General features: G+C 68.4%; 40 protein-coding genes and 2 pseudogenes (2 of these 42 cut by a window edge). 17 read left to right on the forward strand and 25 right to left on the reverse strand.

The window, feature by feature from the left end; translation table 11 throughout:
• Both OV208_RS07945 and OV208_RS07950 read left to right on the forward strand, forming a co-directional pair.
• A protein-coding gene (locus OV208_RS07945; RefSeq protein WP_267573227.1) for an efflux RND transporter periplasmic adaptor subunit crosses the window boundary here: on the forward strand, nt 1-1,197 show its 3' portion. It extends 21 nt beyond the left edge of the window; only the last 1,197 of its 1,218 coding nucleotides appear in the window; its start codon lies off the left edge, out of view; it ends in the stop codon at nt 1,195-1,197.
• Between the two features lie 25 nt (nt 1,198-1,222).
• Entirely contained in the window at nt 1,223-4,363 is a 3,141-nt protein-coding gene (locus OV208_RS07950) for an efflux RND transporter permease subunit (RefSeq protein ID WP_267573228.1), read from the forward strand.
• A gap of 86 nt (nt 4,364-4,449) precedes the next feature.
• Here OV208_RS07950 and OV208_RS07955 read toward each other — a convergent pair whose 3' ends face one another.
• Complete coding sequence (locus OV208_RS07955; protein ID WP_267573229.1) at nt 4,450-5,448, reverse strand: hypothetical protein; 999 nt, start codon at nt 5,446-5,448, stop codon at nt 4,450-4,452.
• 148 nt (nt 5,449-5,596) lie between these two features.
• On the reverse strand, nt 5,597-7,168 hold the full coding sequence (locus OV208_RS07960; protein WP_267573230.1) for a carbohydrate-binding module family 20 domain-containing protein: 1,572 nt from the start codon (nt 7,166-7,168) through the stop codon (nt 5,597-5,599).
• Between the two features lie 189 nt (nt 7,169-7,357).
• Between OV208_RS07960 and OV208_RS07965 the strand changes: the two genes are divergently transcribed.
• Complete coding sequence (locus tag OV208_RS07965) at nt 7,358-8,644, forward strand: MFS transporter (protein WP_267573231.1); 1,287 nt, start codon at nt 7,358-7,360, stop codon at nt 8,642-8,644.
• Between the two features lie 5 nt (nt 8,645-8,649).
• Entirely contained in the window at nt 8,650-9,138 is a 489-nt protein-coding gene (locus OV208_RS07970; RefSeq protein ID WP_267573232.1) for a GNAT family N-acetyltransferase, read from the forward strand.
• A gap of 360 nt (nt 9,139-9,498) precedes the next feature.
• Here the strand turns inward: OV208_RS07970 and OV208_RS07975 are convergent, their stop codons facing one another.
• Nucleotides 9,499-10,431 carry a LysR family transcriptional regulator gene (locus OV208_RS07975; protein WP_267573233.1) on the reverse strand — a complete coding sequence of 311 codons (933 nt, stop codon included), beginning with the start codon at nt 10,429-10,431 and terminating at the stop codon, nt 9,499-9,501.
• A 76-nt stretch (nt 10,432-10,507) separates the two neighbouring features.
• Between OV208_RS07975 and pcaD the strand changes: the two genes are divergently transcribed.
• Nucleotides 10,508-11,314: a 3-oxoadipate enol-lactonase gene (pcaD, locus tag OV208_RS07980; RefSeq protein WP_267573234.1), complete on the forward strand. Its 807-nt coding sequence runs from the start codon at nt 10,508-10,510 to the stop codon at nt 11,312-11,314.
• Nucleotides 11,315-11,480: 166 nt separating this feature from the next.
• Here pcaD and OV208_RS07985 read toward each other — a convergent pair whose 3' ends face one another.
• The 3 genes from OV208_RS07985 to OV208_RS07995 form a co-directional block, all read right to left on the reverse strand.
• Entirely contained in the window at nt 11,481-12,305 is an 825-nt protein-coding gene (locus OV208_RS07985; protein WP_267573235.1) for an alpha/beta fold hydrolase, read from the reverse strand.
• A 75-nt stretch (nt 12,306-12,380) separates the two neighbouring features.
• Nucleotides 12,381-13,019 carry a glutathione S-transferase family protein gene (locus tag OV208_RS07990; RefSeq protein ID WP_267573236.1) on the reverse strand — a complete coding sequence of 213 codons (639 nt, stop codon included), beginning with the start codon at nt 13,017-13,019 and terminating at the stop codon, nt 12,381-12,383.
• A 152-nt stretch (nt 13,020-13,171) separates the two neighbouring features.
• Nucleotides 13,172-14,083, reverse strand: a complete 912-nt coding sequence (locus tag OV208_RS07995) for a LysR substrate-binding domain-containing protein (RefSeq protein WP_267573237.1) — start codon at nt 14,081-14,083, stop codon at nt 13,172-13,174.
• A gap of 114 nt (nt 14,084-14,197) precedes the next feature.
• On the opposite strand from OV208_RS07995, the gene OV208_RS08000 reads away from it, so the two are divergent.
• Nucleotides 14,198-16,138: a M61 family metallopeptidase gene (locus OV208_RS08000; protein WP_267573238.1), complete on the forward strand. Its 1,941-nt coding sequence runs from the start codon at nt 14,198-14,200 to the stop codon at nt 16,136-16,138.
• 102 nt (nt 16,139-16,240) lie between these two features.
• On the opposite strand, the gene OV208_RS08005 is transcribed toward OV208_RS08000, so the two are convergent.
• The 6 genes and pseudogenes from OV208_RS08005 to OV208_RS08030 all read right to left on the reverse strand — a co-directional run bounded on the left by OV208_RS08005 (nt 16,241) and on the right by OV208_RS08030 (nt 25,203).
• Nucleotides 16,241-16,684 (reverse strand): imm11 family protein, encoded by a 444-nt coding sequence (locus OV208_RS08005; RefSeq protein ID WP_267573239.1) that lies wholly within the window; start codon nt 16,682-16,684, stop codon nt 16,241-16,243.
• 139 nt (nt 16,685-16,823) lie between these two features.
• Nucleotides 16,824-18,123, reverse strand: a pseudogene (locus OV208_RS08010) (AHH domain-containing protein).
• Nucleotides 18,124-18,263: 140 nt separating this feature from the next.
• The gene (locus tag OV208_RS08015) at nt 18,264-19,496 is read right to left on the reverse strand and encodes an HlyD family secretion protein (protein ID WP_267573240.1); all 1,233 of its coding nucleotides are present in this window, start codon (nt 19,494-19,496) and stop codon (nt 18,264-18,266) included.
• A gap of 3 nt (nt 19,497-19,499) precedes the next feature.
• Nucleotides 19,500-21,098, reverse strand: a complete 1,599-nt coding sequence (locus OV208_RS08020; protein ID WP_267573241.1) for a DHA2 family efflux MFS transporter permease subunit — start codon at nt 21,096-21,098, stop codon at nt 19,500-19,502.
• A gap of 4 nt (nt 21,099-21,102) precedes the next feature.
• On the reverse strand, nt 21,103-21,729 hold the full coding sequence (locus OV208_RS08025; protein ID WP_267573242.1) for a TetR/AcrR family transcriptional regulator: 627 nt from the start codon (nt 21,727-21,729) through the stop codon (nt 21,103-21,105).
• Between the two features lie 198 nt (nt 21,730-21,927).
• Nucleotides 21,928-25,203 carry a C45 family autoproteolytic acyltransferase/hydolase gene (locus tag OV208_RS08030; RefSeq protein ID WP_267573243.1) on the reverse strand — a complete coding sequence of 1,092 codons (3,276 nt, stop codon included), beginning with the start codon at nt 25,201-25,203 and terminating at the stop codon, nt 21,928-21,930.
• A gap of 240 nt (nt 25,204-25,443) precedes the next feature.
• On the opposite strand from OV208_RS08030, the gene OV208_RS08035 reads away from it, so the two are divergent.
• The 4 genes from OV208_RS08035 to OV208_RS08050 all read left to right on the forward strand — a co-directional run bounded on the left by OV208_RS08035 (nt 25,444) and on the right by OV208_RS08050 (nt 29,482).
• Entirely contained in the window at nt 25,444-26,475 is a 1,032-nt protein-coding gene (locus tag OV208_RS08035; RefSeq protein WP_267573244.1) for a 1,9-bis(guanidino)-5-aza-nonane synthase, read from the forward strand.
• 140 nt (nt 26,476-26,615) lie between these two features.
• Entirely contained in the window at nt 26,616-27,689 is a 1,074-nt protein-coding gene (gene ada / locus OV208_RS08040; protein WP_267573245.1) for a bifunctional DNA-binding transcriptional regulator/O6-methylguanine-DNA methyltransferase Ada, read from the forward strand.
• Entirely contained in the window at nt 27,686-28,426 is a 741-nt protein-coding gene (locus OV208_RS08045) for a 2OG-Fe(II) oxygenase (protein ID WP_267573246.1), read from the forward strand. The genes ada and OV208_RS08045 overlap by 4 nt, the downstream gene beginning before the upstream one ends.
• 246 nt (nt 28,427-28,672) lie before the next feature.
• Entirely contained in the window at nt 28,673-29,482 is an 810-nt protein-coding gene (locus OV208_RS08050) for a hypothetical protein (protein ID WP_267573247.1), read from the forward strand.
• An 18-nt stretch (nt 29,483-29,500) separates the two neighbouring features.
• On the opposite strand, the pseudogene OV208_RS08055 reads toward OV208_RS08050, so the two are convergent.
• Both OV208_RS08055 and hrpA read right to left on the reverse strand, forming a co-directional pair.
• Nucleotides 29,501-29,728, reverse strand: a pseudogene (locus OV208_RS08055) (DUF488 family protein); the annotation flags it as partial.
• A gap of 104 nt (nt 29,729-29,832) precedes the next feature.
• Nucleotides 29,833-33,543 carry an ATP-dependent RNA helicase HrpA gene (gene hrpA / locus OV208_RS08060; protein WP_267573248.1) on the reverse strand — a complete coding sequence of 1,237 codons (3,711 nt, stop codon included), beginning with the start codon at nt 33,541-33,543 and terminating at the stop codon, nt 29,833-29,835.
• A gap of 47 nt (nt 33,544-33,590) precedes the next feature.
• On the opposite strand from hrpA, the gene OV208_RS08065 reads away from it, so the two are divergent.
• Both OV208_RS08065 and OV208_RS08070 read left to right on the forward strand, forming a co-directional pair.
• Entirely contained in the window at nt 33,591-34,004 is a 414-nt protein-coding gene (locus OV208_RS08065) for a transposase (protein WP_267573249.1), read from the forward strand.
• Between the two features lie 454 nt (nt 34,005-34,458).
• Nucleotides 34,459-35,247: a hypothetical protein gene (locus OV208_RS08070; protein WP_267573250.1), complete on the forward strand. Its 789-nt coding sequence runs from the start codon at nt 34,459-34,461 to the stop codon at nt 35,245-35,247.
• A gap of 442 nt (nt 35,248-35,689) precedes the next feature.
• Here OV208_RS08070 and OV208_RS08075 read toward each other — a convergent pair whose 3' ends face one another.
• The 5 genes from OV208_RS08075 to OV208_RS08095 form a co-directional block, all read right to left on the reverse strand.
• Nucleotides 35,690-36,100 carry a hypothetical protein gene (locus OV208_RS08075; protein WP_267573251.1) on the reverse strand — a complete coding sequence of 137 codons (411 nt, stop codon included), beginning with the start codon at nt 36,098-36,100 and terminating at the stop codon, nt 35,690-35,692.
• Nucleotides 36,101-36,138: 38 nt separating this feature from the next.
• Nucleotides 36,139-37,422 (reverse strand): hypothetical protein, encoded by a 1,284-nt coding sequence (locus tag OV208_RS08080; RefSeq protein WP_267573252.1) that lies wholly within the window; start codon nt 37,420-37,422, stop codon nt 36,139-36,141.
• A 254-nt stretch (nt 37,423-37,676) separates the two neighbouring features.
• Nucleotides 37,677-39,149 carry a sensor histidine kinase gene (locus OV208_RS08085; RefSeq protein WP_267573253.1) on the reverse strand — a complete coding sequence of 491 codons (1,473 nt, stop codon included), beginning with the start codon at nt 39,147-39,149 and terminating at the stop codon, nt 37,677-37,679.
• Nucleotides 39,146-41,341 carry an ATPase domain-containing protein gene (locus OV208_RS08090; protein ID WP_267573254.1) on the reverse strand — a complete coding sequence of 732 codons (2,196 nt, stop codon included), beginning with the start codon at nt 41,339-41,341 and terminating at the stop codon, nt 39,146-39,148. Before OV208_RS08090 ends, OV208_RS08085 begins: the two co-directional genes overlap by 4 nt.
• Nucleotides 41,338-41,787, reverse strand: a complete 450-nt coding sequence (locus tag OV208_RS08095; RefSeq protein ID WP_267573255.1) for a hypothetical protein — start codon at nt 41,785-41,787, stop codon at nt 41,338-41,340. Before OV208_RS08095 ends, OV208_RS08090 begins: the two co-directional genes overlap by 4 nt.
• A gap of 1,010 nt (nt 41,788-42,797) precedes the next feature.
• Between OV208_RS08095 and OV208_RS08100 the strand changes: the two genes are divergently transcribed.
• Nucleotides 42,798-44,315, forward strand: a complete 1,518-nt coding sequence (locus OV208_RS08100) for a hypothetical protein (RefSeq protein WP_267573256.1) — start codon at nt 42,798-42,800, stop codon at nt 44,313-44,315.
• A gap of 72 nt (nt 44,316-44,387) precedes the next feature.
• Here OV208_RS08100 and OV208_RS08105 read toward each other — a convergent pair whose 3' ends face one another.
• Nucleotides 44,388-44,564, reverse strand: coding sequence for a hypothetical protein (locus OV208_RS08105; protein WP_267573257.1), 177 nt, complete (start codon nt 44,562-44,564; stop codon nt 44,388-44,390).
• A gap of 349 nt (nt 44,565-44,913) precedes the next feature.
• Complete coding sequence (locus OV208_RS08110; RefSeq protein ID WP_267573258.1) at nt 44,914-45,306, reverse strand: hypothetical protein; 393 nt, start codon at nt 45,304-45,306, stop codon at nt 44,914-44,916.
• A gap of 44 nt (nt 45,307-45,350) precedes the next feature.
• On the opposite strand from OV208_RS08110, the gene OV208_RS08115 reads away from it, so the two are divergent.
• The gene (locus tag OV208_RS08115; protein WP_267573259.1) at nt 45,351-47,384 is read left to right on the forward strand and encodes a hypothetical protein; all 2,034 of its coding nucleotides are present in this window, start codon (nt 45,351-45,353) and stop codon (nt 47,382-47,384) included.
• A gap of 78 nt (nt 47,385-47,462) precedes the next feature.
• Here OV208_RS08115 and OV208_RS08120 read toward each other — a convergent pair whose 3' ends face one another.
• Nucleotides 47,463-48,464 (reverse strand): hypothetical protein, encoded by a 1,002-nt coding sequence (locus OV208_RS08120; RefSeq protein WP_267573260.1) that lies wholly within the window; start codon nt 48,462-48,464, stop codon nt 47,463-47,465.
• Between the two features lie 301 nt (nt 48,465-48,765).
• Between OV208_RS08120 and OV208_RS08125 the strand changes: the two genes are divergently transcribed.
• The 3 genes from OV208_RS08125 (at nt 48,766) to OV208_RS08135 (ending at nt 52,112) form a co-directional block, all read left to right on the forward strand.
• The gene (locus OV208_RS08125; protein WP_267573261.1) at nt 48,766-49,608 is read left to right on the forward strand and encodes an alpha/beta fold hydrolase; all 843 of its coding nucleotides are present in this window, start codon (nt 48,766-48,768) and stop codon (nt 49,606-49,608) included.
• Between the two features lie 303 nt (nt 49,609-49,911).
• The gene (locus OV208_RS08130; RefSeq protein WP_267573262.1) at nt 49,912-50,640 is read left to right on the forward strand and encodes an NAD(P)-binding domain-containing protein; all 729 of its coding nucleotides are present in this window, start codon (nt 49,912-49,914) and stop codon (nt 50,638-50,640) included.
• Between the two features lie 185 nt (nt 50,641-50,825).
• The gene (locus OV208_RS08135; RefSeq protein ID WP_267573263.1) at nt 50,826-52,112 is read left to right on the forward strand and encodes a hypothetical protein; all 1,287 of its coding nucleotides are present in this window, start codon (nt 50,826-50,828) and stop codon (nt 52,110-52,112) included.
• Nucleotides 52,113-52,188: 76 nt separating this feature from the next.
• Here the strand turns inward: OV208_RS08135 and OV208_RS08140 are convergent, their stop codons facing one another.
• The 3 genes from OV208_RS08140 to OV208_RS08150 form a co-directional block, all read right to left on the reverse strand.
• Nucleotides 52,189-55,785 carry a VWD domain-containing protein gene (locus tag OV208_RS08140; RefSeq protein ID WP_267573264.1) on the reverse strand — a complete coding sequence of 1,199 codons (3,597 nt, stop codon included), beginning with the start codon at nt 55,783-55,785 and terminating at the stop codon, nt 52,189-52,191.
• Between the two features lie 280 nt (nt 55,786-56,065).
• Nucleotides 56,066-56,512, reverse strand: a complete 447-nt coding sequence (locus tag OV208_RS08145; protein ID WP_267573265.1) for a hypothetical protein — start codon at nt 56,510-56,512, stop codon at nt 56,066-56,068.
• 205 nt (nt 56,513-56,717) lie between these two features.
• Nucleotides 56,718-57,671, reverse strand: the 3' portion of a protein-coding gene (locus tag OV208_RS08150; RefSeq protein WP_267573266.1) for a malectin domain-containing carbohydrate-binding protein. The gene runs 813 nt beyond the window's last position; 954 of the gene's 1,767 nt are visible here — the last part of the coding sequence; its start codon lies off the right edge, out of view — the gene reads right to left on this strand; it ends in the stop codon at nt 56,718-56,720.

The raw sequence follows: 57,671 nt of genomic DNA on the forward strand, positions 1-57,671 counted from the left end.
CGCCCCCTGAAGGCGCTGTTGACGAAGACGCTGTTTGGCGCGGCCCTGGTGGCCGGCGCGGCCGGGTGCTCGGGCAAGACGGAAGTGAAGACCGCCCCGCCGCCGCGCGAGGTGAAGGTCGTGGCGCTGGCGCCGCACGAGGTGCGCGACACCGGGGAATACCTGGGCTCGCTCCTGTCGCGGCAGAGCGTCACCGTGCTGCCCCAGGTGGCCGGCTACGTGAGGAAGATTCTCGTGAAGCCCGGCCAGAAGGTGGAGGCGGGCACGCCGCTGGTGGAGGTGGACGCGCGCCAGGAGACCGCGGCGCTGGACAGCGCCCAGGCGCAGCAGAGCTCCTCCACGGTGGACCTGGAGCTGGCGCGCCGCACCCTGGCGCGCACCGAGTCCCTCAACAAGGAAGGCCTCGCGAGCGTGCAGGAGCTGGAGCGCGCCCAGGCGGCCGTGAAGGCCGCGGAGGCCGCCACGCGCGCGGCCGGCGCGACGGTGGCCCAGCGCCAGGTGCAGTTGCAGTTCCACGTCGTGCGCGCGCCGTTCGCGGGCACCATGGGCGACGTGCTGGTGCGCGTGGGTGACTTCGTGGGCGCGACCACGACGCTCACCACCGTGGCCCAGGCGGACGCGCTGGAGGTCAGCGTGTCGGTGCCGTCCTTCCGCGCCCGGTCGCTCAAGCCGGACACCGTGCTGGAGCTGTTGGATCAGCAGGGCAAGCTCATCCTCTCCAGCACCGTCTTCTACGTGGCGCCGCAGACGGACCCCCGCACGCAGTTGGTGGAGGTAAAGGCCGCCTTCCGCAACACCGTGGGCCTGCGTCCCAGCGAGTTGCTGCGGGCGCGGCTGGTGTACGCCACGCGGGACGCGCTCCAGATTCCGGCGCTCGCGGTGGTGCGCCAGAGCGGGCAGCCCTTCGCGATGGTGGTGGAGACGAAGGAAGGCAAGACGCTGGTGGAGCGCCGTCCGGTGACGCTGGGCACGCTGGGCGACATGTCCTACGTGGTGGAGGGCGGCCTGAAGCAGGGCGACCTCGTCGCGGTGTCCTCGCTGCACATGCTCAAGGACGGCATGCCCGTCATCCCCAAGCAGGTCACCCTGCCCGACGAACCCGCGCAGGCGCCGGGCACCACGGCGCGCGCGGACGAAGTCCCCACCCGTGCCATGGCCCCCCGGCCCGCGGGCGGCACCACCGGCGGCAGCCGCTAGGCGATTCGAGAGAGGGCGTCACCCCGTGTTCGTCGACTTCTTCATCCGCAGGCCCGTCTTCGCCATCGTCTGCTCCATCATCCTGACGCTGGTGGGGCTCATCGCCATCCCCACGCTGCCCATCGCGCAGTACCCGGACCTGGCGCCGCCGCAGGTCACCGTCACCAGCACCTACGTCGGCGCGAGCGCCGAGGTGGTGGAGGCCGCCGTCACCATCCCGTTGGAGCAGGAGCTCAACGGCGTGGAGGACATGCGCTACATCACCTCCACCAGCAGCAATGACGGCACCAGCGTCATCACCGTCACCTTCGCCCCCTCGCGCAACATCGAGGTCGCGGCCGTGGACGTGCAGAACCGCGTCAGCCGCGCCGCCGCGCGTCTGCCCGCGCAGGTGAACCAGACGGGCATCGTGGTGAACAAGGCCTCCAGCCAGATGTTGCTGACGGTGGGCCTGTCCAGCCCGGACAACCGCTACGACGCGAAGTTCCTGTCCAACTACGCGGACGTGAACCTGAAGGACGCCATCAAGCGCGTGCGCGGCGTGGGCGAGGTGCGCATCTTCGGCGAGCGCAAGTTCTCCATGCGCCTGTGGTTGGACCCCACGGAGCTGGCCCGCCGCCAGCTCACGCCCCAGGACGTGGTGCGCGCCCTCCAGGAGCAGAACCTCCAGGTGGCCGCGGGCCAGGTGGGCCAGCCGCCCTCCAGCAACGAGCAGCCGTATCAGATCGCCGTGCGCGCCCGGGGCCGCCTGATTGAGCCGGAGGAGTTCGGCGACATCGTCCTCATGCGCAACACGGACGGCCGCGCCGTCACCGTGAAGGACGTGGGCCGCGTGGAGTTGGGCGCGGAGAACTACGCCACCCTGCTGCGCTTCAACGGCCGCACCGGCGTGGGCATGGCCATCTTCCAACTGCCCACCGCCAACGCGCTGGACGTGCGCGACGGCGTCATCAAGGAGCTGGACCGCCTGTCGCAGGCGTTCCCGCCGGGCCTGGAGTACCGCACCGGCACGGACACCACGCTGGCCGTGCGCGCCTCCGTCAATGAGGTGGTGCACACGCTCATCGAAGCCATCGCGCTCGTCATCCTGGTCATCTTCCTGTTCCTGCATGGGTGGCGAAGCGTGCTGATTACGGCGCTCACCCTGCCCGTCTCGCTCGTCGGAACATTCGCGTTCGTCTACCTGATGGGCTTCTCCATCAACACGCTGACGCTGTTCGGCCTGACATTGGCCACGGGCCTCGTCGTGGACGACGCCATCGTCGTCATCGAGAACATCGAACGGCTGATGGCGGAGAAGGGCCTCTCCCCGATGCAGGCGGCGAGAGAAGGCATGAAGGAGGTGGCCGGCGCGGTGGTGGCCATCTCCGTGGTGCTGGTGGCGGTGTTCATCCCGGTGGCCCTCTTCCCGGGCACCACGGGCTCCATCTACCGCCAGTTCGCGCTCACCATCGCCGCGTCGGTGGCCCTGTCCACCTTCTGCGCGCTGACGCTGACGCCCGCGCTCTCCGCGCGGCTGCTCAAGCACCACCACGGGGAGAAATGGATCTTCTTCCGCAAGGTGGACCAGGTGCTGGACTGGACGCGCGACACCTACGGCAGGGGCCTGCGCAAGCTGCTGGGGTACCCGATGCTGGTGCTGGTGGCGTTCCTCGTCTGCATCGGCGCCACGGTGATGCTCTTCCGCGCGGCGCCCACGGGCTTCATCCCGGACGAGGACCAGGGCTACATCATCGTCTCCGTGCAGGGACCGGAGGGCATGTCGCTGGTCCAGACGGAGAAGGTGCTCCAGGAGACGGAGGCCGTGCTCAAGGCCCAGCCAGAGGTGAACGTGATGTTCGCCATCGGTGGCTTCTCCCCCAACGGCAACGGGTCCAACTACGCCACGGTGTTCACGGCGCTCAAGCCGTGGGAAGAGCGCAAGGGCAAGGAGCAGTCGGTGGCCGCGCTGGTGGAGCGGCTGCGCGGGCCGCTGGGCAAGATTGGCAGCGCGCGCGTCATCCCCTTCCAGCCCCCGGCCATCCGAGGCGTGGGCAGCGTGGGCGGCTTCCAGTTCATCGTGGAGGACGTCGCCGGTACGCACTCGCTGGAGGAGTTGGCCAACGCCACCCAGGAGATGGTGCAGAAGGGCAACGAGGAGGGCCGCCTGCGAGGCGTCTTCACCCCGTTCAACGCCAACACGCCCATCCTCGACGTGGAGGTGGACCGCCAGAAGGCCAAGGCGCTGGGCGTACCGATTGAGCAGATCTTCGGCGTGATGCAGCTCTACATGGGCAGCCAGTACGTCAACGACTTCAACTACGCGAGCCGCACGTACCGCGTCTATGTCCAGGCCGAGCAGCAGTTCCGCGACAGCCCGTCGGACATCGGCTCGTTCTACGCGCGCACCGACACCGGGGACATGATTCCGCTGGAGTCGCTGGTGAAGGTGACGCCCATCGTCTCCGCGCAGGTCATCAAGCACTACAACCTGTTCCGCTCCGTGGAGATCAACGGCCAGGGCGCGCCGGGCGTGTCGTCCGGCCAGGCGCTGGAGGCCATGGAGAGCGTGGCCAACCAGGTGCTGCCGCAGGGCATGGCCTCCGAATGGACGGGCATCAGCCTGGAGCAGAAGGAGTCCGGCGGGCAGACGATGATCATCTTCGGCCTGGGCATCCTCTTCGTGTTCCTGGTGCTGGCGGCGCAGTACGAGAGCTTCAGCCTCCCGTTCGTCATCATCCTGTCGGTGCCCCTGGCCATCATGGGCGCGCTGGGGTTGCAGGTGGCGCGCGGCTTCGCCAACGACGTGTTCTGTCAGGTGGGGCTGGTGATGCTGGTGGGCCTGTCGTCCAAGAACGCCATCCTCATCGTGGAGTTCGCGGAGCAACTGCGCGAGCAGGGCAGGAGCTCCCTTGAGGCGGTGGTGACGGCGGCGGAGGTGCGGCTGCGGCCCATCCTGATGACGTCCATCGCGTTCCTCCTGGGCGTCGTGCCGCTGATGACGGCGTCGGGCGCGGGCGCGGCGGCGCGCAACTCGCTAGGCACCGCGGTGTTCGGCGGCATGCTGGTGTCCACCATCGTCAACCTCATCTTCATCCCCGGCCTCTACGTGCTGATGCAGAAGCTGCGAGGCGAAGCGAAGCGCTCCAGCGAAGTGGAAGCCCTGCCGGCGGCCCACGCGCCCTGAGCTGACAGCGCCTGAAACAGCAAACCGCCCTCCTTTCCCGACGTGGAGAGGAGGGCGGTTTCGTTTTCAGCGGGCGGGTGCGTGCGTCAGATTTCGTGCGCGGTCTGCTCGTACACGATGACGTGGCGGGAGACGGGGAACAGGATGACGTTGAGCGTGCGCCAGTTGTCCCCGTTGGGGCCGGTGCTGAACTGGCGGGAGTAGCTCTTCACCTGCACGCCCTCACCGCTGTCGCCGTAGGCGGCGAGGATGGCCGGGTGCAGCGGCTGGAACTGCCCGTACATCCGGGACTGGAAGGCGGCGTACGTGGAGGTGACCGGAGCCGTGTCGGAGCGGTAGCCCTTGTACTCGCTGCGGGCCAGCACCGCCGCCGCGGCCGCGTCCACCGTGGCGGGCGTCGAGTACGGCCACGCGAAGTCATGCCGGTCCAGGAAGGAGTACATGTCCTCGCGGTAGGCATTGCCCGTGCCGAGCAGCGCCTGGAGGCTCGGCTCGATGGGGAACTGCGCCAGCGTCACCGGGGCATTGACCGGCGCCGGGGTGGGGTTCGGCACGCACGCGCCGCCCACGCAGGAGGCCTGGAGGCGGTACTGCTTGCCCAGGCCGTTGCTCCAGCCCACCACCACCAGGTACTCGCCCGCGTCGTCGAAGGTCGCGAGCGGAATCTTGCTCAGCTCGCCGTAGCCGGAGTCGTCGTCCTGGAAGAGCACGCGGGAGCCGTAGCTGCCTGACGCGTCCTTGGGGCCATACACGAACAGGCCGGTGTCCACGCCCACGCCCGTGCCCAGGTGCGTCACCTCCAGCGCCACCTGCGTGTGCGCCGCGACGGTGAGCTTGAAGCCCTCATAGGCCGCCGACGTGCCGGTGTTCGACGCCACAGCGCCGCCCACGGGCAGCGAGCCCAGGTAGCTCATCCAGGTGCCGAACGGCGTGGGCGGAGCGGACACCAGCGACTGCGTCGCCGTCGTCACCGTGTCGCCTTCCGTGGGAGCCGGGGTCTGCTCCGGCGGGCCGCCACAGGCCCCCAGGAGGCCCACCGCGGACATCCACAGCACCGAGCTTCGCACTGCCGTTGCACGCTTCATCGCTTCCACCTTCGTTCAAGGAGGGCGGGAAAAACCCACCCCGGGAGGGAAGCGCCCCCTGTGACAGCTTGAAGACTGGAACTCAAGCAACAGATGAAACACAGGCGCCCCCGGCAAGACACGCAACAGGGGCGCCTGTCTCGGTGTCTTAGAAGCTGGCGGTGGCGGTGATGCTGCCGCCGGCGGCGGGCGTGTTGACGGTGTTGTTGCTGCCGCCCTGCCAGACGATGTTGCCGCTGCCGTCACGCTTCAGGCACTTCCACTGGATGGAGGTGTTGGCGGGCATGGCGTAGGTGGCGCGCCAGGTGGGGTACGCGGTGGGGCTGAGGATCTTGGTGGTGGCCGTGCTCCAGTTGGACAACTCCGCGACGCTGCCCGTCACGTAGACGTTCTGGCCCATCACCGTCGTGCCGTTGTTGCACACGAACTCCACGTTGGTGGTAGTGGGAGGAGGCGTGGTGCCGCCCGTGGTCCACACGGCGTAGTCGGTGCCGGAGGCGGCCAGCGTCCAGCCGGTGCCCGACGGACTCCAGGCCGTGCCGCCAATCTTCACCGCCACCTTGTTGTCGATGACGGCCGCGTACAGGCCCGCTTCCGCGCGCTGGATGTTGACGGTGGACTCGGAGGTGAGGCCCGCGTTCTTGCGGATGGTCATCAGCGCCTTGATGTCGTTGCCCAGGCCCCAGTTGAAGTAGTGCGCCCAGTAGACGCTGGGGATGCCCGGGTGGGTCAGGATGTAGGCGTAGCCCTGCATCACCTTGCCGCACGGCACCGGCCAGTGGTTCTGCGCGTTGCCGCACGACTCGCTGGGGCCGGTGTCGTGGTTGTCCACGAACGTCACGGAGCCCTTCGGGTAGTGGCCGATGAAGCCCGCGGGCTTGCCGGCGGCCGTCTTCAGGCGCGAGTAGTTGTTGTTGGTGAGCGCGTCGTTGAGCAGGCCCTTGGTGGAGAAGTCGAAGGCGGCGCAGGTGCCACCGTTCGCCGTCACCCAGTTGCCGATCTGCTGGCTCCAGTTGTCGGGGTTGTTCGCGTCGAAGTAGTTCGTGGGCCAGTGCTCACCGACGCAGAACCACGGCGCGGTGGCGTCCACGTACTCCTTCACGTAGGAGCCCGCGAAGCCCTTCACGAAGTCGAAGCGCCAGCCGGCGAAGCCCACGCCCTTCAGGCGGCTGTTCATCCACGTCTTCAGGTCCGCGCGCACGATGGCCTGCGAGTGGTCCAGGTCGCGAGCCGCCGCGTAGCCCTCGCCGCTGTCGGCGTTGCCGCAGGCCGTGGCCCACTCGTCGCCCGCCACCACCGTGTTGCAGCCACCCCAGGTGGGGTTGGTGAAGTCCGCCCAGTTGGCGGTGCCCACGCGGTGGTTCACCACGATGTCCGCGATGGGCTTCACGCCCTGCGCGTTGAGCGCGGCCAGCGCGGCGGTGAGCTCCGCCTCCGTGCCGTAGCTGGAGTTGAGCACGTTCAACTGCCGGGGCAGGTAGCCCTGGATGGAGGCCGCGTCGGACGGCGGCGGCAGCCACACCATGGTGAAGCCCGCGGACTTCAGCGTGGCCGCGTTGTTCTTCACCGTGTTCCACCAACCGCCGGTGCTGGCCGAGTTCCAGTGGAAGCCCTGGATCATCACGTCGGTGCTGGCGCCATCCAGCGGCTTGGCCGTGGCGGGCGCGGCGGCGAACAGGCTGGCCACGGAAGCGGCCAGCAGGCGGGTCTTCAGCGTCATCGGGACCTCGGGGTTGGGGGAGGAAGCGGCGGCAAGCTAGTCCTGCCATCCCCTGCAAACCAGGACCGCCCGTCAGGGCCGCCCTCCCACACGGTGCGCCCAAGCGCCGCCGCAGTGCGTCGCACTTTGCTGGACGCCGGAGCTGTCTAGAATCCCACCCTCCGCCGTTCCCACCCCCGAGCGTTGCCCTTGATTGAACCCGAGACGGCCCTTCCGGCCACGGCGCCGGCCGCCGAAGAGCGTTGGTCGTGGCCTCCCCTGTTCGGCCTGCTGGAGGTGCAGTTCGGCGCCGCCGTGGGCTTCCTGCAGACGGCGGTGCCGTACTGGCTGGCGAAGGATGGGATGCCGCTGGCGCAGATTGGCGTGCTGTCGGGCACGGCGTTCTCGCCGCACGCGTGGAAGCTGTTGTGGGTGCCGCTCATCGACCTGGGGCCGTGGCGCCGGGTCTGGTACGGCGTGAGCACGCTGCTCACCGCGATGCTCATCCTGGCCTGCGCGCTCTTGCCGGAGCCCGCGCGACACCTGGGCGTCTTCACGTTGCTGCTGACCGCGTTGCAGGCGGCGGCGACGACGGCGCACGCGGCGCTCAACGGGCTGATGGCCACGACGTCGAAGCTGGAGGACAAGGGGCGCACGGCCGGCTGGCAGATGGCGGGCAACGTGGGTTCCACGGCGCTGCTGGGCGCGCTGGCCATCTTCCTCGCGAGCCAGTTCTCCCGGCAGGTGGCAGGCATCGTGCTGGCCACGCTGGTGCTGGCGAGCGGCGTGGGCATCTTCTGGATCACCGAACGGCATGACCCGTCCACGGTGCCCACAGGGCCGCTGTTCAAGGCCGCGTGGGAGCGGGTGAAGGGCATCGTGGTGGACCTGGCGAAGACGGCCTTCAGCCGCGAGGGCATCATCCTGCTGGTGCTGTGTCTGGCGCCGGTGGCCTGCGGCGCGCTCTCCAACCTGTTCAGCGCGATGGCCCACGACTACCAGGTGCCGGAGCACACGGTGGAGTTGGTGAACGGCCTGGGCATGGGCGTCATGGGCGCCGCGGGGTCGCTCCTGGGTGGCTGGCTGTCGGACCGGATGAACCGCAAGCTCGCGTACGCGCTGGCGGGGGCGGCCACGGGCCTGTGCGCGTTCGCGATGGCGGCGGCGCCGATGACGACGACCACGTACATCTGGGGCACGCTCGCGTACAGCTTCGCCAACGGCGCGGGCTTCGCGGCCTTCGCGGGCATGGTGCTGGAGATGGTGAGCGACGGCGCGGCGGTGACGACGAAGTACTCGCTGTTCGTCGCGGCCTCCAACTTCGCCATCAGCTACACCACCGCGCTGGACGGACACGCGTCCGCGTTCCGGGGCATCGGCACGCGCGCGAGCATCGCGGCGGACGGCCTCATCACCTTCGGCGGCATCAGCATCGTCGTGATCATCTTCGCGCTCTTCCTGCGCAAGAAGCCCTCGGCCCCCGCCGCCACCGCGTGAGTCCCATGTCCCCTGCTCCCTCCACCGTCGAGATCGTCACCTGGCGGGAAGCCTTCCGCGCGGACTTCGAGCGCCTCAACCGGCAGTGGATTGAGAAGGACTTCCACATCGAGGGCTCGGACCTGGCCTCGCTCACGGACCCCCACGGCACCTTCGTGGCCCCGGGCGGCGAGGTGCTCTTCGCGCTCGTGGACGGGCGGGTGCTGGGCACGTGCGCGCTGCGCAAGGCGGACGGCGACACGTATGAGCTGTGCAAGATGGCGGTGGCCCCGGAAGCCAGGGGCCGGGACCTGGGCGACGCGTTGATGCGCGCCGCGCTGACCACGGCCCGCGAGCGGGGCGCCCGGCGGATGTACCTGGTGACGAACAGCGCGCTCGCGCCCGCGCTGGGCCTGTACCGCAAGCATGGCTTCGTCACCACGCGCAGCGGCCCGGAGCTGACGGCCGCGACGGGCTATTCGCGCGCGGACGTGGAGATGGTCGTCGACCTGTGAGGGCATGAAGAAGGCGCCGCGCCCCTGGATGGAGCGCGGCGCCTCCCATCCCGCTTCGACCCTGACGACTTCGTGTGCACCGTGACGCCAGTGGACAGGCTGTGAGGTGCACGAGATTCGCGTGCCCATGGGCGCCACATCCGCCGAGGCGTTCCGCGGGACGGGCGAGGAGTTCGAGTCCGCGTGGAGCGCGGTGCATGACGCCGTCCTGCGCGCTCTGGATGACGGGCGCATCCGCGTCCGATAGCGGGCCGGTCTCGGTGCGTGGCGGGAGGTGATGGCGGGCCGGCGCCGCGCTCCCGTGGGTAGAGCTTTCGTGCACCGGTAGCGTCGGCGCACCCGGCCTCGACGGCGCGCCCGTCAGCCTCCCTTCGCCCGGGGCATGCGTCCCAGCACGGGCCGCAGCACCGGTGCATGGCGAGCCAGAAAGCCCCACAGCCGGCTGGCGACCGGCCCGTGCGGCCGGTCACGCCGGCGCGCTGCCACGAGCTCCTCGATGACGCCGGGAAAGTGCCGTCCGGCAATGGACCGCAGGCGTCCGTCCCGCAGCTCGGCCTCGATCATGAACCGCGGCAGATGCCCCCACGCCATGCCGTGCAGGATCAATTCCTTCTTCATGAGGTGGTCCGGCGCGGAACACTGAGGCGCGCCTTCGACCAGGAAGTGGCCCTGTTCGGGAGGATGCCGCGCCGAGTCCCGGAGCACGCACTGGGTGAAGGCTTGCATCTGCTGCGGCGTGATGGCGGTCTTCGGCTGGAAGGGAAGGAAACCCGGCGCCACCACCGGCACGAGCGCGACTCGGCCCAAATCCATCCACTCCATCCGTACGTCGCTCTTGGGAACACGGTGCACGATGAGGTCGGCCTCGTCCTCCATCAGCCGCTCCCATGGGCCGCTCACCGCCTCGAACCGCAGATGCAGCCGCGTCTGCGGACATTGCGCGAAGAAGCGGCTGAGCAGCGCCAGCACCGGCGGCAGCGGGCACAGGTCCCCGAGCACCACGCGCAGCTCGGCCTCCTCGCCCATCGCGAGCTGCTGGGCATGCGTGCTCAGCGCTTCGGCCTCGCGCAGCAAGGTGAGGGCCTTGCGATGGAAGGCCCGCCCGGCCTCGGTGAGGCGCACGCGATAGCCCGAACGGTCCAACAGGCTCAGGCCCAGCTGCTGTTCCAGCTTGGCCACCGCCGCGAACACCGACGGATGCGAGCGGTGCATCCGCTCGGCCGCGGCCTGGAAGCTTCCGCCGCCCACGACGGCGTCGAAGCACTGCAACTCATGAAGTGTGAAGCCGGTCATTGTCGGAGAAAACTACAGGCTCATCTCAAACTTTGTAATGTCTCTCCGGCCGCCCGGCTCCTATGGATGAGCCCATATGGAATCCCAGCCCCCCTCCTTCATCACCACCGGCGATGGCGTGCGCATCGCCTACCGCTTCGACGGCGCGCTACAGAAGCCGGTGTTGTTGCTCTCGAACTCCATCGGAACCAACCTCCACATGTGGGACGCCCAGGTGCCGGCGCTCACCGAGCACTTCCGGCTGCTGCGCTACGACGCGCGCGGCCACGGCGCCTCCGGCGTCCCTACCGGTCCGTACTCGCTGGACCGGCTGGGGCGCGACGGGGTGGAGCTGCTGGACGCGTTGGGCCTGCAGCGGGTGCACGTGCTGGGCCTGTCCCTCGGCGGATTCGTCGCGCAGTGGCTGGGGATTCATGCGCCGGAGCGCGTCGACCGCCTGGTGCTGGCCAACACCGCCGCGTACCTCGGCCCGGCGCAGCAATGGGACCGCGCGATTGCGGAGCTTCTGGCGGCCCCCGACATGCGGGCCACCACGGAGATGTTCCTGCGCAACTGGTTCCCGGCCGCCATGCTTGAGGCGAACGACGAGGTCGTCGAGCCGTTCCGCCGCACGCTGCTCGCCACGCGGCGCGAGGGCGTGGCCGGAAGCTGGGCCGCGGTGCGCGACGCGGACCTGCGCCGCACCCTCACGCGGATTCGCAGCCCGACGCTGGTCATCGCAGGCGAGCACGACACCGTCACCTCCGCCCGCCATGGCGAAGAGATTGCCTCCGCCATTCCCGGCGCGCGGCTTGAGGTCCTGCCCGCTGTACACCTGTCGAACATCGAACGGCCGGCGGAGTTCCTGAAGGCCGTGGTGGGCTTCCTCGGCCCACACGTCTGACAACACGGGGCACAGCTTCAGCGGCCCTCGGGACATCTCGACGAGTTCGGGCGCCGTGCTGGGCGCGCCACTCATGTCGAGTTCGAGGCGCGCGTCGAGCACGGCGGCACGAGCGTCCGGACGAGGCCTGAGGCCCGACGAGACGAGCGCGCCGAGACGCCTGGCTTTAGCCGACGAGCCGGCGGCTGAAGTCGGCGAAGGCCGCGCGCACCGCGCCCGGGTTCTCGATCCAGGGGAAGTGGCCAGCGCCCGGGATGGAGCGCTCGATGACGTTCGGCGTGCAATACCGCGGCGCGTCCCAGCCGCCCTGCCAGACGATGCGGTCTTGCGCCCCCGCAAGACGCAGGATCGGGATGTCCGTCGGCCACCAGCGGGCAGCATAGACGTGGTCGAAGTGGGCGTCCGACCAATCGACGGCGGCGCTGTTGTAGGGCATGCGCGCGAGGAGCTCGCGGCCGGCCTGCAGGCCGGCAGGCGTGAAGTTCCAGGGCGCGGACGCCACGGTGAGGGCCGTGATGTTGGCGTCGCGCCGGTCGGCCTCGTACACGGCCGTGGCAGCCTCGACCTCCGGTAGCGGCGAGGCGCGGGCCATCTCGACGTAGCGCGCATGCCAGCTGGCGTCCGGCGCCGTGTCGAGCAGCGCCAGCCCTTTCAGGTGCGGCGCGAGCTCCGGCGTGGCGAGAAGGTACATTCCGCCGGTCGAATGGCCGACGAAGACGGGATCGGGGACCGCCTGCGCCGCCTCGACGACCACCGTGGGCCAGACCTCGAAGACGTCGGCCGGCGCGCCGGGCGGCGAGCGGTTGGAGCCGTCCCCCGGCAGGTCGACCAGCCAGATCGCGCCCGGAACCTCGAGCGCGGCGGCGAGTTCCTCCAGGCTTTCCGACCCGATCCCCGGACCGCCGGGGAGCAGCAGCCAGTTCAGGCCGCCCGGCCGTTCGGAATGCCGGCGAAGACGGACGCCGGAGCGCGTGAACCTTGTCTCGGTCATGAGCCAGCCAGCTACCAGATTGCGCGCAGCAAGGGCGAGCGGATCTGCACGCGACCGGCGCGGGGCGCCCTGCTCTCAGGCCGCTTCGACGCGGTCGCAGTAGGCGTCGAACGTCTTCTTCCAAGCCGGTCGCGCGATGCAGCGCTTCTGGAATGCGAGCACGTTTGGATGGTCCTTGACGACACTCTCGTCGGTGCCGGCGCCCAGCACATGCGTCATCAAGAGGTCCGCGATGGTGAACTCGTCGGTCGCGACGAACTCTCTGCCCGCGAGCCAGCCGTCGAGCTGCTTCAGGCGCATGTCCCCCCACTGGTGAAGCGCATCGCTCGCCTTGGTGCCCTTGCCGCCGTTCAGGTCGACGAACCACGCGGTCAGGATCGGGACTTCGATCGTGTTCAGCGCCGCGACGCACCAGCGCAGCACCTGCGCTTCGCTGGCGAGGTCGCGCGGCATCAGCTTGCCGCTCTTGCGGGCAAGGTAGAGCAGGATCGCGCCCGACTCGGTGACGACCACGCCGTCGTCGTCGATCACCGGAATCTGTCCGAACGGGTTGAGCGCGCGATACGCGGGCGTATCGAGGTCGTGCTGCGGATGATCCATCCCCACGACCTCGTACGGCAGACCCATCTCCTCCAGCGCCCACAGCACGCGCAGGTCGCGGGTCTTGCCGCGGGCCATCTTGTTCACTCGGGAGAAGCCGTAGACCTTGAGCATGCGCGCATCCTACTTCGCGCGCAGGGTATTGGCGTACGTGACAGGACCCAGCCGGGTGCGCTCCCTTCTGGAGCACCTGGGACTGCCCAGCGTGTGCCCAGAGGGGGCTGCACGGCCTCCCCACCGGCCTGGCGCACAGCCTGGGGGCCCCGTCAGCCCCCGCCGCGCGGCCGCGCCCGCCGGGGTGTCGTCAGTTCCTGCGCGAGCGCTTCACGCAGGATGCCCGCCAGTTGGGCCACGGTCTTGCTCGGCTCCCGTTCGGCCCTGAGCAGGTGCACCGGAATGCTTCCGAGCGCGGGCAGGCCTGAGGCGCCGGGCTCCAGCACGGCCAGCGTCTTCGGCAGGCCGAAGGCCGTTCGCAGCGTCACGCCAAGCCCCGCCTCGGCCGCCGCCCACAGGCCCGCGAGGCTCGGGCTCGCGAACGCGATCCGCCAGGCGAGCCCCTTCCGGTCCAAGGCGGTCGTGCAGGCCTCCCGGAACACGCAGGGCGCTTCGAAGGCGATGAGCGGCAGCGGCTGGCCGCGGCTTCCAGTCACCTGCCAGCCAGGCTGACCAATCCACACGAGCGGCAGCTCAGCGATGCGCTCACTGCAGCCGCGAGCCCCACCGCTCCAAGCAAGCGCGAGGTCCAGCTTGCCGCTCATGACGTGGTTGACGAGGTGGGCGTTGCGCTCGGTGCGCACCTCGATGCGCACCGCCGGATGCGCGCGCGCGAAGGTGCTTAGCACCCGGGGCAGCCACGTTTCGGCGAAGTCCTGCGGCAACCCCAGGCGGACCTCGCCCTCCAATTCGCTGCCTCGCAAGCTGTCCACGGTCTGATCATTCAGTTCGAGGATCCGCCGCGCGCAGCCCAGCAGCACCTCTCCCGCCTCGGTCAGGACCAGCCCACGCCCGGAGCGTTCGACCAGCGCGCGGCCCACCTGCTCCTCCAGCTTGCGCAGCTGGGAACTCACCGCTGACGGAGAACGGCCCACCCGTGCGGCGGCCCGGGCGAAGCTGCCCAGCTCGAAGGCCGTCACGAACGTCCGCAAGACATCCATGTCCAGATTGATCCGGGGGAGCATCGTTCGATTTCCTCGAACCCAGGCTTCCAGACTTCGGAATTTTCGGCAAGACGGGTCCGGGATACGACGCGGATCATGCCGGCCTCTCCCGCCCATCCTCGAAGCGTCAGGGTCATGCCATGCGTTGTCGCCGCGGTGGCCGTCTGGATGGTTTCGACGGCGGCGCACGCTCAGGCACCCTCCGCATCCCAGTCCTGGCCGCTGCCCCAACCCGCGCCCATGCCGCCGCCCATCGAGGCGCCGCGTGACACGCCCTTCCCCGGCACCATCCGCTTGCACGTCGACGCCACCGACACGGCGCGCGGTCTCTTCCGCGTCAAGCAAACCCTCCCGGTCGCTCCCGGAAAGCGGCTGACGCTGTTGTTCCCGCAGTGGCTTCCTGGGGACCATGGGCCCACCGGTCAGTTGGAAGGACTCGCGGGGCTGAAGGTCCAGGCCGGAAAGAGAGTCATTGCCTGGACCCGCGACGCCGTCCAGGTCGCGGCCTTCCACATCGACATCCCCGCTGGCGTGACGTCCATCGACGTGCACTCCCAGTTCCTTGGCGCCACGGAGCCGCGCGTGGGCCCGGTGGTGGCCACGTCCACGATGCTCGACCTGCAATGGCACAGTCTGGTGCTGTATCCCGCGGGCCATTACGCCCGGCGCATCACCTATGTGGCCAGCGTGAAGCTGCCGCCCACCTGGGAGTTCGCCTCGCCGCTGACCGTCGCCCAACGGGATGGCGGTGAGGTCCGGTTCCAGCCGGTGACGCTGGACACGCTGGTCGACTCACCTGTGATTGCCGGCCGTGCCTTCAAGCGCATCCTGTTGAGCGACGCTCCCGTCCCGGTCCACGTGAACATCGTCGCCGACGACGCCACGGGGCTTGAACCGCCTCCCGAATTCGTCCAGGGCTACCAAGCGCTCGTGCAACAGGCCTACCGGCTCTTCGGCTCGCAACACTACGACCATTACGACCTGATGGTCTGGCTGGCGGACGGCTTCGGCCCCAGCTACTTCGAACACCTCCGCTCGGGTGAGAACGCCCTGCCCGCCGACTTCTTCACGACCTGGAAGGACAGGCCCGAGCGCCGTGGACATCTGGCGCATGGGTTCGTCCATTCGTGGAACGGCCTGTTCCGCCGCCCCGCGGAGATGTGGACGCCGGACTTCAACACGCCGGAGCGCGACTCATTGCTCTGGGTCTTCGAGGGATTGACGTCCTACTGGCAGGACGTGCTCACCACCCGGGCGGGGTTGTGGACGCGGCAGGACGCGCTCGACGACTGGGCCGCGACCGCGGCGGCCATGGCCAGCCGCCCCGGCCGGAGCTGGCGCCCGCTCCAGGACGTGACAAACGACGCCGTCGTGCAGCGCCGCAAGCCGCTCTCCTGGCGGGGCTGGCAGCGCGACATGTTCGATGCCTACTCCGAAGGCGCCTTGATCTGGCTGGAGGCCGACACGCTGCTCCGGGAGCGCAGTGGCGGCCGCAAGTCGCTGGATGACTTCGCTCGCGCGTTCTTCGGCGTACGCGCGGGCAGCCAGGTGACGATGACGTACGCGCTGGAAGACATCGTCACCACGCTCAATGACATCCTGCCCCATGACTGGTCAGGCTTCTTCCGCTCCCGGATTGAAGCGACGCGCGACGCTCCGCCCCTGGGTGGAATCACGCAAGGCGGTTACACGCTCTCCTGGAGCGAGGAACCCACGGACGCCGTCCGGCGGGCCGAGGCGGCGAGCGGGAACGTGGACCTCGGCGACTCCCTCGGCATGACGCTCGCGAAGGACGGCAAGGTGCTCCGGGTGGATTGGGAGAGGCCTGCCTTCAAGGTGGGCCTGCTGCCCGGCGCGGTGGTGACGGCCGTGAACGGGAGCCCCTACGACGCGCAACGACTGAAGGATGCCGTCAAGGCCACCGCGCACCAGGAGCCCTTGCGGCTCTCCTGGCGCCAGGGCACGGCCACCCGTTCCGCCCTCATTCCCTGGCATGAGGGGTTGCGCTACCCCCGGCTGCGGCGGGTCGAGGGCACACCGGCGATCCTGGATGAAATCCTGGAGCCACGCGACTGACACCCCTGCCCGCGGGTCATGCATGTACCGCTGGCATCTGAAGGATGGCGCGCGTCAGCCGAGGCGACAACCTCCCTGACACAGGGGGGCTCACTGCTCATCTTATTCCCCATTGGGCGCCGTCACCTGCTCGAACGACACGCCCAGGTTCCCGACCTTTTCGAGGGCTGCTTTGACGTCGTCCGACACGACGAACGCTGTCTTGAACTTCTTCAGCCGAAAGACGCGGGCGCCCTCGGTCTTCGAGGGGTCGATTCGCAGGCCGTAGATCCAGCGGTACTCGCCCTCATATTCAGGAAAGGAGTTCTCGGGGTAGTGCTGCACTTCTTGGCATCGCGCTTCGTCGATGCAATCCATCACCCTGGTTGCATTGACGACGAAGTACGGCTCGGATTCCCGTTCAATCGACACTGGAAGAAGCTGCACATCGTCGGGAGCAAGGGTTCTGAAGACGTTCGCGACGGCTGCGCTGACGATGGGGGCCTGCTCTATCCCAGACAACACAAATGCGCGCCTCTCACCAGGATGTGAAATCTGGACCTCCATGGGTCCAGGATCTGGGAGCACACGACCCTCCGCGAACATCCAAGGCTCTTCGAACGCGCCACCGCCAGCAGGCACAGGAGTCCTGACCACCCACTGCGGCACGTCAGCAATACCTACCCAGTAAAAGTGAAGCGCCACCTCACCCCTCCATCTTCACGATGAGATTCCGCAACGGGGAGCCCGGCGTCAGAAGCTCCTTGGCAATCCTCGCAAGCTCCTCCATCAAATTGGCCCGACAGTTCTCAGTCGTCCGACATCGCGCGACTGCACGCTCAAGACGAACCACCACTGCGTTGTGATACTTCTCGGGGTGCGGTCCTTCATGACCATTGAGCCTCACCTTGTTTGAAGCGCTTTCGAGTGTCATCCCGGCCTTCTTGAAGACATCCTCGCATCTCGGTGTCCACGGACCACCTGTGACAGCCGAAATCAGGTTCTTGTTCGTGCAGATGTGGTGAATGGGCCCTTCGGCATCGCCCGGAATACCGTTCGAGTACATCGCCACGGCAGCGGTAGCCCCTGGAGCCAGCACCACATTCAGCACACCCGCAGCGGGCATCGCGATGGAAGTCACGCCACCATTCAGTGCCGCCCCGAGTTGGAATCCCGCTTCGGCCTGTACGCGAAGGGCGGCCTGGGAGAAACCGGGGAGCCTGGGTCCCTGGGCCGCCATCGCACTCTTTCCGCCCAAGGCCGCCGTGACGAGCAGCACCAGGACGCGCGTACCGTTCGTGCCGAGCGTCTTGCCGAACCGGTGCCCTATGTCCTGCAACTCGATGACACTCGTGGCCCTCTCTGCGTCGTCCCACAGTCTCACGAAGCCGCGACCCATTTCCCAGACCGGCACGACACCGAGGTACGCCACCATCGCTGCCGTCAGGGCTACCGCGAGGAGCTTGGTGACCGGCTCGGGAATGGCCATCGTGAGAAGCACGGTCAGCGCCGCCGACGTCACCATGGCCCTCAGCGCAACCGGGTTCAGCACCTTCCCGACTTCCGCCTCGACACTCCCCCACACAGTATCGAGCGCGAAGGACAGCGCCATGAGCGTCCGGTCCTTCCGCGAGAACGTCAGCCCCGTCCCGCCCACCAGGGTCAGGCAGTCATTTGGATCGGGACAGATGGGCGCGTACAACGCCTCGGGGGTACCCTCCGCCCCCGAATCCGCGAGGCCCTTCGACGATGCAAGCAGCGTCCTGGACCGGGCCCATCCACGTCGGTCCGCCGCATCCGTTTCGCGGAAGGCAACATCCATGCGCAGGTCCAGGATGAGCTGTGTGAGGGCCGACTTGAACTCGTCCTCGCCCAACTGAACTGGATCAACATCCACCGACTCGTGGACCACCTGCCTGCCGTCTCCCGCATCGAGATGGACGACGCGAGCGGTCGCGCATCCCCCCCGCGAACAGAAACAACGCCACAACTCCGACGAAACGCACAGGGCCTCCCAAAGCCGGACCCACTGGCAATCAGGTGGCGCGGCATCCTGCCCCTTTGGGTTTTCCGCCTTCAAGGACATCCTTGGCGTCCAAGGATGTAGGCCTTGAAGGAACGCGGCGCCATTCTCGTGCGGCTTCGACTACTTCGTGTGCACCGTGACGCCAGCGGACAGGCCGGCGCGCAGGGTCAGGCCCTCCGGCGGGTGCACCCAGGTGATGCGCACGGGCACGCGCTGCACCACCTTCACGAAGTTGCCGGACGCGTTGTCGGGGGGCATCAGCGAGAAGCGCGAACCGGTGCCGCCGGACAGGCTCTCCACCCGGCCCTCCAGCTTCTCCCCGGAGAAGGCATCCAGCTCCACCTCCACGCGCTGGCCCGCGTGCATGTGGCCCACCTGCGTCTCCTTGAAGTTGGCCACAACGTAGGTGGTGAGCGGCACCAGCTCCGCGACCGCCTGCCCTGGCGTGAGCAGCTGTCCCGCGTGCACGGACAGCTTGGACACCTGGCCGTCCGCCGGGGCGACGATGCGCGTGTCCTCCAACTGGAGCTTCGCCTGGTCAAGGGCTGCCTCCGCGCCCTTCACCCGCGCGTGCGCCAGCGACGCATTGGCCTGGGCGGCGGCGATCTTCTCGTCGATGGGAGCGCTCACGTCCAACTGGCCCTGAGCCTCCGCGACCTTGCTCTCCGCGGTGCGCCGGCCTTCTTCCGCCAGGGTGAGCTGCGCGCGGGCCCCTTCCAGCGCGGCCTGCGCGGTCTCGTTCCCTGTCTGCGCCTCATCGAGCGCGCTCTGCGCCACGACGTTCTGTTCGCGCAGGTTCTTGGCGCGCTCCAGATCCAACGTCGCCTTCCGAGCCTGCGCTTCGGCCCGGGAGACCGCCGCGCGAGCGGAGGCCACCTGCGCCTGGGCACTGCCCACCGCGGAGTTGCTGGTGATGACGAGCGCCTTCGCGCTGGACAGGCCACCCTTCGCCCCGGCCGCCGCCACGGTGGCCTGTGCGTCCGCCGCTACGGCCTGGGCGCGCGCGGACTCCAGCTCCGCCTCCGCCTGCTTCACCCGGGCCTCGTAGGGGCGCGGGTCGATTTGAAGGATGACGTCGCCCTGGTGCACGGTGGCGTTGTCCGCCACGGACACCTTCACCACCGGGCCGGACACGCGCGCGGACAGGGGCACCACGTCCGCCTCCACCTGCGCATCGTCGGTGGTCTCCTGCCCTGCGGTGAGCAGCTTGTAGCCGCCCAGGGACACCAGGATGACGGCCACCACGGCGCCCAGGATGAAGAAGCCCCGCTTGCCCCGCTTCGCCTGCGCCTCGGCGGAGGGCGCGGGCGCCGCTTCGGGGACGAGCTGGGGCGCGGTCGTTGTCGTTGCCATGGCTTAGATCTCCACGTCGATGTGGGGCTTCTCATGGGAGCCCCCGCCGCTGGGAGCGGCCTTGAGGAAGTAGATGAGCGGCAGCACCACCACGAACATCAGCGCCGCGAGGACGAACAGCTTGTCGAAGGCGAGCACCATGGCCTGCCGGTACACCGAGCCCGCCATCATCTGGAGGCTCGCCACCTTCGCGCCGGCGGCATCCAGGCCGTGCTGCATGAGCCCTTGCTGGGTGGCGGCCATGCGGCCCGCGACCTCCCACCGCTCCGGGTTCAGGTGCGCCGCGATGGAGGCCTTGGCCGTCACCGTGTAGCGCGACAGCAGCGTGGTGAAGATGGCCAGGCCCATGGAGCCGCCAATCTGTCGCAGCAGCGAATTGAGGCCGGTGGCGTCCGCCATGCGCTCGCGCGGGATGTTCGCGAGCGCCGTGGCGCTGAGCGGCACGAACATCAGGCTGAAGCCCACGCCCTGCAGCGCGATGGCGCTGATGATGTTCCCTGAGCCCGTGGCGAGCGAGAAGTGGCTCATCTCGAACGCGCCCAGGCCCGCGAACACGATGCCCGCCGCCACCAGCACCCGCGCCGGCACCTTGCCGTACAGCCGCCCGACGAAGGGCATCATCACCAGCATCACCAGCGTGCGGGGCATCAGCGCGAACCCGGACTGGGTGGCGGTGAAGCCCAGCAACTCCTGCATGAACACCGGCAAGAGGAACATGCTGGCCATGAGCACCGCGAACACCAGCGCGCTGAGCAGCGTGCCGGACGCGAACACAGGGTCTTTGAAGAGGCGCAGGTTCACCGCGGGCGCCACCGCCGTCAGCTCGCGGATGACGAAGGCGATGAGGCACGTGGCGGCGAACAGCGCGCAGAGGACGATGACGGGAGACTCGAACCAGTCATCCGCCTGCCCCTCCTCCAGGAAGTACTGGAGCGACGCGAGCCCCATGCACAGCAGCGTGATGCCGGACCAGTCCATGTGCTTGCGCTGGCGTTCGGCCTCCACGCGCGCGGTGGCGCGAAGCTGTTCGTCCTCCTGGACGAAGCGGGCCACCATGAAGAAGCCCAGGATGCCCACCGGCACGTTGATGAAGAAGATCCACGACCAGTGGAAGTTGTCGACGATGTAGCCGCCCAGCGTCGGTCCGATGGCCGGGCCCACCATGACGGCCATGGCGAAGATGGCCATCGCCGTGCCCTGCTCCTTGGGCGGGAACGTCTGGCGGAGGATGGCCTGTTCGGTGGGTTGGAGCGCGCCCGCGCCCAGGCCCTGGAGGAAGCGGAAGAGCACCAGGGTCGGCAGGTTCCACGCGAAGCCGCAGAGGAACGAGCCCGCGACGAAGAGCACCAGACACGCCAGGTACACGCGCTTCTGGCCGAACAGGCGGCCCAGGAAGCCCGTGAGCGGCATCACCATCACCGTGGCGATGACGAAGCCGGTGGTGGCCCAGGTGATCTCCTGCACGGTGGCGCCCACGGCGCCGCGAATCTGGGGCAGCGCCACGTTGACGATGGACGAGTCGATGGCGCCCATCAGCGTGCCGAACGTCACCGACAGCGTGACGAGCCACTTGTTCGGCAAGGCCTTGGGTGGGGTCGCCATGGCGCTAGACCTCGATTCCCTTCAGGAAGACGCGGAGGACTTCCTCCGCCCAGGCCGCGGCGGGAGGGTTCGCGCGGTCGCCCTCGCGCAGGCGGTCCAACGCGCCGCGCACCATGCCCACCAGGAGGGCCGGGTAGAACGCCCGGCCTTCCGCGCGCAGTTCCCCGGCCTTGATGCCCCGGTCGAGGATGGGCTCCAGCCGCCGGTTCAGCTCCGCGAGGGCGCGACTCTTGTTCTGGGTACGGTTCGCGTCCTCGGGAAGCTGCATCAGCAGGCGCACGTAGACGTCGTGCTCCGACACGTGGGCGAACACCGCCATCACGAAGGCGCGAAGCTGCACCCGGGCGGGCTGCCCCTGCACCTGGGCCAGGGCGGCATCCAGCCGCGCCAACAACGCCTCCCGGCGCTTCGCGCGCAGTGCCTCCAGCAGCGCCGCGCGGTCCGTGAAGTGGTTGTAGAGCGTCCCCACCGACACGCCTGCCTGCTCGGCGATGGACTCCATCTTCGCCGCGTGCAGGCCCTCCTGCGCGAACACCGTCGCGGCCGCCGACAGGATGGCGTCGGCGGTCGCCTCCTTCAGGCGGGAGCGCAGCTTCTTGACGGGCGCCTCAGATTTTGAATCTCGATTCATTTCCTGAAGAGAGATTTAACCTTCTCCGTCCAGGAGTCAAATCGGGGTGGCCGTGAAGGGGAAGGCAGCCGGGCGGGTGCCAGGCGGGACGCCAGATGGGAGGCGGCCCGCCGAGGAGCGGGCTGCCTGCGGACCGTCAGGGCGTCAGGCCCGGGTGGGAGCGCAGGGCGCCCACCCGGGAAGAAGCGGTCCTTCGACTCAGGGCGTGAGCATGCCCAGCTTGGGGGCGGGCAGCTCCACGGACAGCTCCTGCGTGAGGCTCTCCGTGGCGTGGAAGCCCTTGCCGCTCACCTCTCCGGAGCGGAACAGGGCCCAGCTCTGGAGGCCGCGCTGGAACGTGCGCGTCATGTGCCACAGCTCCAGGCCACTGTTGGCGACGAAGAGGTACAGCGTGCGCTTGGGGTTCCAGGGGTTGGGCAGCGCCACCGCGAGGCCATCATCCGCGCGGCCGTACGTCTTGCCCTGCCAGCGGAAGTAGCGCCGGCCCAGCTCCACCGGCAGCTTCTTCTCCGCCTGGAGCCGCGCGAGCAGCCCGTTGTCCTCCGCGCCACCGAACACGACGAGGTCGCGGTCCGCCAGCTCCGCGTCCGTCACCTCCGCGTCCGGCTTGAGCGGGGCCAGCTTCTCCGGCGACGCGTCCGCCAGTTGCTCGCGGTAGTTCAGCGCCAGCGTGCGCATGGACTCCACCTGACGGGCGGAGCCGTACACGAAGAGCAGCTTCTCCCAGTCGTCCAGCGTGTTGGCCAGGGTCTGGTAGCGCTCGCGGGCCACGGGGATGTCGTTGCCCACGTTGAACACCACGCGCACTGGCTTGTCCGCGACCTTCACGGTGAAGGTGTCACTTGCGCCCTTCACCTCCACGCGCTCCAGCGTGGCGCCCTTCTCCGTCTGCACCTCCACCAGCGTGGCGAACTGCCAGGGCTTGCCGGACTGCTCCACCTTCAGCGTCACCTCGTAGCCCTCCTTCGCCTTCTGGGCGCGAGAGGTGAGGCGCGGCGCCGGCAGACCCTCACGCGCCACCCACTGGTTCACGAGCGGCGCCACGTCCCGGCCCGCCGCCTCCGACGCTGTCTTGATGAAGTCCTGGGTGGACAGCTTCTTGTTCGCGAACTTCGCGTGCACCGCGCCCATCACCTGCGCGAACTTCGCGTTGCCCAAGCTCAGCCGAAGTTGGTGCAGCAGGTACGTGCCCTTGATGCGAGGCACCGCGTACTGGCCGTAGCGCCCGTAGTCGGTGCGAGCGGCCGTGGGCACCACGTCCCCTTCGCGCGAGGACACATAGAGGTAGCGGGCATTGAGCTCCGCGAGCACATCGCGCTGCTGCTCGAAGGCCTTGGCCAGCGCGTCGTCCCCTTCCGGCAGGTCCTTGAGCTGGGTCCAGTACGCGGCCGAGCCGCTGACGAACCAGTTGTCCCCATCCGTGGCGGGGAACACGGTGTTGGCCCACAGCTTCTTCTCGTCGAAGGCGAGCGCATCCTTCACGCGGGCGAAGTCCTTCTTGGGCTTCTCCACCTTGGGCTCGGGCTTCTGCTTCGCCTTCGCGGCCTTGAGCTTGTCCGCCACGAGCACAGGGCTGAAGGCGGTGTAGCCCAGGGACAGGTGCGGCGTGGCGCCGGGCAGATCCGGAATCCAGCGGCTGCCCACCATCTTCTCGCGCAGCGTCGTCTTGCCGTAGTGGGCGAGGAACATCAGCTTCTCCGCCATCTCCGACGTGGTGACCTTGCCGTCACACGCGTGGGGGCGGTTGATGGGGCTGGTGGCGAGCATCCGCGTGGCGCTCTCCACGTCGAAGCCGGCCTTGCCGTACCGGGCATAGGCTTCCTGGAAGGCGATGTCGCGGTTCCAGGTGTTGAAGGCCAGGTCCACCGGGGCATTGCTCGCGTTGGGCACGGACTCCTTGCGCACCTCCGGGTCGCGGTTGTTGTTGTTGGCCCAGATGAAGTCCTTGAGGTTTCCGGGCGTGTCCGCCTGCTTGCCCTTGCTGCCGGTGCGCCACAGGCGCGTCTTGTTCGTGCCGAGCAGCAGGCACGCGCCCTCGTCCGTCTTGGTGTCCGCCAGCGTCCAGTCGTTGGTGTAGAGGCCGTTGTTGCGGTCCTTGAGGATGCGCTCCACGTCGTCGATGGACGACGCGTACTGCGCGGCCCGGCGGATGCGGTTGCTCTGCGGGGTGCCGTCGATGTTGAACGGCGTCTGGCCCACGGTCGTCTCACCGATGACGATGCCCGCGTCGTTGAGGAACCAGTCCGCGCCGCTGTGGATGCCGCCCGGGAAGGTCTGCATCACGAAGCGGTGGCCCTTCGTCGGCTGCACGTCCAGCACCACGTCCCAGTGGACGCCGGTGTAGCCGTTCCACATGAAGATCTGCCCCATGACGACGCGGCCGTCCTTCGTCGCGGACTTCGTGGCGACGAACGACGAGCAGTGGTCACCCTCCCCCGCCCGGCCGTTCTCGTCCTCGCCCTTGAGGAAGGTGCGACCGGACAGCGGGGACGCCGTCACGCGGTTGGCGTCCTCCAACTGGCCCAGGTCCACCGCGGAGTTGAGCGCGACGATGTCCAGCACATCCAGGTCGCGCTCCTTTCCATCCGGGCCCTTGAACTTCGCGCCGCCCACGTTGGCGCCGTCCGCGATGCCCTTCATCTCCTCCAGGAACTCCGCGTCGAAGCGGCGCAGGAAGAGCGAATCCGCGAGCAGGCGCACCTGCGCCCAGCCCTTGGCCGGATCCGCCTTGTCCTTCTGCACGCCCAGCTTCTCGATGTAGCGGACGATCTCCTGGGGCACGAGCTCACCGAACTGCCGGCCGCGCTCGTAGGGCTCGCCCTCGATGTGCACGTACACCCAGCCGCCGTCGTCGTACCGGAAGCCCTTGCCGGCCCAGCGCACGCTCTCCATGGGGACGTACGCGGTGATGTCATCCACCTCCTCCAGCTTCACGTCGTCGAACCACGCGGTGCCGGTGGCCTTGCCGTTGTGGCCCAGATGCGCCTGCACGCGGTCGGTGGACTGGGTGGCGAAGAACATCACCTGCACCCGGCCGCTCGCGTCCGCGCCCTGCGGCGGCGAGCAGTTGGTGAATGGGAAGCTCTGCATGGACAGACATGCGCCCAGCGCCGTGGGGTAGCGCGCCTGCGCATCCGCCTGCACGCCCTTGGTGCGCACCCACGCGCTCAGCCGGTAGAGCCTGCCTACCTGGAGCTTCACCGGCTCCGACTGCACGGTGGTCTCCGCGCCGCCCTGGGGGCTTTCGATGACGAGCCCCCGGCTTCCTTCCGCCTTCGCGTCGGTGCTGGTGGACACCTTGCCCTGGCCGGACGCGGACCAGCCATTGGGAAGGCCCGCGCTCGCGGTGGTTTCAAAGCCTGCGTTGGGGACGGAGATGGGCGCGGGGGCTGCCCACGCGGGGGCCGCGGCGCAGGCCAGCAACGTGGCGCCAAGCAGACGGGAGCGTTTCCACATCAGTCGGAGGTAGGGCATGGCTTGCGCATCCTGGGAAGTGGGGCGCGGCATCCTGTCATGCCGACCGCGAGCGTGCAGGCGGTGAATGACTCGCACCTGCCTGGCTGGCGTGATAGAGGGCGCATGTCGCACGCCACCTGACGTCTCCGATGGCGGTCTCCCCCGTTCGCGGGCCGGACCGTAGGACGTCTCGGGTGGCGCTTGTTGTCGGCCCAGGGCCTCCCGACCTCCATCCATGGCCGTCGGGGTACACCCGCCGTGACAACGACTCCCAGCAAGTCAGCGCTGCTTCACGACACCATCCAGCACATCGACATCAAGGCGTTCGACGTGCGCCCCGTCGTGCAGGCCATGGGCCACATGGCCTTCCAGGCGCGCAACCTGAGCCGCGCCGCCACGCTCTATGACGCCATGCTCCGTGACGAGAAGTGCGGGGTCATCCTCTGCCTCGCCGGCAGCCTGTTCTCCGCCGGCCTCAAGCAGGTGGTGGTGGACATGGTGCGTCACCGGATGGTGGACGCCATCGTCTCCACGGGCGCGCTCATCGTGGACCAGGACTTCTTCGAGGCCCTGGGCTTCCACCACTACAAGGGCCGGGCGGACGCGGACGACAACGCGCTGCGCGACCTGAGCATCGACCGCATCTACGACACGTACATCGACGAGGACCAACTGCGGGTGTGCGACGCGACCATCGCGGCCATCGCCGCGGAGCTGGAGCCCCGGCCGTACTCCTCGCGCGAGTTCATCACCGAGATGGGCCGCTACCTGGAGACGCACGCGAAGACGCAGGACAGCGTGGTGCTGGCGGCGCACCGGGCGGGCGTGCCCATCTTCTGCCCGGCGTTCAGCGACTGCTCGGCGGGCTTCGGGCTGGTGCACCATCAGTGGCACCGGACGGGGAAGCCGCAGGTGTCCATCGACAGCGCGAGGGACTTCCTGGAGCTGACGAAGTGCCGGCTGGCGATGGAGGACTCCGGCCTCTTCATGGTGGGCGGCGGCGTGCCGAAGAACTTCGCCCAGGACATCGTGGTGGCGGCGGACTTCGTGGACCGGCCGGTGTCCATGCACAAGTACGCGGTGCAGCTCACCGTGGCGGACGAGCGCGACGGAGCGCTGTCGGGCTCCACGCTGCGCGAGGCCAGCAGTTGGGGCAAGGTGTCCACCGTGCACGAGCAGATGGTGTACGGCGAGGCCACGGTGACGATGCCGCTGGTGGTGGGCGCCGCCTTCCATGAGCGCGGCTGGACGCACCGGCCGGAGCGCCGGCTCGTGGACGCCTGCCGGTAGCGGTTTCGCGGGGTCCCGCGCTCCGGGTGGCCGGGGCGCGGGGGCCCTTCCGAATTCAAGAGCAAGACGCGGAGTGCTGGCCTGGAGCGCCGGGGTTAGTTTCCTGGCGTGGTCATGAGGACCGCTGGGAGGCAACGCACGTGAAGACGAAGGTGGAAGCCCTCGCGGCGGTGACACAGGGCGACCCGCGCTGGCCCTCGGTCGTGGCGCGGGATGCGGGCGCGGATGGACGCTTCTTCTATTCCGTGAAGACGACGGGCGTTTACTGCCGCCCGTCCTGCGGGGCCCGGACGCCCCGGCCGGAGAACGTCGGCTTCCACGCGACGACCGCCGACGCGGAGCAGGCGGGGTTCCGGGCGTGCAAACGATGCAAGCCGGGCCAGCCCTCGCTCGCTTCGCGGCACGCGGATCAGGTGGCCGAGCTGTGCCGCTTCATCCAGGGGGCGGACCAACCTCCGAGCCTGGAGGAGCTGTCGGAGCGCGCGGGCCTGAGCCCCCATCACCTGCACCGCGTGTTCAAGGCCGTCACCGGGCTGACGCCCAAGGCCTACGCGGCGGCGCACCGGGCCGAACGGATCCGCACCGGCCTCACGCGGCGCGGCTCCGTCACCGAAGCCATCTACGACGCCGGATTCAATTCCAGCGGTCGCTTCTACGAAACCTCCAGCCAGGTCCTGGGCATGACTCCGACGAACTTCCGCGCGGGCGGCGCGAACACTGAAATCCGCTTCGCTGTTGCTGAATGCACCCTGGGCCCCATCCTCGTGGCCGCGAGCGACCGGGGCGTGTGCGCCATCCTGATGGGAGAGGACCCCGACGCGCTGGCGAAGGACCTCCAGGACCGCTTCCCCCAGGCGACGCTGGTCGGAGGCGATACGCGGTTCGAGCAACTGGTGGCGAAGGTGGTGGGCTTCGTGGAGGCCCCCCGCGTGGGATTGGACCTGCCGCTGGACGTGCGCGGCACGGCGTTCCAGCAGCGCGTGTGGCAGGCGCTGCGGGAGATTCCGGCGGGCACGACGGCGAGCTACACGGACATCGCGGAGCGCATCGGCTCACCGAAGTCGGTCCGGGCGGTGGCGCAGGCGTGCGGCGCGAATGCGATTGCCGTGGCGATTCCCTGCCACCGGGTGGTGCGCAACGACGGGGCCCTGTCGGGGTACCGCTGGGGCGTGGAGCGCAAGCGCGCGCTGCTGGACCGCGAGGCGGACCGATGAGGGCCCGGGCATTCGTGGGTCCCCCGGTGGATGGGATTGCGACCCGGGTGGATGTGGTGGATTGGGGCGCGGTGGAGAAGGAGCTGGATGCACGGGGCTGCGCGACCGTGGAGCGGCTGCTTACCCCCGAGGAATGCGAGGCCCTGGCGCTGCTGTATGACGTGGAGGATGCGTTTCGAAGCCGGGTGGTGATGGCGCGTCACGGGTTCGGGCGGGGGGAATACCAATACTTCGACCATCCCCTGCCGGAGGTGGTGTCGGAGCTACGGACGGCGCTGTACCCACGGCTCGCGCCCATCGCGAACCGCTGGAACACGGCGATGGGCATCGACGTGCGGTATCCGGAAGCACACGCGGAGTTCCTCGCGCGCTGTCACGCGGCGGGTCAGGTGCGGCCCACGCCATTGCTGTTGCGGTACGGAGCGGAGGATTACAACTGCCTGCACCAGGACCTGTACGGGGAGCATGTCTTCCCGCTCCAGGTGGCCTTCCTGCTGTCGGAGCCGGGACGGGACTTCACGGGCGGGGAGTTCGTGCTGTCGGAGCAGCGGCCCCGGATGCAGTCACGGCCGGAGGTGGTTCCGCTGCGGCAGGGAGACGCGGTCGTCTTCGCGGTGCACCACCGACCGGTGCAGGGCACGCGGGGCACGTACCGCGTCAACCTCCGGCACGGCGTCAGCCGGGTACGTTCGGGACAAAGACATACCGCGGGCATCATCTTCCACGACGCGGCCTGATGCGCCGTGCGGCACGGGTTCGAATCCCCCCACGCCTCAGACCGCGCCTGGTGACTGGAGACATCAGGGAATGACGGCGGTCATCAGGCCGCGCCGCGCGGAGCCGCGTTGGCGCGCATCCATGCCGAGGAAGATCAATGGATTGCGCGTCCCCCCAGGCCTCCAGGGCCCTGGCACGCCCGCTGCTATGGGTGGACTCAACGCTGAACGCGGTCACCACCCACTTCTTCCGAAACGAGTTCCCCCATGAAGATCTCCTCCGCTCGCGGCTCCTCCACCAACGCCATCCGCCGTCCCCCCGCGCAGGACCTCCCGTCTTCCAAGCCGAACTCGCCGAACGCCCCCCAGAAGCCGGACTCCAAGCTCTCCTCTCCCAACTCGCCGAACGCCCCCCAGAAGCCGGACTCCAAGCTCTCCTCGCCCAACTCGCCGAACGCCCCCCAGAAGCCGGACTCCAAGCTCTCCTCGCCCAACTCGCCGAACGCCCCCCAGAAGCCGGACTCCAAGCTCTCCTCGCCCAACGGTCCGAACGGTCCCCAGAAGCCGGACTCCAAGTTCTCCAAGTCCTCGCTGCTCGACACCGCCACCCAGCTGCCTGACGCCATGCTCTCCGCGTCCTCGCTGTTCAACGGCGCCCAGCTGCCTGACGCCATGCTCTCCGCGCCCTCGCTGCCCAGCGGCGCCCAGTTGCCTGACGCCATGCTCTCCGCGCCCTCGCTGCCCAGCGGCGCCCAGCAGTCTGACTCCAAAATCTCCTCGCCCCTGATGCAGTCGCTCCAGACGGACGGTTTCTCCGCCGGCGGCTCCAGCAAGACCGAGAGCATCGGCAAGCTGCTGGAGGGCATCACCTCCGTGATCAGCAGCATCACGGAGCTGGTGCAGGCCGCCACCCAGGGCGTGCAGGCGGTCTCCCAGGGCGTGCAGGGCGTGGCCCAGGGCGTGACGGGCGTCGTCGGCGCCGTTGGCACCGCGGGCAGCTCGCTGCTCGGTGGCGCGCTCGGGCAGGCCCACTCGGATCCGACGGCCGGCATGGGCCAGGCCCCCACCATCGAGTAATCCGACGGCGCCGCCGAGCGTTGGCAGGTGCAGGTGCTCGACCCCCGCCCGTGCCAGCGTCTTTCCCAGCACGTCCACGTTGAACTGCGGGTTCGTGCGGGAGCGCGGCACCGTGCGGATGTCCACCAGCGTCCGCACGCCGTTCGCCCACAGCATCTCCACCAGCTCCTCGACGGTGCGCGTGGAGTGGCCCAGCGCGAACACCTGGACGCCGCCCCACCCTCGCGCCCGCCTCGGCGTCCCCATCGCCAGTCCTCAGGCCCGCTGCGCCACCAGCGCCGCTTCCCTGGCGCCTTGCGCCCCGTGCCCACCGTCCAAGTCGCCCCCTTGAAGGCTCAGTCCCTTCAATTCTAGCGCAGCGCCGCGAGGGCCGCGCCGACCTTCGCCACCGTCACCGACACGGGCGTCGTCACCTCCGGAGCGAAGATGGCCACGCGGAGCTCCTCGAAGGCCCACCGCAGCTCCTGCGCCGCCTCCTGGTCACGCACGGTGGCGCACCTGGCGAGGAAGCTCTCCCACAGGGGGGTGAAGGGCGCGGCCTTCCCTGCGTCCTTGACGGGGTTCGCCACCGCACGCGACAGCCGTGCCTGGGCCGCGCGGAGGTAGCGCGAGTAGTTCAGCAGGCGCACGAAGGGAATCCACTCGATGAGCTTCGCGGGGAACAGTTGCCCGAGCTGCGAGCGGATGTCCCGCACGGCCGCCGCGCCGCTCGGCCCCTTGGAGGCTGCCTTGAGTGCGGCGAGCGTCTCAGCGAGCTCCGCGGAGGTGGCAACGACGACGTTCGCCCAGTCCCGGGCCGCCTGCTCGATGCGCGGTGAGCCCTCTTGGACCAGCGCCTCGAAGGCCGCCTTCGTGCGGGGCAGCGGCGCACCCGGTGCGAGCTTGAACGCATCATCGACGCTGCGTGCGAGGACGAGCGCCCGGAAGGCGTCGGCCTGGCCCCGCGCGGGCGGCGCGCCGTCCAGGGACGGGAAGGGCAGCGGCATGCGCGCGGCGCTGACGGCCACGTGTCCGCGCGCGGCGAGCATCAGGAGCCGGCGGACCCCTGTGCGCGTGGCCGCGTCGGCGGCGGAGGAGGTCTCGAGCAGCACCAGGTCCACGGCAGCGCCTCGGTCGACGAGCGCGGGGTAGCTGCGGATATCGAGCCCGCCGACCCGCCGGGTAACAAAGGGGGGCAGCTCGCTGAAGGTCCAGGCGGTCAGCCCCTTGCGCTCCCAATCCGAAGTCGGTGCCGCGCTGCGCAGCGCCGCCCGTGCACGTCCCCCGTGCTGCTCGAGCAGCGCGTCGGCGTCGCGGCTCCGCGCGAGCTCCTTTCCCCGCTCGTCGAGCACCCGGAGCGTGATGCGCAGGTACGGCGCCACGGCATCCGCCCGGAGGGACTCCTCGGGCACGTCCACGCCGCACAGCCGGGACACCGCACGCGCGAGCGCTGGAATCAGCGGCCCGCGGAAGGGCACCAGTTCCTTCTCGAGACGGTCGACCAGGGCCGGCACCGGCCCCAGCTGCTTGCGCTGGGCGCGGGGGATCTGCTCGAGCAGGGCGGTGAGTTTCTCCCGCTGCCACCCGGGGATGGTCCAGTCGAGCTCACCCGGGACCAGCTGGGCGAGCAGCAGCAGCGGCACGCTCAGGGTGATGCCGTCGTCCTCGGCCGCGGGGTCGAAGGTGTACGTCACCGGCACGGACGCGCCGTGCAGGGTGATGGCATCCGGGTAGTGCGCCGGGGACAGGCCCGGGTCGTGCGAGAGGGCATCCTCCATCGTGAGGATGAGCACGTCGGGGTCGGCCGCCTCGGCCTTGCGGCGCCAGGCCTCGAAGCTCGCTCCGTCCGTCACGTCCGCCGGGAGGCGCTGGTCGAAGAACGTCAGCAGCGCCTCGTTGTCGAGCAGCTCGCTGCGCCGGGCCTTGTCCCGCAGGCGCTCCACGCGCTCGAGCACCTCGAGGTTCTCCTCCTGGAACGCCCCCCGGGTGCGGTACTCGCCGCGCACCAGGGCATGCTCGAGGAACATCAGCCGTGCCCGGGCGGGGTCCATGCTGGCCAGGGCCACGGGGCGCTCCTTGAAGACCTGAAGCCCGAAGAGGGTCGCGTTCTCCTTCACGACGGCGCGCGCGGACTTCTCCGACCAGTGCGGTTCGGAGTAGCTGCGCTTGAGCAGGTGGGGGGCCGCCGCCGCGAGCCACTCCGGGTCGAGCTTCGCCACGGTGCGCGCGAACAACTGGGACGTCTCCACGAGCTCGAACGCCATCACCCAGCCAGGGGGCTTTTTCGCGAGCGCCGACGAGGGGTGAACCATGAAGCGCGTCTGCTTCGCGCCCGTGAAGTGGCGCTGCTCCGGATTCCACTGGCCGATGCGGGACAGCAGCCCGGTGAGGAGCGCCTGGTGCAGGACGTCCCCGCGCGCCGGGGCGCCCCGGCCCTTGAGCGGCAGGCGCAGCTCGCGGACGGTCTCCTCGAGCTGGCGCTGGACGTCCCGCCACTCGCGCACCCGCAGGAAGGACAGGAAGTTGTCCCGGCACACGCGCCGCAGATGGGACGTCCCCCGGCCCTCGGCCTCGCGCACGAACGCCCACAACTTGAGGAGCCCCGTGAAGTCCGAGTGCTCGTCACGGAAGCGCGAGTGCGACGCGTCCGCCTTCTGCGCGAGCTCCCGTGGCCGCTCGCGCGGGTCCTGCAGGTTGAGCGCCGCGGCGACGATGAGCACCTCGTCCAGGCACCCGTACTCGGCGCCGGCGAGAATCATCCGCGCGATGCGCGGGTCCACCGGGAAGCGCGCGAGCTGGTGGCCGAGCGTCGTCAAGGTGCGCTCCTTGCCCTCGATGGCCCCGAGCTCCTCGAGCACGCGCCAGCCCTCGGCGATGGCCCCCGACTGGGGCGGGTCGAGGAAGGGGAAGTCCTCGACGTCACCGAGGCCGAGGGACTTCATCCGCAAGATGACCCCCGCGAGCCCGGTGCGCTTGATTTCCGGGTCGGTGAAGGCGGGCCGTGTGGTGAAGCTCACCTCGTCGTAGAGGCGCACGCAGATCCCCTCGCGCACGCGGCCGCAGCGCCCTTTGCGCTGGTCGGCGCTGGCCTGGGAGACCGGCTCGATGTGCAGGCGCGTGGTGCCCGAGCGTGGGTCGTAGCGCGACAGGCGCGCCACCCCCGTGTCCACGACGTACACGATCCCCGGGATGGTGACCGACGTCTCCGCGACGTTGGTGGCGAGGATGACCCGGCGCTCGGGGAGGGTGGCGAAGACGCGCGACTGCTCCGCGGCCGACAGGCGCCCATACAGGGGCTGCACCACCGTGCCGCGGAGCTCGCGCGCGTTCAGGGCATTCTCGGCCTCGCGGATTTCCCGCTCCCCAGGGAGGAACACGAGGACGTCCCCGTCCGGGTCGAGCGAGAGCACGTCCGCCACCGCATCGGCGACGGCGTCGGCGAGTTCGTCGTCCTCCGGGGGCGGCTCGTAGAGCACGTCCACCGGAAAGGTACGGCCCTCCACCTGGATGACCGGAGCCCCCCCGAAGAACCGCGAGAAGCGCTCGGTCTCGATGGTGGCCGAGCTCACCACCACCTTGAGGTCGGGGCGCCTGGGGAGGATGCGCTTGAGCCACCCGAGCAGGAAGTCGATGGTGAGGCTGCGCTCGTGGGCCTCGTCGAGCACGATGGTGTCGTAGCGGCTCAGGAGCGGGTCGCTGTGAATCTGCGCGAGCAGGACCCCGTCGGTCATGAACTTCACGGCCGTCCGCCGGGACGAGCGGTCCTCGAAGCGAATCTGGTAGCCGACGTCCGTGCCCAGCTCCGTGCCGAGCTCGCGTGCCACGCGCGCCGCCACGCTCGTCGCGGCGATACGCCGGGGCTGGGTGACGCCAATCTGGCGCGGGCGGCCACGCCCCATGGCGAGCAGGACTTTCGGCAGCTGCGTCGTCTTCCCCGAGCCGGTGGCCCCCGCGACGATGACCACCTGATGGGCGGTGATGGCCGCGGTGATGTCCTCCACCCGGCTCGAGATGGGGAGCTCGGGGGGGAAGTGCAGGGTGGGAAAGCCGCCGAGGGTGGGGACGGGTGAGTCGCCGGACATGGCAGCATGGCCTAGCACTGAAGCGCACGCTGCGCCCCTGACGAATCGTGTGGGCGCCTGCGCGCCCGGCGTTCCTGGAGGGATTCTCCCTGCACGCCAATACGCACCTGCACGCCAACGATAGACAGGGGCTGGAGCGGCTGTGCCGCTACGGAGCACGCGGCGCGCTGGCGCTGGAGCGTTTGTCACGAGCGGAAGACGGTCGCATTGCCTGGCGGATGAAGCGTCCGCTGCCAGATGGCACCACACACCTCTTCTTCACCGGACTGGAACTCTTACGTCGCGTGGCGTCCCTGATACCTCCGCCGCGGTCGAACCTCACGAGGTTTCACGGTGTCTTCGCTCCGGGCGCGAAACTCCGGCCATTTCTGCTCCCTCAAGCGGGGGCAGAGCCGAAGCCGGAAGAGGCCCCTGCCGCGCCCCTGAGGGGAGCGCGGCCTGAGCGGACGTGTGCCCAATGAGGGCTGCACGGCTTCTCCACCGGCCGGGCGCACAGCTCGGCGGCACCCGTCAGCATCCCTCCTCGGCACCTCTGCTCCAGCCCCCACTCTCAACAGGCCTTCTATTCGCCCTATACGTCATACGTCTGGCGCGACCGTCGTGAAGCATCGCGTACCAGCGAACTTCAAGTTCACCCGGGACGTCGCCAACGAGTGGGTGCGCGGCGGATTCCGCGAGCCCTGAGAACGCAATCCGGACGCAGGACGACTTCGAGATCGCCTTCCTGCGTCCAGACTTGACCGACTGGGTTTCATCGTCCCCCTGAGCCACCAGACTGGATGGGTGGGGCTGTTCTTCCAGTGTCTCCATCATGTTTTGATCTTCTTGCAATGCCTGGGGTGCTGCCGCAGGCTGGAAGTCCACGAACACCCAGTATCCTGTTTTCGCAGGGGTGTTGCAGAGGGGGAGCCTTCCATGCCGATGCGTCTCAACGTTGCTGCGCGGAACCTGTTTGACTTGGCCATTCCTGGCGGGGCCAGCCATGACCATCCGTCGTTCACGGTGGACCAAGCCCTCTCACGGGTGGACCAGCTGGGGCTCATTCAAAACAACGTCCGCTACTACGATGCCGGTCGGCAATCCCATGCCGAGGTGGAGATCGTGGGGGGAAAGCTCGTCCGCGCCAGGGATCGCCACTTCTGGAGCAGCACCCGGGAACTCCTCAATTACAACGGGCTCTTCGCGGTCGGAATGGACGGCCGGGTCCTCGTCACGCAGGACGAAGGGGCGAGGGGCGTGGGCGCGGCCACGAGGAAGAAGCACAGCAGCATGCTGGCGGGAGGCCAGGCGCTGGCTGTCGGTTGTTTCTCGACGAACGCCCAGGGATACCTGACCTCACTCGACAACAACTCCGGGCATTACGTGCCCAGTGCTCAATCCCTGAACTGGTTCCTCGCGCAGTTGATCCAGCAAGGCCTCAACCAGGTGAACCTGGCTGGGGTCCGCTACGTGTATTCGATCCCACACGGTCAGCAGGCGAGTGTGGTGGTCAACCTGATCCGTTGGAATGCCCTTCAAACAGCGATGAGACTCAATCTGCAGGCTCAGGTGATTACAGTCAATGGGATCTTGAGTTTCAACCGGGTCGTAGGGCAGCAGGCGATCGCAGCGCGCGACGTCGTCGCTCGAGGTGCGGCGCCCAGGCCGGGCAAGATGGATAACTGCTGTTTCTCATGTTGTAACATCGACCTGGCGAGGGAGTGACCGCGCCGTGACGAACCGCGGCCTGTAGCCGCGGGGCCCATGCCAGTCGCGGGTGCAGACTCACTGACGCCTGTTGCCCAGGAGTAAGCGTTCACGGGGGCCGAAGGCCGCGAGCGTGAGCTGAGATTATGTGCCGGGCAGGAGCGAGGGCGCGGGATTGCCGCGCTCAAGGAGAAAGCGCTCGCGGCCATCCGCTGGCAGCCCGTGCAGTGGCAGGACATCGTGAGGAGGGGCGGTGCGCTGATCCTCAACCGCACCTGTCCGCAGCGGCATCCACCTTCCCAGGGGAGATTCCAATCGTTCATGTGCGGAGTTCCTAGCCCACTCGAGGCGCCAGGGCCCCCCGTCTCCGCCCGGCATGTCCGATATTCCAGGATGCGCATGGGCCGCCAGCCTACCGCCGCCGCGCCGGACCTTCGTTCTACCGCGACGTGGCCCGGGTTCAGCTGCCCCCCGCGGCCTTCGCGCGCTTGCGTTCGATGAGCTCTCGCGCGGCCTGCCCGCCCGTGACGAAGTCGACGTCTCCCTTCAGCCTGCCCGTGAGATAGAGCGCGAACGCGACGGCCTTGGCGCTCGCGATCTGCAGGCGATTCGAGCCGACGTAGATGACGCCTCGCAGCCGCTCCGGGCTGGACTCCTTGCTGAAGTGCTCGCGGGCGGCCTTGTCGATGGTGGACCCGTCGATGTCCACGATGACGAACACGGGGCCCTGGACCGCCACCTCCTGCACGATGGAGAGCAGGCGCTTCGCATCCTCCAGGCCCGTGGCGCCGTTGAAGTCGACGAACAAGACGTCGGGCTCCTCGAAGTGCGCCCGATGCGTTCCAAACACCCATTCACGTCGCTCTGCCATGAGCCCCCCCGGGCGGAAACGCACGAACGGGGAGGAGTTTAGCCTTTCGCTCCCAGGAGGCCAAAGGGCCTCCATTCGAGGATCTTCAGGTCGAACCCGTCCCGGCGCTTCTCGGCGAGCCAGTCCTCCAGGGCGCTCAGCGCGGACGCCTCGTCATCGAAGCTCCGGCGCTCGCCCTCCCGGGTGACCAGCGTCGTGCCCTCCACGATGGCCGAGGTGTATTGCGCCTTGCTTCCGTACTTCGAAAGCTCGCGCTCCAGCGGGCCCCGGCCGGGAACCGTGGTCGTCACGCGCAGGAAGTCCCCTGCGTAGCGGGCCTCCAGCCGCCGCACCTCCCGCGCGGCGGCGTCCGGCCCGTCGAAGGCGAAGCAGAACGTCCGCTTCCACCCGTTGTTGTTGCCTGCATGGAGCTGGATGATGGCGTCGAAGCGTTCAATCTCCAGGAAGAGGTCGCCGCGCCTGCGCCAGAGGGTCACCCGCTCGGACGCCCGCGTCGCGGCAAGGGCTGGCGGCGTCCCTTCCTGCGCGAGGAACTTCTCCCCGTCGTAGATGGCCACGGGGAAGCTGCCGGGACGCATCAGCCACACTTCGCCCGTCTCCCGCCGCGCATAGACGACATCCGTCGCTCGCGCCTGGGGCGACGCCCGTGCCGCGCTCCCCTCGATGTCGAGCCCCTCGAGTTCTTCCTCCGTGGGCTCGTCCGGCTCACGGAACGGCCGTTCCTGCGGCGTCGACGTGAAGACCGGCTCGCCGCGCCGGATGCGCTCAAAGAGATCGTCGTGGTGGAGCTCCTCGAGGTCGAGGTTCCAGAGTTCGGGCACGAGGAAGGTGGACGCCAGGGACGCGGCTTCGCCACCGGGGCGACCATTCTCGAAGTGATGCTCGGCGTGGACTTCTCCGTAACACGAGACGTCGTGATCATTCTCGTCGAGGAAGCGCGTCGTCAGGTCGCCCGCCACGACGAGGCTTTCATCGTTGTCGATGCCCTGGATGACGTCACGGACGACGAGGTCGCCGAGGACCAGGAAGTTCCCCGACGTCCGCAGTCCCTTCGCGACACAGCGGCCCACGACCACGACGGTCGAATCCGGCCCACAGTCCGACAGCACACCGTCCACCTCCAGGTCGCCGAGCACGATGAGGGGGCAGGTGACGTACAACGAGCCAGGAGCCCGCGCGCTGCCCGTCACGACGAGGGCCTTGGACACCGACTCACCGAGCACCGCGTCCACGGGCTCGAGGACGTCGCGCAGCGCCACGGCCGCGAAGCCGATGTCCGTGAGGGGCCCGGGACAGAGTTCATGGGTGAAGGCGACAGGCATGAGCGAAGCCTTCCCCTTGAACACGCTGGCGAGGGCCGTGACCGAGGGCCCAAGATGAAGTCACCCCTCGAGTTCCGTACTGCAAACTCTCAACCCTGAGCTGTCCGATTTGACGGGGGCAACTCCAGTAGGCGCACCGGGTCCGGGGACGGGTACAGGACCGGGGCCGGGCCTTGGGCTGGAGAGGCGTAGCCTCCGCATGCGGACGGGCCATGACGCCCCGTGCTCGCCGGCGGCAACGGCAAGCCGCTACGTCACGGCGTGGCGACCGCGCCGTCGCCGGCGGCCAGGGGAACCGTGAAGCGGAACGTCGTGCCGTGTCCCCACTCACTCTCCACCCAGATGCGGCCACCATGCGCGTCGACGATTCCTCTCGCGATGGCGAGGCCCTGGCCCGTCCCCCTGTATCTCGCCTCGCCACTGCGCCAGTACCGGTCGAAGAGGTGCTTGATGTCCTCCACGCGAATCCCAGGACCATCGTCCGCGACCGCGAACACGCTCTGGTTCTCGTGCGCCTCGACCTTGAGGGTGATGTGCCCGCCCTCCGCAGTGACCTTGGTGGCGTTGCCGACCAGGTTGGACAGGACCTGGAGGATGCGATCCCTGTCGCAGAAGATCTTCGGGAGCCGCAGATCGACCTCGGCGGTCATCTTCAGCCGATGCTCCTGCGCGACGCGCTCGAAGCTGGCCAGGGTTTCGTTGATCATCGAGTCCGCGTCATTGGGCTGGCGCTTGATGGAGAGCTGCCCGAACTCGATGCTCGCGAAGTCGAGCAGGTCGTCGATGAGCCGCATCATGCGCTCGGCCGCGCGTTGGATTCGCCCAACCGCCCGTGGAACATCGGTCCGCCGCCCCTCGAGAACTCCTGGCTGCGCGAGCGCGCTGGTGTTCATGAGGATGGTCGAGAGCGGATTCTTCAGGTCGTGGGAGACCACCCCGAGGATCTGCTCACGCACCCGCACCGAGAGCTGCGCCTGCTTGTACAAGCGGGCGTTCTCGCTGGCGAGTTCCTCGTATTTCGCACTCGAGCTCTCGGCGACGAGGCGGTCTCGATCGGACGTGGCGCCTCGCGCCTCCGCCTGGGCGCGCTCTTCCTCGGCGTCCTTGCGTCGAGTGATGTCTCGCCGCCACGCACGGTCGCGCTCGAGCGCGATCGCGAGCTGATTGGCGATGGCATTGACGAAGATCAGGTCCTTCTTGTCGAGGGAAATGGCTGCCTCGAGCTGAAGGGCACCAAAGAGCGAGTGCTGGGCCACCACGAGCGGGATGACGATGAACCGCTTCTCGGCGTCCCATGGAAACATCTCCTGCCTGGGAAGCAGGGTCACACCCGGCTGCTCAGTGAGTCCGAGGGACTCGGTCGATTCCGCCCCGAGGAGGTAGGCGTAGGCGTCCTCCGCGTGCCGCTTGACCGATCGCATCCGTTCGGAGGATTGGCTCGCGGACGGCCAGATGATCATCCGCGATTGGCCGTTCTCCGTCTGGATGAGGACCGCGCTGCGCAGGGGCAGCGACTTCGCGAGGATGCCAAGCGCCGGGTCGAAGGACTGCGCGACGCTCTCGAAGCTCGCGAAGAGCTTGCTGATTTCATACAGGTGCTCGAGCCGCCGATAGGCCTGCTCCAGACTCGCGAACGAATCGTTGGGGGGCGGGCCACGCGTGAGCTGTCCGCTCGCCTCCTCTCGCGTGTCAGGGCGAGATACCTTCTTTTGCCGACGCGGGCTCATCCCCGCCTCGTATCCTCGAGCTGCGATACATGCTTCGTATCCTCGGGGGAGGCCGAGGGAGGTGCCAGGAACTCGCTCACGGACGAACCGATTCGCAGCCCTCCCTGCTCGACCGTCATGAAGTGGGTGCGCCGATCATGCCCACTGCCACGCGTCTTCACGACCGTCAGCGTAGGTGCCAGCCGGCCGGACGCTTCCCTGTAGCGCAGCATGAGTAGGTTGTCGGCGATGGGTGAGAGCCCCTGGTCGGTGACCCGCTCCATGGAGGAGAGCGAGGACGACTCGAGCGTGAGGACGCTGGTGATGCCGAGGGTCTTGAAGCGGACCACCAGCTTGTAGAGCACGTGACGGAACTCGTCGATGGACGTGTGTGCCGTCAGCAGCTGCGTCGCGGCGTCGAGCACGACGCGTGAGGCCTTCAGCGCCTTGAGTTGGTCCGACAGTACTGTCAGGAACTGACCCGCGCGCAGGTGCTCCCGGGAGACGTAGAGCACCTGGATGAGGCCCGCGTCGAGCTGCGCGCGCAGCGGCAATCCCAGGGCCTCGGCGCTGGCGAGCAGTTGCTCGGGCCCCTCCTCCATCGAGACATAGAGGCCCGGCTCCCGAGCCCGAGCGCCCTCCAGGAGGAACTGGATTCCGAAGAGGCTCTTGCCGACGCCCGCGCTGCCAGAGACGAGGGTGGCGCTGCGCCTGAGCAACCCACCGCCCAGCAGCCCGTCGAGCCCGGGAGTGCCAGAGCCCAGCCGGGTGGAAGCCTCCAGGGCGGGAGGAGGCGACTCCACCCGGGGCTCTTCCCCGTAGCGAGGGAAGATGGAGACACCGCCCGCGCCAATCGCCATGGCGTGTCGGCCCTTGAGGTGAGCGGTATTGCGAAGCTTGTACACCTCGACGTAGCGCTCGCGCTCCAGGCCCTCCTCCGTGGAGCTGAGGATGATGACGCCGTCCACCACGGTCTCCTCGACGCCCCTGCGGCTGACCTGATGGGAGCCGTAGGGGATGTCGGTGGGAAAGAAGCCGACGGCCTGGGCGTTCTGGACGATGCTGCAGAGGTGGAAGACCTTCTCGCGGCTGAGCTGCGGGTCCGTCACCTTGTCCAGGAACACCGAGACGGAGTCGATGACCACGCGCCGGGCCTTCATGGCCTTGATGCGCTCGCGAATCATCAAGAGGTGGGCCTCCACCATGATGTCGGGCTGGGGGATGAAGACGATTTCCACCATGCCGCGGTCAATCTCCCTGTCGAGCTCCCAGCCGAGGCCCTTCGCGGCGGCGCGGAGGCGCTCCTCGCTCTCCTCGAAAGAGAAGAGGATGCCCTTCTCGCCCGCGAGGGCGCCCCGGTAGATGAACTCGAGGGAGAGGACAGTCTTTCCGGTGCCCGCGACGCCGCTGAGGAGGAGGCTCGACCCCCAGGGGATGCCGGGCCCGAGAAGCTCGTCGAGCTTGGTGATGTGAGTCTTGCAGCGCTCCTGCGACTTCTCCGGAATCGACTCGCGTTTGATGGCCTCGCGGGGAGCGAACATCTCCAGGCCGCTGGAGGTGATGAGGAAGGGATGCTCGTCCCGGCTGTGGTCCGTCCCGCGCATCTTGACGATTCTGAAGAAGCGCTGCTGCTCGCCCTGGGACACCCGCTGAGAGAGGACGAGGAGGCCGTCGACGATGGAGAAGAGGGGCTTGTTCTCGTAGTCTGCGGGCCCGTACTCGCCGAGCAGCAGGGCGGTGGTCTCCCAGGCCATCAGGTTCACGGCAATCTCATAGCCGAACTTCCGGAGCTCCTCCTTGGAGGTCGCCAGGTCGTCGAAGGCCTTGAAGCTGTCGATGACGACGATGTCTGGCTTGACCTGCTTGAGGTGGTCCATGATGAGCGCGAAGGCCGCATCGAAGCTCCTCAGCCGCAGCATGGCGCCGAGGTCCACGAACTGGACGCCCTGCTCGAACTTCTTCGGGTCGAAGAACGAGAACTGCTGGAGGTGCCGCAGCGTCTTCGCGGTCGGCTCCGAGAGGGTGTTGAAGGCGAGGACGCGGTGAGCGGCCGAGGCGTTGTGGAAGCAGATCTGCTGGGTGAGCGTCGTCTTGCCCGAGCCTGGTGGGCCGCACACGGCGGTGACGGAGCCCTTGGGCAGGCCGCCCTTGAAGAGCTCATCGAGGTTGGGGACGCCGGTCTGAAGGCGCGGGATTTCGATTCTCTTCATCATGACGTTGTGCCCTCGCCAACAGTGACGCGTGGACGGACCGCCTCCGGAAGTGCGACTTTGGAGAGTTCCGCATGCAGCTCCGGCGTGAGGATTTCAGCGGTCAGGTTGCCGAGCACGGTGAGGAACTCCACGAGCACGAATCGACTCCCTTCTCTCAGCCCGGAGTCGCGCCCGGAGTGGACCTGCTCACGAAGCTCTCCGAACTGGAGCCCCCCCAGCCGTTCGACCTTGAGGGACGAAAAGAGCGGGAACCGCTCGGAGGCATTGTGCAGAACGCGTCCCGCGATGGCGGTCAGCGTCACGTCGCCCAGCGTGGTCAACGTCTGTTTCCACAGCACGGTGAGCGCCGCCTCGAAGAGCTGGAGAAAGGCCTCCGTTGACAGCTTCCTGTCGGCTCGGCCGAGCCAGGCGTCCACGCAGGCGGAATGGAGACCCTCGTCAAGCACGGGTCCCTCCTCCCGCTCGAACGCCCCACGCCTCTGCTGGAGGGGCGTCGCCCCCGTACTGAAGGAGGTAGGTGCTCAGCGTGGCGGAGGGGGCGTCCACGTGCTCACCGATGTTGGACGAAAGGGGGGCCGCCAGGGAGGCGGCTCGTTTGGTGCACACCCGAAGTGTTTTGGCTGGCCATCGCATTCCTTCCCGCTCTCATCGCGTCGTGCGTCCCGCCGCGAGGGACGGGGAAGTACGAGCTGCGGCACAGGCGGGCGAGCGTGTGCATCAGACCGGCCCAGGCGCAGGGCTGGTACTCCAGGGCAATATAGGGTCTTTCTTTATTCGAGGAGTGGTTGACAGACTGGGCGTGCGCCACCCCGTACGCCAGCCAATACGACATGGGCGGTAGGAACTACTTACCCCTCCCACTTGCAGGAGGATTCCGCCGGCGGCCGCGTCGCCGCGCCGGATGAAAAGTCGGACTCCTGCAAGGTCCAGCCCACCGCGTCGAGCCCGGGTTCACGCCGACGCGTGTTTCAACGCGGCCTCGGCGCGCTGTCGGCCTGGGCGGAGAACTGCTCTGATTTCACCGGGTGGTCCTCTGGATCCCGGTGATGTCGGTGGAAATGGCTCACCCAGACGCCGGTGGCGGCAACTTGAGCGAGAGGCGTCTGGTTCGGCTGCGCGCGGCATCAGGTTTCCCGGCTGCGCAACAGGCGCAGTGCATCCTCATGCCGGTGCGGTTGCAGTGAGCTGCTGCCTACGCTGTTTCCCAGAAGGTGATGGCGTGGAGGTGCACGAGGACCTCGTTGCACGGCTTCTGGCGCACAGCTCGGCGGCACCCGTCAGCGTCCCTCCTCGGCACCTCTGCACCAGCCCCCACCCTCAACAGGGCCCCCTTCCCTCTTATGCATCAAGGAAAACAGGCAAAAAATTCAAAACACTTTTACCTCCTTGAGGTGCCCCTTGAAAGACAAAGCCTCGCATCCCACTCTCCGACCGCTGTGGGCCGGAAGGAGAGGACATGCGTGTAAGGAATTGGAGTGCCCTGCTGTGGTTGGGGTTGGGGTTGGGGTTGGCAGGGGTGGGATGTGGTGGTTCGCAGGGCAATGAACTGACAGGGGGGCCCGGGTTCCCGCCAGCGGAGGCCGTACCCGCGGCCGCGGTGGAGGTGGACTCCCGCGAGGTGAGTGCCCAGGCATGCCCTCCCGGGGTGGCATCCCGGGTGGCGGCCATCATGCCTCACGGCTCCGGGGGCTTCAGTGGGGAGCTCACCAACGTCCAGGGGACGCTCTACTTCGTCACCTCCACCTTCGACACCGGTTCGGTCCTGTGGCGCAGCGACGGCACGGAGGCAGGGACCGTCCCGCTGAAGGTGTTTCCGGGGCCGCCCGGCGTCTACCAACCGACGGACCTCGTCGCGGTGGGCAACAGGCTCTTCTTCCAGACCGGCACCCCGGCCACCGGCGTGGAGCTGTGGATCAGTGACGGGACGGAGGGCGGGACCCGGCTGGTCAAGGACATCACACCCGGTGCGGACCGTTCCTCTCTGCACAATGCCTCCGAGGTCAATGGCCGCCTGGTGTTCTTCCGCTGGGTGACATTGCCGGGAGGCGAGTCGCGGCCGGAGCTGTGGCGGTCTGACGGGACGGCCGCCGGCACGCTGCGGGTGCGGAACTTCAGCGGATCCACGGGCTTGAGCGTCGACACGTTGAAGGTCGGCAACGCGTTGCTCTTCTTCTTCTCCGAGGAAACGGGCACCACGCTGTGGCGCACCGACGGCACGCTGGCCGGGACCACCTCCGTCAAGCAGCTGGACTCGGGGTTCACCGTCGTCAGCGGTGTGAGCCGCCCGGGTGAGCCGCCGCTGTTCATCCTGGAGGACGGCCCCAACTCCGAGGTGTGGAAGACGAATGGCACCACCGCGGGAACCCTCCGTCTGGACTCCTTCGGCAAGCCTGTGAGCCTGCTCGGGACGCTGGGCGCGTATGTCTATTTGACGTCCGTGGACAGCCCGGCGACGAAGCGGCTGCGCATCGACCGGCTCTCGTTGAACGGCGGTGGCAAGACGCAGATCACTACCCTGCCCAACCCTTACGGGTCCGGCGAGCACGCGTATCCCTACGTGCAGACGGCGGTGGTCTCCGGCAGCGACCTCTACTTCTCCATGGCCATCGCCGGCGACGACCCCGTGCCCCAGAACGTGTCGCTGTGGGCGACGAATGGAACGGCCGCGGGGACCCGCAGGCTCTTCAACAATCTCTATGTGGAGTACGGGCGCCGGTTCCCTGTGTTCGCCACCGGCACGGGCCAGGTCCTGTTCGGCGGCGTGCCGGGCGAATATGGGCCCATCATCCCCTATTTCACCCGGGGCTCCGTGGCGACGCAGGGCCAGCTGGCGGACGTCTCCTATCCGGACTCGTTCACCCGCGTGGGCAATCGCATCTTCTTCACCGCCTTCGACGACACCGACGAGAGCCAGCTGTGGTCCGTGCCGGCCACCTTCAGCTGCCCGCCAGGGCTGACCGAAGCGCGGGAGTAGGCAGGTCCGACACCGGGGCGGTGAACCGCCCCGGTGTCCCTGCTCCGTCCCGCTCGGACGCGGGAAAGGCGCTCAGTCATCCTCGGACGCAACCCACTCGAGGTACAGCTCGCGAAGCAGCAGCAGCTTCGCGATGGGCGCAACGAAGGTCAGCTTGCGGCCCCGGATGAGCAGGGCCTCGTCGTTGTAGGCCAGCTTGCGGTTGGGCTCTCCCTCAAGTGGGGGCAGAGCCGACGCCGGAAGAGGCAAGTGAGCCGCCTTTAGCAGCGGCGAGGCAGGAGCCGACCCAGGAGCGCACGCCGCGGCTGGATGGGGCCGGGTTGCTGCGCAGGAGCTTCGCGCTGGACGTGTTCGCCTGCGGCAGGTGTGGAGGCAGGATTAAGGGTGCTGGCGTATCTGACGGCTCCTGGTGGGGTGCGTACCCTCCTGGAGCACCTTGGACTGCCCACTCCGGCTTCGGCTCTGCCCCCGCTTGAGGGAACTTCACTCCGGGCTACTGCCTGCGCTCCGAATGCGATCCCAGCATCGGTTGCGTTTCCCGTCCGTGTGATGAGTGCGCCGCCGGGTATTGCATCTGAGCGTCGACTCCTGACCCTGCTCACTTCCGCCGCAGGAAGCGCAGGAGGATCGACGCCAGTTCCTCCTGGAGCAGCCCCGGGCCAGGGGCAGGGCCTCGGGTCGCTCCGCCGCGGTGGATGACCGCGTGCGAGATCGTGTCGACGAGCCACATGCAGCTCGTGAGGCACTTTCCGCACCGCTCCTCGGCGAGGCTGGACGTCGGCGTGTCGTTCACCCTCATCACCGGCGGCCCTGCGCAGCCGCAGCCCTCGTCCCGGTACTCCCAGGGCCACAGCTGCGTGATGATTCGCAACGGGATCCGGGCGCCCTCCAGGTCACACTTCGCGGCCAGGCTGAATTCGATGACATGCTTGTTCTCCACCATCCTCGGGTCCACCACGAACGCGTCGTCCGGGAAGGCGTCCAACGGCAAGGCTGTGGGGGTGATGCCTCCTGAAAGTCAGATTCGGAATCTCCATGCACTCCTCGATGCCGTCCCGGACCTGGTGCCTGGCGCTCTTGCTGACCCTGGCCGGAGCCCTGGCCTCCGCAGCGGAACCGCCGTCGCAAGGCGTGGTCCTCGCCGCGCAGCCGCTGACCTTCGCGGAGGCGGAAGCACTTCCTCCCAAGCTCGCTGAGTCCGCTCCCTGCGACCTGGGGCTGGGCCACACCCCCGACATCACCGTCTCCCAGTCCGTGGACGTGACGCCGTCCATCCCGGACTTCTGCCGGCCCGCCGAGGTGGTCGTCACCCAGAAGCTGTCCCTGCCAGATGGCTCGCGAGTCGAGCGCACCTTTCGCATCGTGGATGACGCTCCTGGCACCCAGCTGCCACCGCCTCCCCCGCGCCCCCGCATCCGCGTCCGCTGCCAGGCGCGGCGGCTGGAGCTGTCCGTGGAAGGCGTGCCCGAAGCCCCCCTGCTGACGCTGGAGCCCATCGGCATCAGCGCCACCTCCGTGCTGCTGCGGGTGTCCCGGGACAGCGAAGCCCGCTTCCTGCCCCTGCTGATCCGGGACGACGCAAGGGCCCGCGGGGCGCTGGAGGAACTGGACTTCCTGGTCAGCAAGGGCGTTCCCTCCCGCTTGTCCAAACGCGACGCGGACCTGGAGGCGGACAGCGTCGCGGGGCTGGCTGCCGCACTCGAGCGCGCTCGGAGGCGCACCGCCCTGGTCTCGGGCGACGACCTGGATCCAAACGTCCCTCGCGACATCCTGGCTCCGGACCTGGAGGGAGACCGGCCGCCGTTGAAGACAGGCGAGCCTGAAGATATCGGCGACGTCCAGCCGCCCGATTCGAACTCGGACCCGGACCTGTTCTGGCGCCAGGGACGGTGGTGCGTGGTGCAGCAGGACACCCGGAAGCGAATGCGCTGCTACGACCCCGTGGCGCGGCGCTGGGGCAAGGCCGTCCCGGTGAACAGGGGTGACCTCTCCGCCTGGAGCACTCGCGGAGGTCGCTGCGGCATTCCCCTGGGGACCCGGAACGTCCGGCCTCCCGAAGGCTTTGGGCCCGAACTGCGCCTGTCCCCCCGGGCCGTCCTGCTCTGGAACGGGAACACCCACGAGGCCCGCGTCATGGAGGCCCCCGAAGGGGCCGGCCCACCGCGCCTGCGCGCACCGGAAGCGGAGGAATTGAAGAAGGCGATGCTCGCGTCCCCCGGCTCCCGACTCCTGGGCGGAGGCCGGTTCATCCTGGACGAGGGACGCAAGGCGTTCTGCTCCGTGCGCAGGCCCCTGGGGTGCTGGTCCCTTCCATTGGAGGATGAGGGCGGCAACGCACTGTCGGAGGGCCGCGTGTCCCCCAATGGCCGGTGGATCTCCTATCTGCGCGGTCCCGCTCCGAGCCGCGTGGACGGGGAGGAGCAACCCCTGACCCTGGTGGTGCGCTCCCTGGTGCTCGGTCCGTACGTCGCGCCCCGCGAGCCCGTTTCGACGGCCCCGCCCCTCGTGCGGACAGACGTCGTGATGGAGAAGCCGACCTGGGGGAAGCCCGCGCCGGGGCCGGACGGCGACCTCGTCTCCCGCGCGAGGATCGCCTGCGACCTGGGCCAGGATCCACGCATCCCCTTCGAGTTGGAGACGACGCGCACCGCCTCGGCCTACAGCTCCGTGAGCGACGCTTCGTACGCCTGCCGCCCTGACTGGGTGAAACTGCGTCAGGTGCTGACCGTGCCCGGAGGCCTGGAATTCGTCCGCCGCGCCTCCGTCGTCGCCGGGGACAAGCCGTCAGCCGAGCGCTACAGCATGCGCGCCCTCCAGCAGCGGCTCCAGGCCGCTCTGCCTCCCCTTCCGCTGCGCGGCGGGGCGCTGAAGGACAAGCCGGGCGTCATCGGCCAGCTGCTGGATCCCGGGGCCGAAGCTGTGCGCGCCATGGCGTCGCCCGATGGACGCTGGCTGTCCTACGTGCGGATCCCCAAGGGGTTCCACCGAGACCCGAAAGCACACCCCGCGGAGCTCGTCGTGCTGCCGCTGCTCCCGCGCGACGCCGCGCCCCCGGCCCCGAAGCCCTGATCAGGTCGCTGTCGCCCAGCTCAGCGCTGGCGACATGGCTCGTCTTTGGGGCGCGCCTGCTGACGACGGACGCAGTCGCTACTTCTGCGCCTTGAACAGCTTGCCCTTGCTCCAAGCGTCGAAGAGCGCGTCCTCCGAGTAGATCGCCTGGGACTTGAACTTGAGTTCCACCTTGCCGCCAGCCTCGGCGACCGCGGCTTCGATGGCCTCCGCTTCGGCGCGGTTCATGGGCGCATCGCGCATTTCGCCCAGGGTCCGGCGCATCTTGTCCGGAAACTCGAGCCACAGGGGCGGCGGCTTCTGGTCCAGGTATGGGGCGGGGAAGCCTGTGATTGCCGCGATGCGCGCTACCACCTCCGGGTTCCGGTTCGCGGTGTCCGTGAGCGTCACTTCCACGGACTCCTCCTTGCCCAGTGCACCCGCGGTCACCACCTTCTTCAGCGATGCCACCACCCCCTTGCCGGTCCCCTGGCGGAACGTATCCATCGGGTAGTGGTGTTCAACCTCCAGTGCGTGGGCGCGGATGTCATGCTCATCCTCGATGAGCATGCGCGTTTTCAGGTGACCGCCAACCACCAGGGAATTGTCGTTGTAGTGCCCCACCACGACGTCCCCTCCATCCAGGTGGCCCCCCACGCGAATCTCCCCGTGGGTGCGGAGCGCCTGCACGGACAGGTTGCCCAGGACGATGAGGGTGGAGTCGGGACCGCGGTCCGACAGGAGTCCCGGGACAACAAGGTCCCCGCCGACGACCAGCGTGCCCTCCACCGCGAAGTTCCCCGAAGTCTTCAGGTCTCCCGGGATGAAGACGCTCTCTCCCGAAGCCACGCCGGATGCCCGCACGGTGGGGGCTGCTGTCCCGATGCATTGGGTGGCCACCCGGGCCAGTGCATAGAGGTGCCAGGGCGCGGCGCCTTGCTGTCTTGCCTGGGCGAAGAGTTCCTCGAAACCCGCGGCTGACGGCAGACGCCAGGGGGCCAGGCGCTCCGTGTCCCCATCCTCGAAGAGGGGATCCAGGGCAAGCCGTGGAAGAAGGGCATCGAATGCCGTCGCGAATGCAGAGCGGTCGAGCTGCGTCATCCGCCGCACCCTATGAATGGCGGTGAGCAACCACAAGGGCGTTTGAGCTTGCCCGGGTTCGGCGGCTCTCCCGCACTTTGTGTGGAGCCCGGACTTGGAGTGGGCACGCCAGAAACGGAGTCCAGGAGGATGCCCTTCTGGCTGCTGCTCACCAGAACCTGTCCGACGAGCATTCGAGGACACTCGGTCGGCCCACCGGGGATTGGACCGCGGTCTGCGTTGGCACATCCACGGACGCCGCCCACCCTCAGGTCGACCTGCGCCACTCGCGCGCCGGCGACTCGAATCCTTGGAGGGATCCATGAACGCTCAGCGCTTCACTGAAAAAAACCTGCGCCGGTTGGGCCTGCTCTGTGCACTCGGGTCACTGCTGGTGGTCTGCACGCCTGCATCCAACGCCGTTACCTCCAGGGATGAACAGCCGGCCGACGCTTGTGACAAGCCCACGGTCGTCCTCGTCCACGGCGCATTCGCCGATGCATCCGGCTGGGCCGGCGTGATCGCGCCGCTGCAGCAACAGGGCTACACGGTCTACGCGTTCGCGAACCCCTTGCGCAGCATCTCCGGTGACGCGGAGTACCTGCGGTCCTTCCTGAGCACCCTCACGGGCCCCATCGTCCTGGTCGGCCACTCCTATGGCGGAGCGGTCATCACGAACGCGGCCACCGGGAACCCGAACGTGAAGGCGCTCGTGTACGTCGCCGCGTACGCACTCGACGAGGGGGAGACCCTCCTGGCCGCCAACGCGCTTGGCGGTGGCCAATCCGAGCTTGGCAACCACCTTGTCTTGCGCCCCTTCCCTGGGGGCGGGAGCGCGGATGCTGACGGCTACATCGACCCCGCCTTCTTCCGCGAGCTCTTCGCGGGCGACCTCTCCGAGGTGGACGCGGCCGTGCTCGCCGCCAGCCAACGCCCGGCCGCCACCTCCGTCTTCGCGAACCCCTCCGGCCCGCCCGCGTGGAAGGACCTTCCGTCCTGGTATCTGATCGCCAGCGACGACCACACCATCCCGCCCGAGGCCCAGCGGGTCATGGCCCAGCGCGCTGGCGCCCAGGCCGTCGAAATCCAAAGCTCCCACGTCGCGATGATCAGCCACCCGGACGTCGTGACGGAGCTGATCGGCGAAGCCGCCGGGTGCCGCTGATGACCTGCGGTGCGGGTTGCTTGCTTCGAGTGCTCACGCCAGCAGCAGGCGCGGTAGGAGACGACCTCGTCACCCACTCCGAACTCGCCGCGCAATACAAGGAGTCAAGGCCATCACCCTCAAGGTGAATGGCGGACCCAACGGGCACGGTGCGCACGCAGGAGCGCATCATCCATTGTGAAGCACGGCTTCAAGGCCCATTACGTCCGTTGCGTCTACTGACCGGCCGGCGCCGGACGTACTTCTTCCCGACAGCGAGGCACCCACAACGCAGACGCCCCTCCGCAACGAAAGCTCACCGTCATGCCCATCTCCCGCCGCTCCGTCCTGGGGACCTTCGCCGCATTGGCCTCGCTCCCTGTCCTGGGGCAGGTGAAGGGGAAGGAGAAGTCTCAAGCCCTGCGGATTGGCGTCATCGGCGCGGGGTGGCTGGGGGGCACCGTCGGGCAGGTCTGGGTCCGGGCCGGGCACGAGGTGCTCTTCTCCTCCCGCCATCCGGACGAGCTCGTCTCCATGACCCGCCCGCTCGGTCCGCGCGCTTCGGTGGGCACGCCACAGCAGGCGGCCGAGTTCGGCACCATCGTGTTGATCGCCACGCCCTACAGCGCGATTCCCCAGCTCGGGCGAGACCTGAAGAAGGCACTGAGCGGCAAAATCGTCCTCGATGCCTGCAATCCTCCTGCGGGCCGCGACGACGCACTGGCGCGTGAAGCACAGGCCAACGGCGCCGGCCCCACCTCCGCGAAGTACCTGCCAGGCACGCGGCTGGTCCGGGCCTTCAGCGCCGTCGACGCCACGGCGGTTGAGGCGTCGGCGGGCCGGCAGAGCGGCCTGCTGGCCGTTCCGATCGCCGGGGACGACACCCAGGCCGTTCAGGTGGCATCACAGCTGGTGCGCGATGCCGGCTGCGAGCCGTTGGTGGTGGGCAAGCTGGCGGAGGCCACCCGATTCCAGCGGGGCGGCCCGGGCTTCCGGGCCAACACGACGATGCCAGAACTTCGTCGCCTGCTCGGCATGCCCAAAGAAGACTGACATCCCCACTCCACCGCGAACCGTGGCGCGCCGCCGTGGCCCCGTAGAACGTCCCCTTCCACCGGCGGGGACCGCCCTCCCCCGAGCGACGTCCTGGACTCAACGCACCACGCCCCCTGGGAGACGGCTCATCGCCCATGGCGCGTGTGTGCACCCTCCTTCGGGGTTCACGCGGGGGAGGTCTCATGGGACGAGGCGGCGGGAGATGGGGCGTGGTGGTGGTGGCGGCGGTGTGGCTCGCGCAAGCCTCGGTCGGATGCTCGGGCTCGGCGGAGCCCTTGCCGCGCGATCCGGAGCACGACGCGCTTCCGGAACGCCCTCGTGTCGAACCACCCGTCCAGGAGGGCGACGACGCCGACGACCCAGCGCCCGAGGAGCCGGTGGAAGAATACTCCGGGTCCACGCCCCCGCTCTCCTGCGCACAGATCGTCCCGGGGACGCTCGGGTCGGGGCGCGCCCTCATTCTTCCCGCGAACGGCCCCGAGGCCGCCTGTGGCCCCGGGACGTCCGAGGGCACGGGCACCCTGGCGTTGCAGAATGATGGCCCGCTGGGCGTGACGGCCTGGGACATCGTCCTGCGCGACGGGGAGGACACGGGCAACACGGTGCTCGGCGGGGACTTCATCAAGATCCTGGTGCCGTTGCGCCAGGGCTTCCACCTCATCACCCAGAGCGAGTTCAGCGCCACGCTGCGCGCCTACGCCGCGGACGGCACGCTGCTCAGCGCCAGGAGCCTCGCCGTGGAGCGGCAGGCTGTGATTGATATCGCCGCCGATCCCCGGGGCGGCTCACGGATCGCCCTCTGGACGCGTGAGACGCCTGACACCCAGGTGCTGACGCTCCAGTCCTTCAATGGGCGGGGAGAGCCACGGGCGCCGCCCGTCACCGTCCTCAACGTCTCCATGCGCGACACGATGACCGTCCTCGTGGGCGTCGACACGCGCGGGCGCACGCTGCTGCTGTGGCGGGAGCTAGGAGACGCGTCCTGGGTGGGCCAGTGGCGCAGGCAGGATGGCTCGGCGCTCACCGCTCCCTTCCCGGCCGCCGACGACCCCTCGCCGACGGGCTTCACCGGAGGCGTCCTGTCTCCGCTGGTGGGCGGAGGCCTGGCGTTCCAGTTGGTGGGCCAGTGGGTGCGGCGCTTCCCCAGCGGTGAGGCCCGGGCCCTTCCAGCGCCCACGTGGCTTGCGTCCCGCCCCGGCACCAGCCTGAGCCTCATCCGCCAGAACCGGGCCTACTCCCTGGCGCCGCCCCCCACCCTCGTCACGGGCTCCGGCTGTCAGGAGTCCCTCCTCTTCTTCACCAGCGATGGAGGTGCCTGCGGCGAACTCAACCTGCCCCTGGGTGGCGCGACCTGCGACGGACGGCGGGCGGGCGTCGGCGTGGATGGGACGGTCGTCCAGCAGATCGATCTGAACATCCCCGCCAACAACCAGTGCGCCTGGCGCTGGTGGTCCCGGCTGCTGCGCTGAGCCGGCGCGACCTTTGAAAAAGGAAGGGCCACCTCCGCTCGCGCGCAGGTGGCCCCTCCTCAGCCCACGCTGGCCGCTACTTCGCGGTCAGACGCCAGGTCAGGCTCTCCGTGCTGCCGCCCTTGCCGTCCTCGGCGATGACCTTCCAGAAGTAATCCCTGCCGGACTCCAGCCTGACCGTCGTCGACAGCTCCTGAGTCGGCTTCGAAGCGCAGGCCTGGTAGGTGAAGCCAACATCCACGCTCCAGACGCAATGCCTGTAGCCGACGCTGTCCTCATCCTTGTCGTACGTGCCGTCCCACTTGAAGGAGACCAGCGAGGACTCGACGGCGTTGTCCTTCGGGCCCACCAGCTTCAGGACGCCGGGAGGAAGGTTGCCTTCGACCTTCAGGGCCGCCTCATACACCTTGACGAAGCCCGGCTCTCCCGTCGCGGCCACGTCCTGCGCGCAGTCGCGGCGGCGCTCGTCCGTCGTGACGGCCTTGCAGATCTGCTCGGCCTCCTCCAACGCGATCGGCTTCAGCGGCTCCTTGACCGGAATCCCGGGCGGCTGCTTGTTCACGCGGCACGACGTCGCCTTGTACTCCGGCCAGCTCTTGAGCGTGTACGACGCGGTGGAGTACCCGGACGCGTAGTCGAACAGTGACGTGTCCTTCGTCACCCGCCAGGCATCCTCGAACTTCTCATACAAGGCGATGTAGCGCTCATAGGGGTCCGTCGGGCGCTCTCCCAGGAGCGTGCCGTCGGGGAGCGCCGGCAACCAGTTGCCCGGAGCGATGGCGCCGAGCAGGCCTTCTGTCGCGCGGGCCTGCTGCACGCCGACGTTCATGTACCAGACCTGATAGTGCGCCCACCAATCGACGGTGAGGATGATGCGCGTCCCACCCGGGGCTTCAATCTGGAGTCCACCGCTCGCGGGCGTCGCGGTGATTCGTCCACCACCGGAGAGCAGGATCTCCGAGCCGAGCTGCGTGGGCTTGCCATCGATGCGCAGCTCCAGCAGCTCCGGCCGCTCGGCGTTCATCTGATACGTGATGCGGTGCGAGCCGACCCTCACCGCCACCGCCGTCGTCAGGCTCGCGCAGGCGGTCAACCCGGTGTGCGCGTCCGGCCCCACGGGCTGGTCCGTCTGGATGGGGGTGTGCCTCGCCTGGATTTCCAGCCCCGGGTCACGCAGGAGCACGAACTCGCCAGCGCCCTGGAAGTCGTAGCGCACGCCGTCGATCGTCGTGAGGTGCGGGTCTCCCCAGGTGGAGGGGTTCGCCCCCACGATCCAGCGACGGATCGTCTCGATGTCCACCTTGCTCAGCGGCGGCCCTCCACACGGCATCATGCCGAAGGGGCAGGTCTCCGTCGTGCGGGTGATGCGCTCGTACAGCGGGGCCGTCAGGCTGGTGGCCAGGGGCGCCGCGATGCCGTGCGGCTGCGTGAGCGGATTCACGCCAGGGCCGCTCTGGTCCTCGGCCAGGTTCAGGAAGGTCCCGTAGTTCGAATACGGCGGATAATCGAGCCCGCCGTGGCACTCGACGCAGGCCTTGTTGAAGATGCGCTGCACGTCCGTGTACGTCGGAACGGCCTCTGGCAGGGGCAGCGATGCAAGCGTCGCATTCACGGCCGGAATCAGGGCGGAACAGGCGAAGGGCGACGCGAGGCCCGCCACCGGCTCCGCCGTCAGATTGTTCTCGAGCGCCTGCTCGAGGGCGGTGTTGTACGAATCGAACACGTCGGCGAAGCCATAGGCCCGCGACCGACCCCGCACGCCCAGGGACCACTTGTCGACCGAGATGCCCAGCGGTTCGAGGAAGTAGCGGTACAGGGTCACCGGCGTCGTGTTGTCGTTGTAGATCTCGCGGTCGACGAAGATACCGCCCATGACCGTCGCGTCGGCACCGCCGGCATCGATTGGCCGGCGGAACACCTCGCGCCGCAACCGGGCGAACGAGTTGTCCGTTGAAGCGCTGGTCGTGGCGCCGTACTGCTGAACGAGGCCGTTCACCGGCGAGCTGGTCGCCAGATACACATCTCCAGTCCGGTCCAGGTTGTACCGCTGGATGTCCACCTTCCTGCGCGGCACGCTCTTGGTGCGCGAGTCCGTGTCGGCACGAAGGGCGTTGATGCCCATGCCGTTGCGCGCCGTGAAGAACGTGAGATCGAAGGTCAGGCTCGACGTGGTGCTCTCGACCCTGTTCATCGCCGCGTTGATGAAGAGGCAGCCCTTCGTGATGGCCAGGGCCACCGGACGCGGATCAACGTAGACGCTGCCGGTCGCCCAGCGGTGGCTCGCGACCTCGTCCGCGAGCCTGCGCTGGTTGAGGTTGCCGTCAAGACCTCCCAGGAGGTCGAACAGCTGGATGCCCCGCCCCTCGCCACCCCCTACCGCCGACGGGTGGAACAGCGTGACGAAGGTCCCTCCACGAATGACGGGCGTGGACGTGCCCGTGCCCAGGAGCCCGTTGAACGCGTACGCCGTCGAAATGGAGCCAACGGAGCCCACCGGGGCCGGCTCCGTCGTCACCGGAGGCGACGTGTCGAAGGTGAACCGGGGTGTGCCGTCATTCGCCCCGCCGCGGTAGCGGGTGATGATGTTGGCGTTGCCCCCGGGCAGTCCCGGGGGCTGCAACCGCAGTTGTTCGACCAGCTGGCGGATCGCGGGGCTGGTCCGCCACGTCCAGGGATTGAACAGCTTGCGGAACGCGGCTGTGTCCAGCGAGCCCTGATACAGCCGGTCCCGGTTGAACGGCAGCATGCCGCCCCAACTGTCATAGGGATCCCAGTTGGGCTTGTTCTTCGTCTTGATGACCCCCACCGGGAGGCCATCCGTGCCGGGGAGGCCCGTCCGGTTGAGCACGTTCCGGGTCGAGTGGCAGCTCGAGCACTTCGTGTCGTCCTTCTCGATGTGACGCGAGCGCGGCGGAATGCTGCCCATCGCCGGGATGGACTTCAGGATGATCTCATGGAAGCGGAAGTTCCGCGCGGCCTCATCCCACTGCATGTATTCAATGACATCCGGATGCGACCCCGGGTACGAGGCGCTCGGCACCGGTCCGATGGAGAAGACGGACTTCGCGTCCAGGCTGGAGAGCAGGATTCGAGGATGCTCCGCGGTCCCCGTCTGCAAGCTCTCCGAGCGAGACATCAGGATCGCGCTCTGCTTGTACTGGGCGGGCAGCGCGCTGATGAAGCGCGCCACGCTGTTGGTGTTCACATTGGCGGGGTCGCCCAGGTACGCCTCGATCTCCTCGGGCGTGATGGCGTTCGGGTTCGCGGCCACGAGCGGATTGACGGTACCGGCCGGCAGCAGGAAGACCGGCTTCACCGACCGCGCCAGACTCATGGGCAGCATACAGGTCAGCGCCGTCCCCGCGCAGTCCGGTGAGGACAGGGGATCCGCATCCACGTCGGTGTTCCAGCCGCCAAAGGTGGAGCCCCCGGTGGGCGCGGCCGTGAGCGTCACGGTGGCGGTCGCCGCATAGGGTTCGTCACAGTCACCGCCGGCACTGGTGCAACTGATTCCCGGCGCGGTGACCGTGCCCGTGCCAAGCCCCATCGTCATGACCTTGAGGGCGGCGGCTTCCGCCGTCAGCGAGAACAGCGAGGACGCGACGAGCAGTCCCCCGAGGCCCGGTCGCAGCTTCGCGTGGAATGAAGAGGAGATGAATCGTTTGAGCCTCATGCGTGACGCCCCCTGGGTACACCCATGCGACGGATGGGTGTGAGGCGTTGAGTGTAGACGCAGATGTCTCAGGAAACGAACGGCCCAGGGATGAAACACACGGCGGCATGCGGCATCACCAGACAGGTGATGTGACCTCCTGCGTCTCACGTGAACCATCCTGTGTTGCTTCCCAGGCCACGAACCCATACCGGGCGTTGCCTGGGAGGCAACCCTGGTCACTCACCACCGGCCCCTCCACCCGCGCCCGGCGCCGAGCGCCGGGAGCGACCGCGACAGGTCAGCAGCTGCAGGTGTTGAAGATGTTCTGGTATTGGTATTCGGTGTGCGTGTAGGTCCCCGCCTCGTTGAAGCACACGCGGTAGCTGGACTGCTGGTTGAAGCGGCCGAGATAGTTGTAGCGCCGGGCCGTCTCACCGATCGGGCAGGACGGGGCGGCGCCCTCGATTCCTCCACCACCGACGAGGGACTCGGGGTCGCCCTCCTTCGCGAACGGTTCACAAACCCAGTAGAAGCCACATGAAGTGGTGGCACCACAGGAGCTCGCGCCCGTGTTCGTCCAGCCGGACCAGGTACCACAGGAACCCAGTTCGGCCTCCGAAGTGGCCAGGGCCAGGGCCTCCTCGGCAGCGGCCTCCTCGGGCGTCATGGCTCCGCCACAGGCGGTCAACGCCAGACTCGTGCACACCAGGGCGACCGCGCGCAGCAGTGAGGTTCCAGGCTTCATGGACGACTCCTTGGTCCTGTGCAGGGCTTCGACATGAAGCCCGGCCTTCCGACCCCGAAATCATGCCAGCCAGGACATCCCAGTCAGAGCGGTCCAGACATGAAAGGCCTGTCCCACCTCCCTGGAGTATTGTCCAGCCAACATTTCCAGGCTCGCCGCGTCTGGACAGCCGGCGAGCCTGACTTCTGACTTTGAGGGTGGGCCCCTACGGGTTCAACACCTGCACGTGGGCCACCGACTTGCCCTGGTAGGTCCCCGGCCACGTGAAGAATGGCAGGCCCCGCTTGTCCGGGGAGAGAGAGAAGTACCCATCCGGCGTGCGGGCCACGGGGCCGGCACTCCCGCCCACGGTCGCCCACGTCGTGCCGTTCCATTTGCGCAGGTACATGGGAAAGGCCCTCGCGTCGGGCGTCTCCGGAAGTTCGGCCCACAGCAGCGTCACCTTGCCACTCGAGTCCGCGAACATCCGGGGCTGGCCGGTGGCCTGGCGTTGGATGCTCACGCCGCCGCCCAGGGCCACCCACGTGCCATTGTTCCAGCGGGCCACCCGCACCTCGGACCCTTCGTTCGCCGTCCCCGGAGGGTTGTACTGGTTCCAGGCCACGAAGATGACGCCCGCGTTCGACACGTAGACCTTGGGGGTATCCACCGTGGAGCCGGGGGTGATGGGCAGCCCGGCATCACTCAGCATCACCCAGTCGCCTCCGGTCCAATGCGCCACGCGCAGGTACCGGGTCATGGTCGGCTCGAAATCGAACTCCATCCAGGCCGCGACGGGTCCCCCGGCAGGATGGGCCGCCAGGCTCAGGTCGCGCAGGTAGTCATTCGAGGGCAGGCCCTGGGCGCTGGGATAGGACACCCAGGCCGACCCCGTCCAACGCCGGACGACGAGGCTGCTCTGCGAGAAGCCGCGGGCGACGAAGCCGAGGATGGGCTGTCCATCCGAGCCCCGCGCCAGCGCCTGGGACGTCTCGTCCGCCCCGGCCCCGTAGCCATCTCCCTTCTGGGGCGGCCCCAGCGGAACCCAGGCATTGCCGCTCCAACGCGAGACACTCAGTGTCTCAAAGGAATAGTAATCGTCGTGCGCCACGACTGGCGCGCCGCTGCCGTCCACGATGAATGCAAAGGATTGGGTGCGGGTGATGGGCGCGGGGGTTCC

It is taken from the genome of Corallococcus sp. bb12-1 (genome assembly GCF_026626765.1).
GTDB classification, from domain to species: Bacteria; Myxococcota; Myxococcia; order Myxococcales; family Myxococcaceae; genus Corallococcus; species Corallococcus terminator.

Coding starts and splice junctions, on each gene's coding strand:
- pcaD (WP_267573234.1), top strand. CDS start 10,508: ATGGAATCCCAGCCCCCCTCCTTCATCACCACCGGCGATGGCGTGCGC.
- OV208_RS08070 (WP_267573250.1), top strand. CDS start 34,459: ATGCCGATGCGTCTCAACGTTGCTGCGCGGAACCTGTTTGACTTGGCC.
- OV208_RS08075 (WP_267573251.1), bottom strand. CDS start 36,100: ATGGCAGAGCGACGTGAATGGGTGTTTGGAACGCATCGGGCGCACTTC.
- OV208_RS08120 (WP_267573260.1), bottom strand. CDS start 48,464: ATGACGCAGCTCGACCGCTCTGCATTCGCGACGGCATTCGATGCCCTT.
- OV208_RS08100 (WP_267573256.1), top strand. CDS start 42,798: ATGCGTGTAAGGAATTGGAGTGCCCTGCTGTGGTTGGGGTTGGGGTTG.
- OV208_RS08015 (WP_267573240.1), bottom strand. CDS start 19,496: ATGGCAACGACAACGACCGCGCCCCAGCTCGTCCCCGAAGCGGCGCCC.
- OV208_RS08045 (WP_267573246.1), top strand. CDS start 27,686: ATGAGGGCCCGGGCATTCGTGGGTCCCCCGGTGGATGGGATTGCGACC.
- OV208_RS07990 (WP_267573236.1), bottom strand. CDS start 13,019: ATGCTCAAGGTCTACGGCTTCTCCCGAGTGAACAAGATGGCCCGCGGC.
- OV208_RS07985 (WP_267573235.1), bottom strand. CDS start 12,305: ATGACCGAGACAAGGTTCACGCGCTCCGGCGTCCGTCTTCGCCGGCAT.
- OV208_RS08145 (WP_267573265.1), bottom strand. CDS start 56,512: ATGAAGCCTGGAACCTCACTGCTGCGCGCGGTCGCCCTGGTGTGCACG.
- OV208_RS08125 (WP_267573261.1), top strand. CDS start 48,766: ATGAACGCTCAGCGCTTCACTGAAAAAAACCTGCGCCGGTTGGGCCTG.
- OV208_RS08000 (WP_267573238.1), top strand. CDS start 14,198: ATGCCATGCGTTGTCGCCGCGGTGGCCGTCTGGATGGTTTCGACGGCG.
- OV208_RS08050 (WP_267573247.1), top strand. CDS start 28,673: ATGAAGATCTCCTCCGCTCGCGGCTCCTCCACCAACGCCATCCGCCGT.
- OV208_RS08115 (WP_267573259.1), top strand. CDS start 45,351: ATGCACTCCTCGATGCCGTCCCGGACCTGGTGCCTGGCGCTCTTGCTG.
- OV208_RS08030 (WP_267573243.1), bottom strand. CDS start 25,203: ATGCCCTACCTCCGACTGATGTGGAAACGCTCCCGTCTGCTTGGCGCC.
- OV208_RS08130 (WP_267573262.1), top strand. CDS start 49,912: ATGCCCATCTCCCGCCGCTCCGTCCTGGGGACCTTCGCCGCATTGGCC.
- OV208_RS07955 (WP_267573229.1), bottom strand. CDS start 5,448: ATGAAGCGTGCAACGGCAGTGCGAAGCTCGGTGCTGTGGATGTCCGCG.
- OV208_RS07975 (WP_267573233.1), bottom strand. CDS start 10,431: ATGACCGGCTTCACACTTCATGAGTTGCAGTGCTTCGACGCCGTCGTG.
- OV208_RS07995 (WP_267573237.1), bottom strand. CDS start 14,083: ATGCTCCCCCGGATCAATCTGGACATGGATGTCTTGCGGACGTTCGTG.
- OV208_RS08085 (WP_267573253.1), bottom strand. CDS start 39,149: ATGAGCCCGCGTCGGCAAAAGAAGGTATCTCGCCCTGACACGCGAGAG.
- OV208_RS08020 (WP_267573241.1), bottom strand. CDS start 21,098: ATGGCGACCCCACCCAAGGCCTTGCCGAACAAGTGGCTCGTCACGCTG.
- OV208_RS08005 (WP_267573239.1), bottom strand. CDS start 16,684: ATGGAGGTCCAGATTTCACATCCTGGTGAGAGGCGCGCATTTGTGTTG.
- OV208_RS08090 (WP_267573254.1), bottom strand. CDS start 41,341: ATGATGAAGAGAATCGAAATCCCGCGCCTTCAGACCGGCGTCCCCAAC.
- OV208_RS07960 (WP_267573230.1), bottom strand. CDS start 7,168: ATGACGCTGAAGACCCGCCTGCTGGCCGCTTCCGTGGCCAGCCTGTTC.
- OV208_RS08135 (WP_267573263.1), top strand. CDS start 50,826: ATGGGACGAGGCGGCGGGAGATGGGGCGTGGTGGTGGTGGCGGCGGTG.
- OV208_RS07970 (WP_267573232.1), top strand. CDS start 8,650: ATGTCCCCTGCTCCCTCCACCGTCGAGATCGTCACCTGGCGGGAAGCC.
- OV208_RS08025 (WP_267573242.1), bottom strand. CDS start 21,729: ATGAATCGAGATTCAAAATCTGAGGCGCCCGTCAAGAAGCTGCGCTCC.
- OV208_RS08140 (WP_267573264.1), bottom strand. CDS start 55,785: ATGAGGCTCAAACGATTCATCTCCTCTTCATTCCACGCGAAGCTGCGA.
- OV208_RS08080 (WP_267573252.1), bottom strand. CDS start 37,422: ATGCCTGTCGCCTTCACCCATGAACTCTGTCCCGGGCCCCTCACGGAC.
- hrpA (WP_267573248.1), bottom strand. CDS start 33,543: ATGTCCGGCGACTCACCCGTCCCCACCCTCGGCGGCTTTCCCACCCTG.